61 protein-coding genes and 1 tRNA gene (1 of these 62 only partly in view) are annotated in these 55548 nt (G+C 74.9%); 25 read left to right on the top strand and 37 right to left on the bottom strand.

What is annotated here, in order from left to right:
- On the top strand, nt 1-747 hold the 3' portion of the coding sequence (locus tag E9565_RS03095) for an Rv2578c family radical SAM protein (protein ID WP_236834040.1). 345 nt of this gene lie to the left of the window's left edge; the window shows 747 of its 1092 coding nt (coding positions 346-1092); the start codon falls outside the window, past its left edge; its stop codon occupies nt 745-747.
- A 7-nt stretch (nt 748-754) separates the two neighbouring features.
- On the opposite strand, the gene E9565_RS03090 is transcribed toward E9565_RS03095, so the two are convergent.
- On the bottom strand, nt 755-1600 hold the full coding sequence (locus E9565_RS03090; protein WP_236827530.1) for a hypothetical protein: 846 nt from the start codon (nt 1598-1600) through the stop codon (nt 755-757).
- Between the two features lie 165 nt (nt 1601-1765).
- Between E9565_RS03090 and E9565_RS03085 the strand changes: the two genes are divergently transcribed.
- Together E9565_RS03085 and E9565_RS03080 are read left to right on the top strand one after the other, a co-directional pair.
- The gene (locus E9565_RS03085; RefSeq protein ID WP_236834039.1) at nt 1766-2944 is read left to right on the top strand and encodes a glutamate--cysteine ligase; all 1179 of its coding nucleotides are present in this window, start codon (nt 1766-1768) and stop codon (nt 2942-2944) included.
- 9 nt (nt 2945-2953) lie between these two features.
- On the top strand, nt 2954-3814 hold the full coding sequence (locus E9565_RS03080; protein WP_236827527.1) for a 1-acyl-sn-glycerol-3-phosphate acyltransferase: 861 nt from the start codon (nt 2954-2956) through the stop codon (nt 3812-3814).
- 9 nt (nt 3815-3823) lie between these two features.
- Here the strand turns inward: E9565_RS03080 and E9565_RS03075 are convergent, their stop codons facing one another.
- Complete coding sequence (locus tag E9565_RS03075; protein WP_236827525.1) at nt 3824-4351, bottom strand: GNAT family N-acetyltransferase; 528 nt, start codon at nt 4349-4351, stop codon at nt 3824-3826.
- Nucleotides 4352-4467: 116 nt separating this feature from the next.
- Between E9565_RS03075 and E9565_RS03070 the strand changes: the two genes are divergently transcribed.
- The 4 genes from E9565_RS03070 to E9565_RS03055 all read left to right on the top strand — a co-directional run bounded on the left by E9565_RS03070 (nt 4468) and on the right by E9565_RS03055 (nt 9475).
- The gene (locus tag E9565_RS03070; RefSeq protein ID WP_236834038.1) at nt 4468-5979 is read left to right on the top strand and encodes an amidohydrolase; all 1512 of its coding nucleotides are present in this window, start codon (nt 4468-4470) and stop codon (nt 5977-5979) included.
- 511 nt (nt 5980-6490) lie between these two features.
- Nucleotides 6491-8137: an apolipoprotein N-acyltransferase gene (gene lnt / locus E9565_RS03065; RefSeq protein ID WP_236834037.1), complete on the top strand. Its 1647-nt coding sequence runs from the start codon at nt 6491-6493 to the stop codon at nt 8135-8137.
- The gene (locus tag E9565_RS03060; protein WP_236834036.1) at nt 8134-8907 is read left to right on the top strand and encodes a polyprenol monophosphomannose synthase; all 774 of its coding nucleotides are present in this window, start codon (nt 8134-8136) and stop codon (nt 8905-8907) included. Before lnt ends, E9565_RS03060 begins: the two co-directional genes overlap by 4 nt.
- Before the next feature lie 61 nt (nt 8908-8968).
- A complete protein-coding gene (locus E9565_RS03055; protein ID WP_236825934.1) occupies nt 8969-9475 on the top strand; it encodes an FxsA family protein in 507 nt (168 codons plus the stop codon).
- 116 nt (nt 9476-9591) lie between these two features.
- Here E9565_RS03055 and E9565_RS03050 read toward each other — a convergent pair whose 3' ends face one another.
- From E9565_RS03050 to E9565_RS03035, 4 genes are all read right to left on the bottom strand, one after another.
- Nucleotides 9592-9936 carry an RNA polymerase-binding protein RbpA gene (locus tag E9565_RS03050; protein WP_091932539.1) on the bottom strand — a complete coding sequence of 115 codons (345 nt, stop codon included), beginning with the start codon at nt 9934-9936 and terminating at the stop codon, nt 9592-9594.
- A 192-nt stretch (nt 9937-10128) separates the two neighbouring features.
- Nucleotides 10129-10866, bottom strand: coding sequence for a thymidine kinase (locus E9565_RS03045; protein ID WP_236825933.1), 738 nt, complete (start codon nt 10864-10866; stop codon nt 10129-10131).
- On the bottom strand, nt 10863-12212 hold the full coding sequence (locus E9565_RS03040; protein WP_236834035.1) for an MFS transporter: 1350 nt from the start codon (nt 12210-12212) through the stop codon (nt 10863-10865). The genes E9565_RS03045 and E9565_RS03040 overlap by 4 nt, the downstream gene beginning before the upstream one ends.
- A 136-nt stretch (nt 12213-12348) precedes the next feature.
- Nucleotides 12349-12975 (bottom strand): glycerophosphodiester phosphodiesterase family protein, encoded by a 627-nt coding sequence (locus E9565_RS03035; RefSeq protein ID WP_236834034.1) that lies wholly within the window; start codon nt 12973-12975, stop codon nt 12349-12351.
- A 147-nt stretch (nt 12976-13122) separates the two neighbouring features.
- Between E9565_RS03035 and E9565_RS03030 the strand changes: the two genes are divergently transcribed.
- Nucleotides 13123-13530, top strand: a complete 408-nt coding sequence (locus E9565_RS03030; RefSeq protein WP_236825930.1) for a hypothetical protein — start codon at nt 13123-13125, stop codon at nt 13528-13530.
- Nucleotides 13531-13539: 9 nt separating this feature from the next.
- Here E9565_RS03030 and E9565_RS03025 read toward each other — a convergent pair whose 3' ends face one another.
- The gene (locus E9565_RS03025; protein ID WP_236825929.1) at nt 13540-13770 is read right to left on the bottom strand and encodes a hypothetical protein; all 231 of its coding nucleotides are present in this window, start codon (nt 13768-13770) and stop codon (nt 13540-13542) included.
- Nucleotides 13771-13958: 188 nt separating this feature from the next.
- A complete protein-coding gene (locus E9565_RS03020) occupies nt 13959-14306 on the bottom strand; it encodes a hypothetical protein (protein ID WP_236834033.1) in 348 nt (115 codons plus the stop codon).
- Between the two features lie 83 nt (nt 14307-14389).
- Here E9565_RS03020 and E9565_RS03015 point away from each other — a divergent pair, with 83 nt between their 5' ends.
- Nucleotides 14390-14980, top strand: a complete 591-nt coding sequence (locus E9565_RS03015) for a hypothetical protein (RefSeq protein WP_236825927.1) — start codon at nt 14390-14392, stop codon at nt 14978-14980.
- A 4-nt stretch (nt 14981-14984) separates the two neighbouring features.
- Here the strand turns inward: E9565_RS03015 and E9565_RS03010 are convergent, their stop codons facing one another.
- The gene (locus E9565_RS03010; protein ID WP_236834032.1) at nt 14985-15131 is read right to left on the bottom strand and encodes a hypothetical protein; all 147 of its coding nucleotides are present in this window, start codon (nt 15129-15131) and stop codon (nt 14985-14987) included.
- 89 nt (nt 15132-15220) lie between these two features.
- Between E9565_RS03010 and E9565_RS03005 the strand changes: the two genes are divergently transcribed.
- Nucleotides 15221-15415 (top strand): hypothetical protein, encoded by a 195-nt coding sequence (locus E9565_RS03005; RefSeq protein WP_236825925.1) that lies wholly within the window; start codon nt 15221-15223, stop codon nt 15413-15415.
- A 4-nt stretch (nt 15416-15419) separates the two neighbouring features.
- Here the strand turns inward: E9565_RS03005 and E9565_RS03000 are convergent, their stop codons facing one another.
- Together E9565_RS03000 and E9565_RS02995 are read right to left on the bottom strand one after the other, a co-directional pair.
- Nucleotides 15420-16064 (bottom strand): LysE family translocator, encoded by a 645-nt coding sequence (locus E9565_RS03000; RefSeq protein ID WP_236834031.1) that lies wholly within the window; start codon nt 16062-16064, stop codon nt 15420-15422.
- A 55-nt stretch (nt 16065-16119) separates the two neighbouring features.
- Nucleotides 16120-16716 carry an antibiotic biosynthesis monooxygenase gene (locus E9565_RS02995; RefSeq protein ID WP_236825923.1) on the bottom strand — a complete coding sequence of 199 codons (597 nt, stop codon included), beginning with the start codon at nt 16714-16716 and terminating at the stop codon, nt 16120-16122.
- Nucleotides 16717-16836: 120 nt separating this feature from the next.
- Between E9565_RS02995 and E9565_RS02990 the strand changes: the two genes are divergently transcribed.
- Entirely contained in the window at nt 16837-17553 is a 717-nt protein-coding gene (locus tag E9565_RS02990; protein ID WP_236834030.1) for a M50 family metallopeptidase, read from the top strand.
- A 90-nt stretch (nt 17554-17643) separates the two neighbouring features.
- Here the strand turns inward: E9565_RS02990 and E9565_RS02985 are convergent, their stop codons facing one another.
- Nucleotides 17644-20004 (bottom strand): glycoside hydrolase family 65 protein, encoded by a 2361-nt coding sequence (locus E9565_RS02985; RefSeq protein WP_236834029.1) that lies wholly within the window; start codon nt 20002-20004, stop codon nt 17644-17646.
- Complete coding sequence (locus E9565_RS02980) at nt 20001-20744, bottom strand: beta-phosphoglucomutase family hydrolase (protein ID WP_236825920.1); 744 nt, start codon at nt 20742-20744, stop codon at nt 20001-20003. Before E9565_RS02980 ends, E9565_RS02985 begins: the two co-directional genes overlap by 4 nt.
- Nucleotides 20745-20894: 150 nt before the next feature.
- On the opposite strand from E9565_RS02980, the gene E9565_RS02975 reads away from it, so the two are divergent.
- Both E9565_RS02975 and E9565_RS02970 read left to right on the top strand, forming a co-directional pair.
- A complete protein-coding gene (locus E9565_RS02975; protein WP_236825919.1) occupies nt 20895-21440 on the top strand; it encodes a YbhB/YbcL family Raf kinase inhibitor-like protein in 546 nt (181 codons plus the stop codon).
- Between the two features lie 114 nt (nt 21441-21554).
- Nucleotides 21555-22472, top strand: a complete 918-nt coding sequence (locus tag E9565_RS02970) for a serine hydrolase (protein ID WP_236825918.1) — start codon at nt 21555-21557, stop codon at nt 22470-22472.
- Between the two features lie 14 nt (nt 22473-22486).
- Here E9565_RS02970 and E9565_RS02965 read toward each other — a convergent pair whose 3' ends face one another.
- Nucleotides 22487-23296, bottom strand: coding sequence for a GNAT family N-acetyltransferase (locus E9565_RS02965; RefSeq protein WP_236825917.1), 810 nt, complete (start codon nt 23294-23296; stop codon nt 22487-22489).
- Nucleotides 23297-23409: 113 nt separating this feature from the next.
- On the opposite strand from E9565_RS02965, the gene coaA reads away from it, so the two are divergent.
- On the top strand, nt 23410-24372 hold the full coding sequence (coaA, locus tag E9565_RS02960) for a type I pantothenate kinase (RefSeq protein WP_236825940.1): 963 nt from the start codon (nt 23410-23412) through the stop codon (nt 24370-24372).
- A gap of 209 nt (nt 24373-24581) precedes the next feature.
- Nucleotides 24582-24773 carry a DUF5999 family protein gene (locus E9565_RS02955; protein ID WP_236825916.1) on the top strand — a complete coding sequence of 64 codons (192 nt, stop codon included), beginning with the start codon at nt 24582-24584 and terminating at the stop codon, nt 24771-24773.
- 109 nt (nt 24774-24882) lie between these two features.
- Here E9565_RS02955 and gcvP read toward each other — a convergent pair whose 3' ends face one another.
- The 11 genes from gcvP to E9565_RS02900 form a co-directional block, all read right to left on the bottom strand.
- Entirely contained in the window at nt 24883-27939 is a 3057-nt protein-coding gene (gene gcvP, locus E9565_RS02950) for an aminomethyl-transferring glycine dehydrogenase (RefSeq protein WP_236834028.1), read from the bottom strand.
- A 53-nt stretch (nt 27940-27992) separates the two neighbouring features.
- Nucleotides 27993-28535 carry a MerR family transcriptional regulator gene (locus E9565_RS02945; RefSeq protein ID WP_236834066.1) on the bottom strand — a complete coding sequence of 181 codons (543 nt, stop codon included), beginning with the start codon at nt 28533-28535 and terminating at the stop codon, nt 27993-27995.
- A gap of 235 nt (nt 28536-28770) precedes the next feature.
- Nucleotides 28771-29262, bottom strand: a complete 492-nt coding sequence (locus E9565_RS02940) for a bifunctional nuclease family protein (RefSeq protein ID WP_236825914.1) — start codon at nt 29260-29262, stop codon at nt 28771-28773.
- Nucleotides 29263-29374: 112 nt separating this feature from the next.
- Nucleotides 29375-30109, bottom strand: coding sequence for a MerR family transcriptional regulator (locus tag E9565_RS02935; RefSeq protein WP_236825913.1), 735 nt, complete (start codon nt 30107-30109; stop codon nt 29375-29377).
- Between the two features lie 76 nt (nt 30110-30185).
- A complete protein-coding gene (locus E9565_RS23045) occupies nt 30186-30701 on the bottom strand; it encodes an FHA domain-containing protein (RefSeq protein ID WP_091932657.1) in 516 nt (171 codons plus the stop codon).
- A gap of 259 nt (nt 30702-30960) precedes the next feature.
- Complete coding sequence (gene gcvH, locus E9565_RS02925; RefSeq protein WP_236825912.1) at nt 30961-31365, bottom strand: glycine cleavage system protein GcvH; 405 nt, start codon at nt 31363-31365, stop codon at nt 30961-30963.
- 83 nt (nt 31366-31448) lie between these two features.
- A complete protein-coding gene (locus tag E9565_RS02920; RefSeq protein WP_236834027.1) occupies nt 31449-32222 on the bottom strand; it encodes a DUF881 domain-containing protein in 774 nt (257 codons plus the stop codon).
- Nucleotides 32219-32551 (bottom strand): small basic family protein, encoded by a 333-nt coding sequence (locus E9565_RS02915; protein ID WP_236825910.1) that lies wholly within the window; start codon nt 32549-32551, stop codon nt 32219-32221. Before E9565_RS02915 ends, E9565_RS02920 begins: the two co-directional genes overlap by 4 nt.
- 4 nt (nt 32552-32555) lie before the next feature.
- A complete protein-coding gene (locus E9565_RS02910; protein ID WP_308196080.1) occupies nt 32556-33455 on the bottom strand; it encodes a DUF881 domain-containing protein in 900 nt (299 codons plus the stop codon).
- Nucleotides 33452-34120, bottom strand: coding sequence for a CDP-alcohol phosphatidyltransferase family protein (locus tag E9565_RS02905; protein WP_236825909.1), 669 nt, complete (start codon nt 34118-34120; stop codon nt 33452-33454). Before E9565_RS02905 ends, E9565_RS02910 begins: the two co-directional genes overlap by 4 nt.
- Before the next feature lie 120 nt (nt 34121-34240).
- On the bottom strand, nt 34241-36322 hold the full coding sequence (locus E9565_RS02900; RefSeq protein ID WP_236834026.1) for an elongation factor G-like protein EF-G2: 2082 nt from the start codon (nt 36320-36322) through the stop codon (nt 34241-34243).
- Between the two features lie 155 nt (nt 36323-36477).
- On the opposite strand from E9565_RS02900, the gene E9565_RS02895 reads away from it, so the two are divergent.
- Nucleotides 36478-36678, top strand: a complete 201-nt coding sequence (locus E9565_RS02895; RefSeq protein WP_236825907.1) for a hypothetical protein — start codon at nt 36478-36480, stop codon at nt 36676-36678.
- A 90-nt stretch (nt 36679-36768) separates the two neighbouring features.
- Here the strand turns inward: E9565_RS02895 and E9565_RS02890 are convergent, their stop codons facing one another.
- On the bottom strand, nt 36769-37389 hold the full coding sequence (locus E9565_RS02890; RefSeq protein WP_236834025.1) for a TetR/AcrR family transcriptional regulator: 621 nt from the start codon (nt 37387-37389) through the stop codon (nt 36769-36771).
- Entirely contained in the window at nt 37386-38717 is a 1332-nt protein-coding gene (paaK, locus tag E9565_RS02885) for a phenylacetate--CoA ligase PaaK (protein ID WP_236834024.1), read from the bottom strand. The genes E9565_RS02890 and paaK overlap by 4 nt, the downstream gene beginning before the upstream one ends.
- Nucleotides 38718-38830: 113 nt before the next feature.
- On the opposite strand from paaK, the gene paaA reads away from it, so the two are divergent.
- From paaA to E9565_RS02850, 7 genes are all read left to right on the top strand, one after another.
- The gene (gene paaA, locus E9565_RS02880) at nt 38831-39805 is read left to right on the top strand and encodes a 1,2-phenylacetyl-CoA epoxidase subunit PaaA (protein ID WP_236825904.1); all 975 of its coding nucleotides are present in this window, start codon (nt 38831-38833) and stop codon (nt 39803-39805) included.
- Nucleotides 39802-40167 (top strand): 1,2-phenylacetyl-CoA epoxidase subunit PaaB, encoded by a 366-nt coding sequence (gene paaB, locus E9565_RS02875; protein WP_374201419.1) that lies wholly within the window; start codon nt 39802-39804, stop codon nt 40165-40167. Before paaA ends, paaB begins: the two co-directional genes overlap by 4 nt.
- A gap of 47 nt (nt 40168-40214) precedes the next feature.
- Entirely contained in the window at nt 40215-41126 is a 912-nt protein-coding gene (gene paaC, locus E9565_RS02870; protein WP_236834023.1) for a 1,2-phenylacetyl-CoA epoxidase subunit PaaC, read from the top strand.
- Entirely contained in the window at nt 41123-41629 is a 507-nt protein-coding gene (gene paaD, locus E9565_RS02865) for a 1,2-phenylacetyl-CoA epoxidase subunit PaaD (protein WP_236825902.1), read from the top strand. The genes paaC and paaD overlap by 4 nt, the downstream gene beginning before the upstream one ends.
- Nucleotides 41629-42705: a 1,2-phenylacetyl-CoA epoxidase subunit PaaE gene (gene paaE / locus E9565_RS02860; protein WP_236825901.1), complete on the top strand. Its 1077-nt coding sequence runs from the start codon at nt 41629-41631 to the stop codon at nt 42703-42705. The genes paaD and paaE overlap by 1 nt, the downstream gene beginning before the upstream one ends.
- Nucleotides 42706-43065: 360 nt before the next feature.
- Entirely contained in the window at nt 43066-43737 is a 672-nt protein-coding gene (locus E9565_RS02855; RefSeq protein ID WP_255715045.1) for a GAF and ANTAR domain-containing protein, read from the top strand.
- Nucleotides 43738-43863: 126 nt separating this feature from the next.
- A complete protein-coding gene (locus E9565_RS02850; RefSeq protein ID WP_236834022.1) occupies nt 43864-44130 on the top strand; it encodes a hypothetical protein in 267 nt (88 codons plus the stop codon).
- On the opposite strand, the gene E9565_RS02845 is transcribed toward E9565_RS02850, so the two are convergent.
- Together E9565_RS02845 and E9565_RS02840 are read right to left on the bottom strand one after the other, a co-directional pair.
- Nucleotides 44127-44948 carry a GAF and ANTAR domain-containing protein gene (locus E9565_RS02845; protein WP_236825898.1) on the bottom strand — a complete coding sequence of 274 codons (822 nt, stop codon included), beginning with the start codon at nt 44946-44948 and terminating at the stop codon, nt 44127-44129. The two genes, E9565_RS02850 and E9565_RS02845, sit on opposite strands and share 4 nt — an antisense overlap.
- Before the next feature lie 74 nt (nt 44949-45022).
- Nucleotides 45023-45859, bottom strand: a complete 837-nt coding sequence (locus E9565_RS02840) for an MBL fold metallo-hydrolase (RefSeq protein ID WP_236825897.1) — start codon at nt 45857-45859, stop codon at nt 45023-45025.
- 131 nt (nt 45860-45990) lie between these two features.
- Here E9565_RS02840 and E9565_RS02835 point away from each other — a divergent pair, with 131 nt between their 5' ends.
- Complete coding sequence (locus E9565_RS02835) at nt 45991-46203, top strand: hypothetical protein (protein ID WP_236834021.1); 213 nt, start codon at nt 45991-45993, stop codon at nt 46201-46203.
- A gap of 1203 nt (nt 46204-47406) precedes the next feature.
- On the opposite strand, the gene E9565_RS02830 is transcribed toward E9565_RS02835, so the two are convergent.
- From E9565_RS02830 to E9565_RS02795, 8 genes are all read right to left on the bottom strand, one after another.
- Nucleotides 47407-47480 (bottom strand) — tRNA-Pro (locus tag E9565_RS02830).
- A gap of 87 nt (nt 47481-47567) precedes the next feature.
- Complete coding sequence (gene der, locus E9565_RS02825) at nt 47568-48914, bottom strand: ribosome biogenesis GTPase Der (protein ID WP_236834020.1); 1347 nt, start codon at nt 48912-48914, stop codon at nt 47568-47570.
- Complete coding sequence (cmk, locus tag E9565_RS02820) at nt 48911-49615, bottom strand: (d)CMP kinase (RefSeq protein WP_236828197.1); 705 nt, start codon at nt 49613-49615, stop codon at nt 48911-48913. Before cmk ends, der begins: the two co-directional genes overlap by 4 nt.
- Before the next feature lie 28 nt (nt 49616-49643).
- Nucleotides 49644-50006, bottom strand: a complete 363-nt coding sequence (gene aroH, locus E9565_RS02815; RefSeq protein WP_236828198.1) for a chorismate mutase — start codon at nt 50004-50006, stop codon at nt 49644-49646.
- A gap of 154 nt (nt 50007-50160) precedes the next feature.
- Nucleotides 50161-51237: an ABC transporter ATP-binding protein gene (locus E9565_RS02810; protein WP_236834019.1), complete on the bottom strand. Its 1077-nt coding sequence runs from the start codon at nt 51235-51237 to the stop codon at nt 50161-50163.
- A gap of 26 nt (nt 51238-51263) precedes the next feature.
- The gene (locus E9565_RS02805) at nt 51264-52226 is read right to left on the bottom strand and encodes a carbohydrate ABC transporter permease (protein WP_236834018.1); all 963 of its coding nucleotides are present in this window, start codon (nt 52224-52226) and stop codon (nt 51264-51266) included.
- Entirely contained in the window at nt 52223-53101 is an 879-nt protein-coding gene (locus E9565_RS02800; RefSeq protein ID WP_236828201.1) for a carbohydrate ABC transporter permease, read from the bottom strand. The genes E9565_RS02805 and E9565_RS02800 overlap by 4 nt, the downstream gene beginning before the upstream one ends.
- Nucleotides 53102-53159: 58 nt before the next feature.
- A complete protein-coding gene (locus E9565_RS02795; protein ID WP_236834017.1) occupies nt 53160-54473 on the bottom strand; it encodes an ABC transporter substrate-binding protein in 1314 nt (437 codons plus the stop codon).
- Between the two features lie 303 nt (nt 54474-54776).
- On the opposite strand from E9565_RS02795, the gene E9565_RS02790 reads away from it, so the two are divergent.
- The coding region (locus E9565_RS02790) for a LacI family DNA-binding transcriptional regulator (protein ID WP_236834016.1) at nt 54777-55548 on the top strand (772 nt) is incomplete at its 3' end.

The following is a 55548-nucleotide window of genomic DNA, read 5'->3' as shown; positions in this document are numbered from 1 at the left end:
TGGCAGCGCGAGCACGTCGCCCTGGGCACGAACACCGACCCCTACCAGCGCGCGGAGGGCCGCTACCGGCTGATGCCCGGTGTCATCGGCGCGCTCGCCGGCTCCGGGACGCCGTTCTCCGTGCTCACCAAGGGCACGCTGCTCCGCCGGGACATCCCGCTCCTGGCCGCTGCCGGCCGGGAGGTCCCGATCGGCCTCGCGATCTCCCTGACGACCTGGGACGACGACCTGCACGCCGCGCTCGAGCCGGGGGTGCCGACACCGAGGGCACGGCTGGACCTGGTCCGCGCCCTCGCCGATGCCGGGCTGCCCTGCGGCGTCTTCCTCGCGCCGGTGCTGCCCGGCCTCACCGACACCCGGGAGCACCTCGACGCCGCGCTCGGCGCGATCGCCGCGGCCGGCGCGACCGGGGTGACCGTCATCCCGCTGCACCTGCGCCCCGGCGCCCGGGAGTGGTTCATGGCCTGGCTGGGCCGCGCCCACCCGGAGCTGGTGCCGCGGTACGAGCGGCTCTACGCCCGCCGGGCCTACGTGCCGGCGGAATACCGCACCTGGCTGGCCCGCCAGGTGGCACCACTGCTGGCCCGGCACGGCCTGGACCGGCAACCCGGTGGAGCGGCACGCCAGGTGGAGGTCCAGGGTGTCCCGGGGGACGAGGAGGTGGGCTTCCCCGCCGGCAGCCTGCCCGAACGGGCGTCGGGCTCCGCAGCGGTGACCCGCCCGGCCGAGCAGCTGACGCTGCTGTGAGCCGCCCTCAGCCGCCGGCGCGGGCCGCCCGGGCGGTGGCCCGCGCGGCCCGAACCACGCCCCGGGCGCCGACCGGCGGTGCGCCGGCCGCCAGGGCCAGCCGGCGGTAGCTGTCGTAGGAGAGCAGGCGGTAGACGGCGGCGAGCTCCTCCACCGCCTCCCGCCGGGACGGCGTCACCGTCGCCCGCAGGTAGCCCACGGTGGCACGCACGTGCTTGGTGAAGGTCGCCTGCAGCGCCTGGTTGGACAGCCGACCCCCGACGCGGGAGTCCAGCCCCGGGCCCCGACGCAGCGCAGGGAGCACCCACGGGCTCGCGGCCAGCGCCGGGAACTGCCCGCGCGTCGCCTCCCAGGCGTGCCAGGCGGTGAGAGCGCCGGGCACGGCCCATTCGCCGTCGTCGGTCGCGATGAGCAGGCGGCGCGCGGTCGCCCGCACCTGGTCCCGCCGCAGCGAGCGGAACGTCCCGACGGGGGCCGGCCAGCCCAGCGCCAGCGCGCACCAGGCCACCGACCGCAGGTGCTCGGGATCCTCGGCCCGGATCCGGGTGAGCGGTCGCAGGTCCAGCCGCGGCGGGTCAGGCTCGGGGGTGACGGGCAGCGGCAGCGCCAGGCCGCCGTAGCGGGCGACCTTGCTGTACAGCGCGACGGTGGCCGGCTTCCACCCCCGGGCGGCGGCCAGCACGTCGAGGCCCTCGGCCGCCAGCTCGTCAGGCCCCCGGTCGAGCTCCACCGCGGCGTCGGCGAGCCGGCGCCACTGGTCCTCGTACCCCGGCGGCGGCCGCAACCGGGCCCAGGCGCGCGCCGGAGGTAGGGCGGGCATCTCGGGCAGCGGCTGCTGCCACGCGCGTGGCATGGTCGCACACTACCGTTATCCCCAACAAAATCACGACAATAGTTTGTCGTCACCTGCCGAACCTCCTCAGAGGCGCCCTCCGGGCGCCGGAGCAGTAACACCCCCGGGAGGGTGACGCCGGCCTTTGACGCTGCACCCGTCGACCACGCTCCGGATCATGGAGCAGTGCGGACGGTGGGCGTCGAGGAAGAACTGCTCGTGGTCGACGCGGACGGCAGCCCCGTCGCCCGGGCACCGGAGGCGCTGGCGGTCGCGGCACGGCGGGGCGAGGGGGAGGACGTGCACCAGCACGACCTCGAGGAGCGGGGCGACGACGCCGACGTCCCGGAGACGGCCCAGCTGGTGCCCGAGCTCAAGGCGCAGCAGCTCGAGCTGGGGACGCCGGTGTGCTCCACGCTGGCCGAGGTCGACACCCAGCTGCGGCACTGGCGCTCCCGAGCCGACGCGGCCGCGCGTGCCGTGGGCGCCCGCGTCGCCGCGCTCGCCACCTCACCGGTCGACGTGAGCCCGGTGCCGACCAAGGGGGAGCGGTACGCACGGTTGCACGAGGCGTTCGGGCGGACCGCCGAGGAGGTGCTCACCTGCGGCTGCCACGTGCACGTGCAGGTGGTCGACGACGAGGAGGGCGTCGCGGTGCTCAACCGCATCCGCGTCTGGCTGCCCGTGCTCACGGCGATCAGCGCGAACTCGCCGTTCTGGCAGGGCCGGGACACCTCCTACGCGAGCTTCCGGTCGCAGGTCTGGCACCGGTGGCCCTCCGCGGGGCCCACCGGTCCGTTCCGCGACGCGGGGGAGTACCACCGGCTCGTCGAGGCGGTGCTGGCGACGCGGACCGTCCTCGACGACGGGATGGTGTACTTCGACGCCCGCCTGTCGGCCGGCTGGCCCACCGTCGAGGTCCGCACCGCCGACGTGCTGCTGCGGGTGGAGGACGCCGTCACGCTCGCGGGGCTGGTGCGCGGCCTGGTCGAGACCGCCGCGCGCGACGCCCGCGCCGGGGGAGCGGTCCCCGAGATGCCGTCCGAGGTGCTCCGCCTGGCCGGCTGGCGCGCCTCCCGCTCAGGTCTGTCCGACGCGCTCGTGCACCCGCGCACCGGCCGGCCGGCCCCCGCGGGCGACGTCCTCGCCGATCTGCTGGAGCACGTCCGCCCCGCCCTGGCCGACGCGGGGGACGAGCAGCGGGTGCGCGACGGGGTGGGCGCGCTGCTCACCCGCGGGACGGGAGCGGAGCTGCAGCGGCAGGTGCACCGGGAGACCGGGGACCTCGCCGCCGTCGTCCGGGCGGCGGTCGACGCCACGGCGGGGCAGGAGACCCCCCGGGCAGCTACCGTGGCCAGCCGTTAGATTCCCGCCATGTACACCGCGAGCTGGCGCGACGTCGTCCGTCCCGGCCTCTTCGGGTCCTCGCCCGACCCGCGGGACCGGCCCTACCGCGCCATCATCCGGCTGGCGCTGGTGGTCTTCCGCCTGTTCCGGTTCCGCTTCGACGTCCGCGGTTCGCAGCACGTGCCAGCCACCGGCGGCGCGATCATCTGCAGCAACCACGTGAGCTTCTTCGACTTCACGTTCCTCGGTCTCGCGGCTCTCCCGCAGCACCGGCTGGTGCGGTTCATGGCGAAGTCGCCGGTCTTCGAGCACTGGTTCGCGGGCCGCTTCATGCGGGCGATGAAGCACATCCCGGTCGACCGGAAGGCGGGCTCGGCCGCGTTCGAGGCGGCCGTGCGGGCGCTCAAGGACGGCGAGGTCATCGGCGTCTTCCCCGAGGCGACCATCAGCACCAGCTTCACGGTCAAGGACCTCAAGGCCGGGGCGGCCCGCATGGCCGTCGACTCGGGGGCGCCGATCATCCCGGCCGCCGTCTGGGGCGGGCACCGCGTGGCCACGAAGAACCACAAGGTGGAGCTGCGCCGCGGCGTCCCCGTGACGGTGCTCCTGGGCGAGCCGATCGTGGCCGAGCCCGGCGAGCAGATCGGCGCCCTGCTGGACCGCACCCGCACCGCCATGGAGGCCCTCCTCGACGAGGCCCAGCGCGGCTACCCCGACCGGCCGGCCGGGGACGACGACCGCTGGTGGCTCCCCGCCCACCTCGGGGGCACCGCACCGACGCCGTCCGAGGCGGCCGCCGCCGACACTGTCCGCGCCGCCGGCCGCGAGGTGAAGAAGAAGCAGGAGAAGTCGCCGCTCGGACGGCTCACCGCGCTGCTCCGCCGCTGAGCCACCGGCTCACTCCACGACGACCGGCGCCATGAGGCGGTAGGTCTCCAGCTCGACGTCGTACCAACGGCGCAGCCGCCCCAGCGGAACCATGCCCAGGCGCCGGCACACCGCCGTCGACGGCTCGTTGCCGGGCCGGACGACGGCGTACACCTCCGGGAGCCCGAGCCCGAAGGCGCGGTCGATGACCGCCCGCGCGGCCTCCGTGGCGTAGCCGCGCCCCCAGGAGTCCGGGTGCAGGTGCCACCCCACCTCGACCTCGCCCACCCCGTCGGGCAGCGGCTTGAGCAGCACCGTGCCCGCCGGGACGCCGTCAGGTCGTTCGATCGCCCAGCAGAGGAAGCGTTCGTCCCGCCGGTGCACCTCCGCCCAGCGGGCGACGAGCTCGGCCGGCGCGACCGAGGGGGCGCCGCCCAGCCAGCGGGTGACCTCCGCGCGGCCGTAGAGGTCCCGCAGCCGCGCCAGGTCGGCCGGTCCCGTGGTCCACGGGCGCAGGCGCAACCGCTCCGTGCGCAGCTCCGTCCTCCCCTCACGCATCGGTCCTGCCTACCGCCGGCCCGCGCACCCGGCCACCCGGATCCCGCCCGAGGTGGTCGTGGTCTCCTGTCGTCGGCCCGCCGTCCCGGCAGGCGACGGCGAGAAAGGGGACCGACGTGAGCCTGCTGCTCACCGACGTGCGGGTGGGCGACCGGCCGGGGCGTGCGCTGCACGTCGTGGACGGGCGCATCGCCTGGAGCGGCGCCGCGGGGGACGCACCTGCGGCGGACCGGGTGATCGCGGCGCAGGGGGCGCTGCTCACCCCCGCCTTCGTGGACGCGCACGTGCACGCGACGGCGACCGGCCTCGCGCTCACCGGTCTCGACCTCCACTCGAGCTCGAGCCTTGCGGAGGCCATGGCCGCCCTGCGCGACCACGTCGCCGCGGCGCCCGGCGGCATCGTCCTGGGCACCGGGTGGGACGAGACCGGCTGGCCGGAGGGGCGAGGGCCCACCCGCGCGGACGTCGACGCGGTGGCCGGTGGCCGGCCGGTCTACCTGGCCCGGGTCGACGTCCACTCCGCCACGGTCTCCACCGCGCTGCTCGACCTCGTCCCGGGGATCGCCGCGCTCCCGGGGTTCTCGCCGGACGGGCGGCTCCGCCTGGACGCCCACCACGCGGCCAGGCAGGCCGCCTACGGGGCGGTCGGGCCGGCGCAGCGCGCCGCGGCCCAGCACGCCACCCGCCGGGCCGCGGCCGCGCTGGGGGTCGGCAGCCTGCACGAGATGGCCGGCCCGGAGGTGTCCTCGGCCGAGGACCTCCGCGAGCTGCTGGCCCTGGCGGCGCAGACCCCCGGTCCGCGCGTCGTGGGCTACTGGGGCGAGCTCTCCCAGCGCGGCGGGCTGGAGCTGGTGCGCGAGCTCGGCCTGGCCGGCGCCGGGGGAGACCTCTTCTGCGACGGCGCGCTGGGGTCCCACACGGCGGCGCTGAGCACTCCTTACAGCGACCGGCCCGACACCTCCGGCGCGCTGCGGTTCGACTCCGCCGCGCTCGTCGAGCACGTGCGCGCCTGCACCGCTGCGGGCGTCCAGGCCGGCTTCCACGTGATCGGCGACGCCGCCGTCGAGCAGGTCCTGGACGCCGTGGGCGTGGTCGTCGCCGAGCTGGGGATCGCCGCCGTCCGGGCCTGCCGGCACCGGCTCGAGCACCTGGAGATGCCGTCCGCGGCCGTCATCGGCCGGCTGCGCGTGTGGCGGATGGTCGCCAGCGTGCAGCCGGCCTTCGACGCGGCGTGGGGCGGGGACTCGGGGATGTACGCCGAGCGGCTCGGCGCCGGGCGGGCGCTGGCCACCAACCCGCTCGCCGACCTCGCCGACGCCGAGGTCACGCTCGCGCTGGGCAGCGATGCCCCGGTCACCCCGCTGGACCCCTGGGGTGGGGTGCACGCCGCCGTCGACCACCGGAACCCGGCGTCCGGGCTGCGCCCCTTCGACGCCTTCGACGCCGCCACGCACGGCGGCTGGGTCGCGGTGCGGGCCGAGCACCCCGCAGGGCCCCTGGCCGTCGGGGCGCCGGCCGACCTGGCCCTCTGGGCCACCGACGCGGGGCTCTCGGAGGTCCTCGCGGAGCGCGCCCGCCCGGCCTGCGCGGGTCTGGTGGTCGACGGGCGGCCGGTGGACGCCCCCTGACGCCCAACAACGATGAGTAACGATCCGATCACACTGCGGCTCGGGGGTGTCCGATCTCTCGATCCGGGGGCGCGCACTTCTTACAGTCCCTGCAGTTCCTGACCGGGAGCACCGCGCGCGCGTCCCCCGGCAGGTGCGTCCGCCCCGCCGGCCGGCGCCCCCTCCCGGGGGCGCACCCGGGCCGCAGGGGGCGGGCGGGCCGGCCGGGAACCGCGTGGGGGAACCCCGGCGGAGCCCGCGTGGACCCGCGCCATCAGACAACGGTCGCGCCGATCGCACCCAGCGACCGGCCGGCCGGCCCGAAGGCGCGCCGTCCGCGGGGAGCGACCGCCGGCGCGTCCGGGACAGGGGTCCGACTGCCTCGACGGGTGGTGCGGCGGCAGCCGCGTCCACCGGCGGCGCCGGGATGGGATGCTGGGTCGGGGCCGCGTGCACACCGCGGTCCGGACCCCGCCCGAACGGCGCGGGGACGTCCCGTCCGCACAGGGCGGCTGCACCGGGGAGGCGCTGGGTGCCCGCAGGCGTTGGCGGGTCGGGGACCGGGACGCTCCCGCGGACGACCGGCCCCGGCGGTGCCGATCCGGCGGCGCCGCCGTCGACCGCGCCCGGCACCCGCTGGTCCCGCGCACCGTGGCGGACCCTGCTGGCCGCCGCCGGCGGGCTGGCCATGTTCCTCGCCTTCCCCGGCCACGACCTCATCGCGCTGGCGGTCCTCGGCCCGGCCGCCCTGGCCGTCGCCGTCCACGGGGGCGGCGTGCGCGCAGGCCTCTGGCTCGGTCTGGTCACCGGCCTCACCTTCTTCGTGCCGCTGCTGTCGTGGACGGGCATCTACGTCGGCGCGGTCCCGTGGCTGGCGCTCGCCGTCAGCCAGTCGCTGTACCTCGCCGCCCTGGGCGGGCTGACCGCGCTCACGTCCCGGCTGCCCGCCTGGCCGCTGTGGGCGGCGGCGCTCTGGGTGGCCGTCGAGGCCGCCCGCGGGCGGTTCCCCTTCGGAGGCTTCCCGTGGGGTCGGCTGGGCTTCTCCCAGACCGACGGCCCGTTCCTCGCGTTCGCCGCCTACGGTGGCGTCCCCCTCGCCGGCTTCGCCGTCGCCCTCACCGGCACCCTGCTGGCCGCCGCGCTGCTGGCCGGCGTCGCGGCGCGCCGCGCCGGCACCGGCGCCCGGGGGCTGCGCGGGGCCGCCGCCGCGCTGGCCGGGGTGCTGGCGCTGCCGCTCGTCGGCACGCTCGCCTGGCTGCCGCTGCCCGGGACGTCGCTCACCGCCGGCGGGCCCACCACCACGGTCGCGGTGATCCAGGGCGACGTGCCGCGCGCCGGGCTGGACTTCAACGCGCAGCGCCGCGCGGTGCTGGACAACCACGTGCAGCAGACGCTGCGGCTCGCCGACGAGGTGGCGGCGGGTCGGCAGCCGCGCCCCGACGTCGTCCTGTGGCCGGAGAACAGCTCCGACATCGACCCCTACCGCAACGCCGACGCCGCGGCGCGGATCCAACGGGCGGCCGACGCCGTCGGTGCGCCGGTGCTCGTCGGCGCGGTCGTCGGCGGGCCGGGCGAGTTCATCAGCAACACCGCGATCGTCTGGTCACCGGAGGAGGGGCCCGGCGACACCTACGTCAAGCGGCACCCGGTGCCCTTCGCCGAGTACGTCCCCTACCGCGATTTCTTCCGGCTGTTCAGCGAGAAGGTCGACCTCGTGCGCCGCGACTTCGCCGCGGGTGACGAGGTCGGCGTGCTCGACGTGGCCGGCATCCGGCTGGGTGACCTGATCTGCTTCGAGGTGGTCTACGACGGTCTCGTGCGCGACGTCGTGGACGGCGGTGCGGGCATGCTCGTCGTCCAGACCAACAACGCGACCTTCGGCTACACCGACGAGAGCGAGCAGCAGCTGGCCATGAGCCGGGTGCGCGCGGTCGAGTTCGGGCGCAGCGTCGCCGTGGCGGCGACCAGCGGGATCTCGGCCGTGGTGGCCCCGGACGGCACCGTGGTCCGCTCCTCGGAGCTGTTCGAGCCGGCGGTCTTCGTCGAGGAGATCGCCCAGCGCGACGACCGCACCGTCGCCCAGCGCCTCGGCGTGCTGCCGGAGGCGCTGCTGACGGCCCTCGGCCTGGGCGCGGTGCTGCTGGCGGTCCTGCGGCGCCGCCGGGCGGCCCGGGCGTGACCGGACGCGTCCTGGTGGTCATCCCCACCTACAACGAGGCCGAGAACCTGGCGCGGGTCCTGGACCGCCTGCACGCCAGCGTGCCCGAGGCCCACGCCCTGGTGGTCGACGACGGCTCGCCCGACGGCACCGGCGCGATCGCCGACGCGCGGGCCGCCGCCGACCACCGCGTCCACGTGCTGCACCGGGCCGCGAAGGCCGGGCTCGGGCGCGCGTACGTGGCCGGCTTCCGCTGGGCCCGCCAGCAGGGCTACGACGTGCTGGTCGAGATGGACGCCGACGGCTCGCACGCACCCGAGCAGCTGCCCGACCTGCTCGCCGCCCTGGCCGATGCCGACCTGGTGCTCGGGTCCCGCTACGTCCCCGGCGGCCGGGTCGAGGACTGGCCGGCGCACCGGCTGCTGCTGTCACGGATCGGCAACCGCTACACCCGCTGGGCGCTGCGCCTGCCGCTGCGCGACGCCACCGGCGGCTTCCGGGCCGCCCGAGCCGAGCTGATAGACCGGCTGCCGTTCGACGAGGTGGCCAGCGAGGGCTACTGCTTCCAGGTCGACTGGGCCTGGCGCGCGCTGCGGTCGGGGGCCCGCGTCACCGAGGTGCCGATCACCTTCACCGAACGCGCGTTCGGCCGGAGCAAGATGAGCGGCTCGATCGTTGGGGAGGCATGGGCCCGCGTGACCGCGTGGGGCGTGCAGGACCGGCTGGCCGGGTGGCTGCCGGGACGCGTGCCCCCGCCGGTGACCGGTACGGCCGACCCGGCCGGTCGGTAGCGCCCCCGTCGGCGCCGGCCGGCGGGGGAGCGGCGAGGGACGTCGAGAGGGAGGAGGCGGCGTGGCTGACGTGGTGCGTCGGAGGCTGCGCACGGTGGTGGGCCTGACCGCGCTGGCGGAGCTGGTGGTCTTCGTCCTGGTCGCCGCCTGGATCGGCCTGGGGTGGACGATCGTCGCCACCCTGGTCACCAGTGCGCTCGGCTGGGTGCTGCTGGCCAGCCAGGGCCGGCGGACGCTGGCCGACCTGCGGCAGCGGGCGCGCTCGCGCGAGGCCGCGGGCCGCGAGCTCGGCGACGCCGGGCTGATCGCCGTCGGCGGGCTGCTCATGGTGCTGCCGGGCTTCCTCGGCGACCTGGTCGGGTTGCTGTGCCTGCTGCCGGGGACGAGGGGCCTGGTGCGCGGGCTGCTCAGGCGGGTCGTGCTCGCCCGGCTGCCCGAGCACCTGCGCGGGCCTGTCCGCGTGGGCAGCACCCGCGCCGCGCCGGTGGACACCACCGGCACCTCCCGGCCGCAGGAGCCGCTCGTCATCGAGGGCGAGGTGCTCCGGGACCCCGAGCAGCGGCCCTGAGCGACGGCCGCGGTGCCCGGGGCAGGTGCCCGGACGCGGAACGGCCCCGGTGGATCTCTCCACCGGGGCCGTTCCGGAAGACGGTGCGCTGCCCGCCCCGTGAGGCGGGTCCGTCGTCAGCTGGCGCGGGTCCGCCGACCGCGGAGCACCTCGAGGCGCTCGGCCAGGACCTCCTCGAGGTCCTCCACGCTGCGCCGCTCGAGGAGCATGTCCCAGTGCGTGCGCGGGGGCTTCACCTTCTTGGGCGCCGGCTCGCTCCCGCCGACCAGCTTCGCGGCCGAGCCGTCGAACTTGCACTCCCAGGTGTCGGGGAGCTCCGCGTCGTCGGCGAAGGGCACCGTGAACAGGTGGCCCGAGGGGCACCGGTACTCGGCGTACTGCCGCTCGATGGGCGCGGTGTTCCGCTCGGTCTCGTAGCTGACGCTGCCCAGTCGGCTGCCGCGCAGGGAACGCTCACCCATGGCACACCGTCCTCTCGTGCTTGTGTCGGTCGGGACTCGACGTCCGGAGGCCAGGGCAGTACCCAGGCGACCGGGGAGTCAGAGAGATGAACGACGGAAATGGCGGGAAGATTCCGCCGAATCGGCTGCTCATCATCGCATGGGGTGGGATCCCCGCCCCCGGCGCCCCCCGCACGGGTGAGGAACCGCCGCTCAGGGGAGGGCCAGCTGCCCCGGACCGGCCGCGGTGGGGCCCAGCTCGCCGCGTACGTAGTGCCGCCGGCAGAGCACCTGGTAGCGGACGGCGGGTGCCCCGGCGCCCGCGCCGGGGAGCTCGGCCGGGGCGGTGTCGGCGACGACGACGGTCTCGCCCGAGCGCACCATGACACCGTCGACGACGCGGGCGTTGAGCTGCCCCGGCAGGCCGCACCAGCAGAGCACCTCCACCTGGATGCGCTGCACGTCGTCGGCGAGCTCCAGCAGCCGCTGGGTTCCCGGGAACAGCCGGGTGCGGAAGTCGGTGGTCAGCCCGAAGGCGTAGACGTCCACGTGCGACTCGTCCACGAGCTCGGCGAGCTGGTCGACCTGGGCGGGGGAGAGGAACTGGGCCTCGTCGACGATGAGGTAGTCGACGCGGTGGCCGTCGGCCCAGCGGTCGCGCACCAGGAGCCGGAGATCGGTGGCCGCGTCGATCTCGATCGCCTCCCGGCAGAGGCCGACCCGGGAGGTGATCCGCGGCGCGGCGGAGCGGTCGCCCTGGGTGACCAGCAGGCCGTGCCGGCCCTGCCGGCTGTGGTTGTGGTCGACCTGCAGCGCGAGGGTCGACTTCCCGCAGTCCATGGGCCCGTGGAAGAACCGCAGGTGGGCCGGGGCCGGGTGCCGCCGCCGGTCACCGGAGGCGGGGACCGAGCTGGGGAGCAGGGGAGCGGTGCCGGAGGGGGTGGCGGTCACAGCTTCTCCGGCGGGGTGTTGCCGGCGGCGACGACCGCCCGGCGCATCGGCAGCGCGGCAAGGGCGACGAAGCCGCCCACGAAGAAGATCACCAGGCTGACGATCGCCAGGCGGTAGGACCCGGTGAGCTGGTAGGTGAGCCCGAAGGCGAGCGGGCCCAGCCAGCTCGTGCCGCGGTCGCTGATCTCGTAGAAGCCGTAGTACTCGGCCTCCTTGCCCGCGGGGATGAGCTGGCTGAACAGGGAGCGGGAGAGCGCCTGGGTGCCGCCCTGGACCAGGCCGATGACGGCAGCCAGCGCGTAGAACTGCGCGACCGCGCCGGTCTCCAGGAAGAAGGCGGCCACGAGCACGCCGATCCAGGCCACCAGCGCACCCAGGACGACCCGCTTGGCCCCGTAGCGGCCCGCCAGCCGGCCCAGCCCCAGCGCGCCGAAGATCGCGACGACCTGCACCATGAGGATCGCGCCGGTGAGCACGTCCTGCGCGAGGTCGAGCTCCTCGGTGGCGTAGGTGGCCGACAGCGAGATGACCGTCTGCACGCCGTCGTTGAAGAGCAGGTAGGCGCCGAGGAACCACAGCGTGAGCGGGAAGGCGCGCATCTCGCGGAACGTGGTGGCCAGCTGCCGGAAGCTGCTGCCCGACCGAACCGCGGAGGCGGCGACCGGGCGGTTGCGCAGCCGGGACACCGAGAACAGCGCGAACGCGCCCCACCACAGCCCGGAGGTGGCCAGGGCGATGCGCACCGCCTCGCCGGTGGTCAGGCCCAGGTCCTCGGCCGCCACGACCAGCGCCAGGTGGACGGCGAGCAGCAGGGCGCCGCCCACGTAGCCGAAGGCCCAGCCCCGGCTGGAGACCAGGTCGCGCTCGTCGGGCCCGGCGAGGTCGGGCAGCCACGAGTAGTAGACGACGGTGGCCGCGCCGAAGCTGATGTTGGCCAGGACGAACAGCAGCGCGGCCATGAGCCACCGGCCGTCGCCGGCGAAGTACAGGCCGGTCGTGGCCAGCGCCCCGAGCAGCGCGAAACCGGCGAGCATCTCCCGTTTGCGGCCGGTGCGGTCGGCCACGGCGCCGGTGAGCGGGAGCACCAGCACCTGCAGCACCACCGACGCGGACAGGACGTAGGAGAACCAGCTCCCGGCCGCGACGGAGAGCCCCAGGAAGGTCAACCGCTCGTCGGGACCGGCGGCGTCGCGCGCGATGGCGGTGAGGTAGGGGCCGAGGAAGACGGTCGTCACCGAGGTGTTGAAGACCGACATCGCCCAGTCGTAGGAGTACCAGCCGAAGCGCTCGCGGGAGAGCGCCCGGTCGGCCGGCGGCACCGGGGCGGCGGGGACGGCGGTGGTCACCGCGGCAGGCTGCCAGTCGCCCGGCGCGTGGTCCAGCACCGGCCCCGGGCGGTCGCGGGACGTCGCGCGGGGCGGCGCCTCCGGTCCCGGCCGGTGCACCACCCCGCGGAGCCGGGCGCGGGGTCCGAGCGCCGCCTCACGCCGGGGGATCCCACTGGCCGCGCTTCTCCAGCACGCCGCGCAGCATCGCCGGCCGGTCGGTCATGATGCCGTCCACACCGAGGTCGAGCATCGCCTCGGCCTCGGCCGGGTCGTCGACGGTCCACACGTGGACCTGGAGGCCGCGCGCGTGCGCCGCCGCCAGGAACCGCTCGTCGACCAGCGCGCGCCCGCCCAGCTGCAGGGGCACCTGGGCGCAGCCGGCCGAGATGCGCACCAGCCCGGCGGCGCGGGGCGAGTAGGACGACAGCCGCAGCGCCGCGACCCCGCGAGGGCCCAGCGAGGTGCAGACGGCCGGGCCGAACAACCGCCGGGCGGCGGCGATGCGGGCGTCGGAGAACGATCCGAGGCAGATCCGGTCCAGGACCTGCATCCGCCGCACGAGCCGCACCAGCGGGGCGAGCACCCCCGCGGCCTTGATGTCGAGGTTGACGAGGACGCCGTCGGCCGTCACCTGGACGTCGGTCTCGATGAAGCGGTAGCCGAGCTCCACGCAGGCCTCGAAGGCCGGCATGCTGTTCTCCAGGTGCTCGATCGCCCCGCCGCGGTGGGCCATGGCCAACGGGGTCGGCGCGTCCAGGAACGGGAAGCGCGCGGCGGGCACGCCTCCACGCTAGTGGCCGCGTCCGGGCACCGTGCGGGGCCCCACCGCTGCCGCTCCACGCCGGGCCGACGCCGTCGCCGCCTGCGTTCCCCCGGTGTCCTGGCGTGTCATCCAGGACTGTCGGCGGCGGCGTCTACCGTGCCCTGCGTGGCACAGCAGCACGCGTCCGGCAGCACGGCGTCCCTCCCCGTCGCGCCGCTCCCCAGCCGGGGGAGCGGTGAGGAGCGCCGGTGTGGCTGGTGCCGCAAGGTCCTCCCTCAGCAGGGCTCGGTCGGCCGCCCGAGGCTGTACTGCGGCCAGGCCTGCCGCCAGCGCGCCTACGAGCAGCGCTCCGCGACGGCGAAGGCCGGGCTGCCCGGTGACGTGGTGCTGGTGTCGCGGGCCGAGCTCGACGGCCTGCAGGACCGGCTCTACCAGCTGCGTTGCGCTCTCGAGGACGTGGAGACCATGCTGCGGGAACGGCCGACCAAGGCGGAGCTGGAGCGCTCGCTGGCTGATCTCGTCCGCTCGACGGGGCGGCTCGACCGGCTCTGGGTCACCGAACGCTCCAGCTGACCGGCCGGTCTAGTCCGGGTCCTGGGTGTCGTCGTCGGTGTTCTGCTCGATCTCCGGGTTGCTGACGTCCGGCAGGTTCTCCCGCTCGGCATCCTCCGGGCTCACCGTGTCGACGACCTCCTCGGGCGTTCCATCGTTGCGGTCCAACCCGGCCGGGTCACCGCAGGCGGTCATCGAGGCACCTCCACCGAGGAGCGCCAGCGAGGTCAGCAGAGCGGCGAACGGTCGTCGGGTTCTCATGGGTCGAGCCTACGAACGCAGCCCGCTGGACGCCCGTCGAACGGCAGACACCAGCGCCTTTACGTCACAGTGACGCAATACGGGAGGTGTCGGCGGATGGGAGGGAGTGTCGACCGGGAGGTTGTCCGGCACCCGGTGCGCGGCCGGCGAGCGCGTCGCCACTCCGGCGCAGCCGCGGCACGACAAGATCAACTCATGGGGGAGTCGGCGAGGGATGGCGCGGCCGGCTCGCCGTCCGCGGACCCGACCGAGCCGCCCGTGGGCGGACAACCGGTCGCCGGCGCCTGCCGGCCCGAACCGCGGCCACCCAGTCGGGCGACCCTGCGCGCGCCCACGTGCGAGCCGGGCGCGGATTGCCCGCCGAGCGCGAGTGCGCCGGCGATGTCGGGATGGCTGTCCGAGGAGTTCGCGACCCCTTCCGACCCTCTGTCCGTCGCGCCGATAATCGACGTTATGTCAACCCGGCGGGCGGCCACCAGGGCCTGGTGGATCTGGGTGCCGTGCGCTGCGGTCACCGCCGCGACCGTGCGCGTCACCGGCCAGCGCTACCGCCGATGTGGCACGCCCGACCGGCCGGCTGCCCCGGGCGTGTGCCACCGCCCGGGGTGATGATCGGGACATGCCCCGCTCCTGGACCCACGTCGGCCGCTGCTGGACCAACGGCGAACCCTTCCTCGCCCTGGACGGTGAGCTCCTGCCGGCCTGGCGGGGCATGAGCGAGCAGGCGTACGAGGCTCTGGTGCCGCAGCTTGGGTACCAGCTCACCGGCATCCCCCTGGACGGCGGGAGCGCCGCGCTGGTGCTGACCGACCCCGAGGTCGGCGACGAGGGCTGGCTCGAGGTCTTCCGCGCCGACGACGGCAGCGTCGCCGTCGTCCAGGCCGTCGCCGAGGACTACCGGACGGCGCTGGACACCGCGCTCGCGTTCCCCGCCACCGGCGACCAGGTCGGTGACGTCGTCGCCGTGCCCAGCGGCCGGCTCGCCTTCATCAGCGCCGCGCTGGACGGCACCGGCGAGGACGGCGCCTTCCTGCTGCCCGAGTCGCCCGGCCCCACGCCGCACTCGGCGGCGCTGGAGCGCGGCGCCGCCACCGACGCGAGCCCGCTGCTCGTCGTCGCCCCCGGGACGTTCCGGCTGTCGGTCCTGTGGCGCACGGAACTCCACGAGGAGGCAGCCTTCGCCCGCTGGCTGTTCACCCGCGAGGCCTGACCGCTCAGTTGCTGCGCGTCACCGACCGCGACGGGAACGCCGTCAACTGCACCGGCTGAGCGACCGCGAGCGCGAGGTCACGCTCCCGGTGCCCGACGCCGCCCTCGTGCGAGCCCAGGACACGGCTCGCCGCGCCGGCGCGGCGAGTCATCTTCCATTCCTGACCGCCCCCGCGGGTTCCGCGTGCCGGGCACGGGGTAGGCGTCCGCGGACCGTGCCGCCCAGCCGTTGGAGGATCCCGTGACCGAGGCCCGTCCCGACACCGACGAGCACCGCGAACCGGGCGGCACGCCCTCCCCCGGTCCCGCAGACCTCACCGACCGGCCGCTCACCCCCGGCACGGACGACGACGGCGGAGCGCGGGCGGTCCCCGGCGCCTACGAGGCCGACGACGCGGACCGGGAGCGGGGCAAGGCGGTCAAGCCGGGCGGCTGACGCCTCAACGGCCGGAGACGGCGACCCGGAGCCCCAGCGCGACCAGCACGGTGCCGCTGGCCGCCTCCAGCCGCCGCCGCACCCGCGGCCGTCGGAACCACCTGCCCGCGCGCGCCACCGCGGCCGCCAGGGCCAGGTAGAGCCCGGTCTCGACGACGACCTGCAGCAGCGCCAGCGCCGCGGTGGTGGCGAGCACCGGGCCGTCCGCGGGCACGAACTGCGGGTAGAAGGCCAGCATGAAGACGGCGGCCTTCGGGTTGGCCAGCTGCACCAGCAGGCCCTCCCCGAACGCCGCCCACCACCCGCGGCGGAGCAGCCGTTCCTGCTCCGGGCCCCGGTCGGGCAGGGTCCCCCCGTCGCGCCAGGCCGTCCGCCAGGCGCGCAGACCGAGGTAGAGCAGCACCCCCGCACCGGCGACCCGCAGCACCAGGTAGGCGACCTCGGACGCCGCGACCAGGGCGGCCAGGCCCGCGCCCGCCGCCAGCGCCCAGAGGTACAGCCCCAGTTCCAGCCCGAGGACCGTCGGCACCGCACCGCGCAGACCTCGTAGCGCCGCCCGCCGGAGGATCAGCGCCATCGCCGGGCCGGGCGTCGCCGCCATGAGCAGCACGGCCACCAGGAACGCCGGCAGCATCGCGAGCACGTCCACGCCGCGATGGTGGCAGCGCGCCGGTCGGGACGTCGATGCGATTACGCGCGGCTGCTCAGCGGTCGCGCCAGCGCCGTCCCTGCAGCCACCACTGCAGGCGCGCGGTCATCCACGGCAGCAGCAGGTAGGTCATCAGCGGCGTGAGCGCCAGCGTGATGGCCAGCACCCGCAGCACCACGTGGACGTCGGCGAGCGCCGCCCCCAACGTCACCGTGGCGAGCAGGTTGACCGGGAAGAACACCAGCCAGATCGTCACCGCCTGCTTCCAGCGGGGCGGTGCCGGGGCGGCCGGCGGCGGGTCCACGGCCTCGGCGACGGGCGAGTCGAACCAGCCCTCGATGCCGGTGCGCCGCTCGGTGCGCGTGACCTCGGCCAGGCCCTGCGCCGAGCGCAGCCACCACTGCCGTTCGGAGGAGGCCTCCCACGCGGCCAGGGCCGGCTGGTCGGCGAACCGGACCAGCATGTGCCACTCGTCGGCGTCGCGCCGGGCGCGGACCCAGCCGCCGCCCAGGAAGCCCGGGAAGCCCTCCGCCATGCTGAGGCCGGCGCGGATCCACGCCGTCATCTCCCGCGTGTGCGCCGGGTCGGCGCGCCGCGTGAAGGACACCGTCACCGGGAGGTCGTCCCGGGTGAGGGCGGTGCTCGTCGTCATGCGTCCAGGATCGCCCGGATCGGGGACCTGAGGGTCCCCCGCGGCGGTGTGAGCCCCGCCTCGCCCGACACCCCGGGCGCTCCCCCGCCGCTGCCGGGCTGGTGCGGTTGACTGCCGGGCGTGGAGGTCCTCGGCCGCTTCTGGGCCCGCGTGACGGCGCCGGCCCCGGAGCTCCCGGTCGAGTGGCTGATCGGCACGGCCGCCGTCGCCGCGTTGGTCGTCCTCTCCCCCACGCTCTGGCGCCCGGCCCGCAACGTGGTGACGATCGCGCACGAGGGCGCGCACGGCCTCGTGGCGCTGGCCGCCGGGCGCCGGCTCTCGGGCATCCGGCTGCACTCGGACACCTCGGGGCTGACCGTCTCCGCCGGTCGCCCGACGGGGCCGGGCATGGTGCTCACCTGCGCCGCGGGCTACACCGGGCCGGCGCTCTTCGGCCTCGGCGCCGCGGCCCTGCTGGCCGCCGGGCACGCCATCGGGCTGCTGTGGGCGCTGCTGCTGCTCCTGGCGCTCCTGCTCGTGCAGATCCGCAACTGGTACGGGCTGTGGTCGGTCCTGGTGACCGGTGCGGTCGTCTTCGCCGCGACGTGGTGGCTGCCGCCCGCCGGGCAGGTCGTCTTCGCCGCCGTCGCCACCTGGTTCCTGCTCCTGGCCGCGCCGCGCGCCGTGCTCGAGCTGCAGCGGGCCCGCCGCCGGCAGGGCGCCCGCGACTCCGACGCCGACCAGCTGGCCCGGCTCACCCCGTTACCCGCCCTGTTCTGGGTCGGTGTCTTCCTGGCCGTCGACGTTGCTGCTCTCGTCCTGGGCGCGCGATGGTTGCTCGACGGCACTACCGGCTGAGCCGACTCGGTGTTGGGGATAACGGTCGAAATGCGAACCGCGGGAGCGCACGCGTCACCGCGCCCGGCGGGGGGACGAGGAACGGAGCGGTCAGCCGCGCGAGCGCCGCCGCGGCTCGCACCCCGGCGGCTGGTGCACCGGCTCGACCTCCGGCGGTGGCGGCAGCTCCAGCACCACGTCGTCGTGGTCGATCCGCACCTGGCGGCCGTGGTGCCGGATGTCCAGCGGGTCGCCGTCCACCAGCCGGTAGGTGGCCCGGTCCCGCTCGACGGTGACCGTGAGCTTGCGGCCGCGGTAGACCACGCGGAAGCGCAGCCGGCTGATCCGCTGGGGCAGCCGCGGCGCGAAGGTCAGCTCCCCGCCGTGGTCCCGCATCCCCCCGAAACCGGCGACGGCGACGGTCCACCCACCGGCCAGCGAGGCGATGTGCAGCCCGTGGCCGGAGTTGTGGTGCAGGTTCTGGATGTCGGTCAGCGCCGCCTCGGCCCAGTACTGGTGGGCGAGCTCGAGGTGGCCGGTCTCGGCCGCGACGACACCCTGCTGGGTCGCCGAGAGCGAGGAGTCCCGGGTGGTGCGCTGCTCGTAGTAGGCGAAGTCTGCGATCTTCTCCTCGAGCGTGAAGGCGTCACCCCGCAGGTGCAGGGCCATCACCAGGTCGGCCTGCTTGACCACCTGCTTCCGGTACAGCTCGAAGTAGGGGTAGTGCAGCAGCAGCGGGTAGTGCTCGCGCGGCGTGGCCGCGAAGTCCCAGTCCTCGTGGTGGGTGAAGCCGTCGGACTGCATGTGCACGCCGTGGCGGGTGTCGTAGGGCACCGCCATCAGCGACGCGGCCCGCAGCCACTCCTCCACCTCCTCGTCGGTGATCCCGAGCCGCCCGGCCACCAACGGCTGGCGGGCCACCGCGGCGGCTGCCTCGCGCAGGTTCCGCTGCGCCATGAGGTTCGTGTAGACGTTGTTGTCGACCACGGCCGTGTACTCGTCCGGCCCGGTGACGCCGTCGATCCGGAAGCCGTGCTCGGCGTCGAAGTGCCCCAGCGACGCCCACAGGCGGGCGGTCTCCATCAGCAGCTCGGCCCCGTAGTCGCGGTCGAAGGCGTCGTCCAGGGTGGCGTCGTAGTAGCGGATGACGGCGTCGGCGATGTCGGCGTTGATGTGGAAGGCCGCCGTGCCGGCCGGCCAGTAGCCCGACGTCTCCTCGCCGCGGATGGTCCGCCACGGGAAGGCGGCCCCGTGCAGGCCGAGCACCCGGGCCCGCTCCCGGGCCAGGCCGAGGGTGGTGTGCCGCCAGATGAGCGCGTCCCGGGCTGCGTGCGGGGCGGTGTAGGTGAGCACCGGGAGCACGTAGGTCTCGGTGTCCCAGAAGGTGTGCCCGTCGTAGCCCGGGCCGGTCAGCCCCTTGGCCGGGATCGCCTGCCGCTCGCCGCGCAGCCCGGCCTGCAGGACGTGGAACATGCCGACCCGGACGGCCTGCTGGAGCTCGTCGTCGCCCTCGATCTCGACGTCGGCCTCGTCCCAGTGCTGGGCCAGGAGCTCGCGCTGCTCCCTCAGCAGCCGCTCGAACCCGGCGAGCTTGGCCGTCGCCAGCGCGGCCTCCACCTGGTCGCGCAGCGCCGGGCTGGACCGGCGGGAGGACCAGCCGTAGGCGAGGAACTTGACCAGCTTCAGGGACCCACCGGGCGGGATGCGCGCCGCCAGCGTGTACCGGGCCAGGTCGCCACCGGCCTCGATGTCCTCGGTGGCGGTGTCGGGGATGTCGATGAGGTGGTCCATGCCGGCCGCCAGGCGCAGCCGGCTGCGCTTGGTGCGGTGCACCAGCACCGCCCGCCGGCCGCGGCCGGCGGCGAGCTCGCAGTCCAGCGGCCGGGCCAGCGCGGCGGCGCCCCGCGGGTCGCGGTCGCCGTCCGGCGCGCCGTCCTCGTTGGCCAGCAGGTCGGACTGCAGGGCGACGTAGAGGTCGCCCAGGTCGTCGGTGACCTCCACCTGGTACTCGATCGCGGCGATGGACCGGCGGGCCAGCGACACCAGGCGGGTGCTGCTCACCCGCACCGTCCGGCCGCTGGGCGAGCGCCACTCGGTGGACCGGCGGAGGACGCCGGCCCGCAGGTCCAGGGTCCGCCGGTGGTCGATGATCTCGCCGTAGTTGAGGTCCAGCGGCGAGTCCTTCACCAGCAGCCGGATCAGCTTGCCGTCGGTCACGTTGACGACGGTCTGGCCCTGCTCGGGGAACCCGTAGCCGGCCTCGGCGTAGGGCAGCGGCCGCTCCTCGAAGAAGCCGTTGAGGTACGTGCCCGGGACGACGACCGGCTCGCCCTCCTCCAGCGAGCCGCGCATGCCCAGGTGGCCGTTGGCCAGCGCGAAGACCGACTCGTGCACCCCGAGGCTGTCGTGGTCCAGCCCGACCTCGGTGAGCGACCAGGGCTCGACCGGGAAGATCGCCCGCCCCTCCGTCACGTCCGGTCCAGCAGCTCGTCGAGGTCGGCCACGACCACGTCGGCGCCGGCCTCGCGCAGGGCCTCGGCGTGCCCGACCCGGTCGACGCCGACGACGTGCGCGAAGCCGCCCGCCCGGCCTGCGGCAACCCCGGCCAGGGCGTCCTCGAACACCACGGCCTCCTGCGGCGTCACCCCGAGGGCGTGCGCCCCGGCGAGGAAGGTGTCGGGCGCCGGCTTTCCGGCCAGCCCGCGCTCCCGGGCGACGACGCCGTCGACCCGGGCGTCGACCAGGTCGGCGAACCCGCCGGCGGCGATGACCTGCTCCCCGTTGGCCGACGCGGTCACCACCGCGGTGGCCAGCCCGGCCTCCTTGACGGCCCTCAGGTAGCGCACCGAGCCCTCGTACACCTCCACGCCGTGCTCCTCGAGCTCGCGCTGGACCAGGTCGTTCTTGCGGGCGGCCACCCCCTGCACCGTCTCGGCGGACGGCGGGTCGCCGTGCACGCCCTCGGGCAGCACGATGCCCCGGCTGGCCAGGAAGTCGCGCACCCCGTCGGCGCGCGGCTTGCCGTCGACGTACCGGTTGTAGTCGAGCTGCGTGAACTCCGGCGCCGCGGGGTCGCGCGCCCGCAGGAAGGCGTCGAAGGTCCGCTTCCAGGCCGCCATGTGCACCGTGGCGGTCCGGGTGAGGACGCCGTCGAGGTCGAACAGGCAGGCCCGGACGCCGTCGGGGAGGCCGACCGATCGGGAGGTGGACACGCTCCGACGCTACCGGCGCCGGGCCTCCCGCACGTCCCGGGAGCGCGCCGGCGCCGGGTTCCGACGGGCGCCGGGCGGCTGCGCTGCCTAGGGTCCGACGGGGACGCCCCGGCGCCCCGACCAGCCACGACATCGAGGGAGAGGACCACCATGGCCGACCGGCCCACCCCGCCCAACCCCTACGACTTCCTGCCGCAGGTGCCGGGCTTCACCGTGACCAGCAGCGACGTCTCCGACGGGCAGCCGATGCCGATGCCGCAGGTCAGCGGCGTCATGGGGGCGGGCGGCCAGGACCGCTCGCCGCAGCTGGCCTGGTCGGGCTTCCCGGAGGGGACACGCAGCTTCGCGGTGACCGTCTTCGACCCCGATGCGCCCACCGCCAGCGGGTTCTGGCACTGGGCCGTGGCCAACATCCCGGCCTCGGTGACCGAGCTCCCGGCCGGTGCCGGCGACAAGGACGCGCCGCAGCTGCCCGAGGGCGCGGTCCAGCTCCGCAACGACGGCGGCTTCCCCGGCTACGTCGGTGCCGCTCCCCCGCCGGGCCACGGCCCGCACCGCTACTTCGTGGTGGTGCACGCCGTCGACACCGACCGGCTGGACGTCGACGGCACCACCAGCCCCGCGGTGCTGGGCTTCAACCTGTTCTCGCACACCCTCGCCCGCGCCACGCTGGTCGCCACCCACGAGCAGCGGTAGCGGTGACCGCCGCTGCGCAGCCGTCCGGTCGCGCAGCGGCACGGCCACTCCGGCGGGGGGCGGTGGCGCGCCGGCTGCGGTGAATCCCGCCCCCGACGGGGAAAGCATCGCGGCGTGTCCCATCCGGTTGCCCGGCACCGATCCGCTGCCGCGGTCCTGCCGCTGGTGACGGCCGTGCTCACCGTCGTCCACCTGCTCGCGCTGGAGGGCTTCCGGCCCGGGCGCGCCGTGGCCGGCGGAGAACCGCCCGCCGCGCTCGTGGCCGACGCCGTGGAGGCGTACGGGGCGGTCGGGACGCTCGCGGTCGTGGTGGACCGCCAGCAGCGCCGCATCACGGAAGGCAGCGTCCGTGCCGCCGAGGCGCGGTCGCTGCGCTGGCTCGCCGACGGCGCCGGGAACAGTCCGGTGGCCGACCGCGCATTCCCCACCGCGTCGATGGTCAAGCTCTTCATGGCCGAGGACATCCTCACCCGCGCCCGCGCCGGCTCCATCGCGCTCCCCGCGACCGACCGCGACCTGCTGCGCGAGATGATCCGCCGCTCCGACGACCCGGCGGCCTCGGCGCTGTGGGTCCGGTACGGCGGCGGGCAGATGGTGCGCGACGTGGCCGAGCGCTACGGGCTGGGCGGCACCGGCCCGCCACCGGCGCGGATCCCCGGGCAGTGGGGCCAGGCGGTCACGACGGCCCAGGACCTGGCCCGGTTCCTCGCCCGCCTGCCCGTGATCGCGCACCCGGAGGACGCGGCGGCGCTGCTGGGCTGGATGCGGGAGGCGACGCCCGTGGCCGCCGACGGCTTCGACCAGCAGTTCGGCCTCTTCGGCACGCTGCCCGGGGAGCCGGGGGTCAAGCAGGGGTGGATGTGCTGCGTCGGCGGGCAGCGGCACCTGCACTCGGTCGCGGTCCTCGGCTCCACGGTCGCCGTGCTGCTCAGCGAGGTCCCGCGGTCGGTGGGCTACGACGCCGCGCGGGCGGCCCTCACCGCCGCGGGCGCGGCCGTGGCGGCCGGGAAGACGGTCCCGAGCCACCGGTGAGCCGGCGGCCGGGCTCAGGCCTGCGGCGGCTCCGCGACGGCGGTGGTCGCGATCCACGCGAAGCCGATGCGCTCGTAGACCCGGGCCACGTCGTCGTCGCCCGCGGCCAGGAAGACCAGGTCCGCGCTCTCCCGGGCGTGCGCGGTCAGCGCGGAGGCGAGGCCCGCGCCCAGGCCGCGGCCGCGCAGCCGCGGCAGCGTCGCCACCCCGACCACCTCGCTGACCTCGGTGCCCTCGACGTCGACGGGCTGGTGCGAGCCGACCGCCACCGGCCTGCCGCGCTCCATGGCGACCATCATGACCGTGCGGCCCTCGGCGATCCGCTCCCGCAGGACCGCCGTGCGGCGCTGCGCCTCCTCGGACTGCTCCGGCGGCACCTCCGGTACGTCGGTGACCCCACCCGGGTGCGCGAAGGCGAGCGCGGCCACGTGCTGGTAGAGGGGCAGCTCCGGGTCGTCGGCGCCGACGAGGAAGAGCCGGACCCCGGCCGGCAGGACGACGTCGACGGGGTCGTCGGCCACCAGCAGCGGCAGCTCCTCGACGGTCAGCCCGGCGGCGCGGGCCGCGACCGCCACCCCGGGCGAGCACTCCGGGATCCACTCCAGCGCCGGCGGCAGCCCCGCCGCCCGCTGCAGCGCGATCGCGGCGCGGACGTCCTGGACGGTGACCCGGTCGCCACCGCGCCGGGGCCGGGCCGGGTAGGGCCAGGCCGGGTCGGCGATCGGGACGTCCAGCGCTCCGGCGGCCTGGATCCGCGCATCCGGCTGCGGCGCGACGGCGAAGTAGCGCTCGATGCACTCGAGCAGCCCCGGGCGGGAAGGCACGGGAGAACACTAGACCCGCGGTGCCCCGCGGGACCGCCGCCGGCGCCGGGCGGCCCCGCCGCACACCCGCCCGGGTGACCCGCGCGCAGGCCGCTCCGGGTGCGGACGGCACGATGGGGCGCGTGACGGCTGGGACTCGTGGCTCCATCTCGCCCTACGCGGTGTTCGACCGCGACTCGTGGCGGGCGCTCGCGGCCGGCTCGATCCTGCCGCTGGACGCGGCCGAGCTCGAGGACCTCGCCTCCCTCGGCGACCGCATCGACCTGGACGAGGTGGCCACCGTCTACCTGCCGCTCGCCCGCCTGCTGAGCCTGCACGTGACGGCCAGCCGCCGGCTCTGGGCCGCGCAGAGCGAGTTCCTGGGCGACGCGACCGCCAAGGTGCCCTTCGTCATCGCCGTCGCCGGCAGCGTCGCCGTCGGGAAGAGCACCACCGCGCGCCTGCTGCAGACGCTGCTCGCGGCCACCCCGGGGGTGCCCCGGGTCGACCTGGTGACCACCGACGGCTTCCTGCTGCCCAACGCGGTGCTCGAGGAGCGCGGTCTGCTCGGCCGCAAGGGCTTCCCCGAGAGCTACGACCGCCGGGCGCTGCTGCGCTTCCTGGCCGACGTGAAGTCCGGCCGCGAGGAGGTGTTCGCCCCGGTCTACGACCACCAGTCCTACGACATCGTGCCCGGCCGGGTGCAGGCGGTGGACCGGCCGGACATCCTCGTGCTCGAGGGGCTCAACGTCCTGCAGGCAGGCCGGCGCACCGACGGGTCGGCCCCGGAGATCTTCCTGTCGGACTTCTTCGACTTCTCGGTGTACGTCGACGCCGCGGAGGCCGACATCCAGCGGTGGTACGTCGAGCGGTTCCTGGCGCTGCGCCGGACGGCGTTCCAGGACACCACGGCCTACTTCCACCGGTTCGCCGCGCTCACCGACGACCAGGCCCGGGAGACCGCGCTCGGGATCTGGTCGGCGGTCAACGGCCCGAACCTGCGGGACAACATCGCCCCGACCCGGTCACGGGCCCGCCTGGTGCTGCAGAAGGCCGCGGACCACTCGGTGCGCCGCGTCCTGCTCCGCAAGCTGTAGCCGGCCCCGCACCCTGGACCTCTGCGGCTGCGGGAGCCGCAGGACCGGCACGGCATGGCAGGAACTGCCGACCCCTCGGGGTGAATTCGTGACCCAGCTCACCCCCCGGCGCTTGAGTCGGTGCGCGGATCTGCCGAATCCAGTCCTCGGACGAGCACGGTGCGCGGCGCGCACCGGCCGCCGAGGACACCGGACGAAGAGGAACCGCCATGTGCCACCACGTCACGCCCTGCCCCGACGCCGCCAGCGAGGCGCGCGACCTCGCCGCCGTCGTCCGCAGCCGACCCGAGCAGGGCTGGCGCCTGCTGTGCAACGGGGTCGTCCTCTTCGACGACGACGGGGCGCTGCTCCCCGACGGCCGGGCCGTACCCGACCACCACGTCTGGCTGACCCCCGCCTGAGCGGGGACGACGGTCCACTGCCCTGTCCCGACGAGTGGGGCCCCGGAGGGTCCCGCGAGAAGGGACGCAGCGGCTCAGCGCCACGAGGGAACGGCTCCTGGCCGCGGCGTCAGCCGGAGGCTGGCAGTGGCGTAGCCCCCACCACGTCGGCCGCGGTGCCGAGGTCGTCGGGGTGGCCTGGGCCGCGGCCGGGCACCGCCCCGTCCGCCGCCGGCGGGTGCGCGGCGAAGTCGTGCTCCTCGAACGCCTCCGGGGAGGGGCAGGAGCAGACCAGGTTGCGGTCGCCGTAGGCCTGGTCGATGCGCCGGACCGGGCTGAGGTAGCTGCGCCCCTGCAGGCTGCGCACCGGGTAGACCGCCGCGGTCCGCGGGTAGGGCCGGTCCCACTCCCCCGCCAGCATGGCCAGGGTGTGCGGCGCGTTGCGCAGCGGGTTGTCGGTGCGGTCGTACTCCCCGGTCGCGACCTTCTCGATCTCGGCGCGGATGGTCACCATCGCCTCGACGAAGCGGTCGAGCTCGGCCTTGTCCTCGCTCTCGGTCGGCTCCACCATGAGCGTCCCGGCCACCGGGAAGCTCATCGTCGGCGCGTGGAAGCCGAAGTCGATCAGCCGCTTGGCGATGTCGTCGTTGGTGATGCCGGTGGCCTTGGTCAGCGGCCGGATGTCGAGGATGCACTCGTGGGCCACCAGGCCCTCGGCGCCGGTGTAGAGGACCGGGTAGTGCTCGCGCAGCCGGGCTGCCACGTAGTTCGCCGCGAGGATCGCGTGCTGCGTCGCCCGGGTCAGCCCGTCGGGCCCCATGAGCCGCATGTAGGCCCAGGAGATCGGCAGGATCCCCGCCGACCCCCACGGCGCCGCGGAGACGACCGGGCCCGAGGCGCCGGTGTCCACCAGGGGGTGCCCCGGGAGGAACGGCAGCAGGTGCTCCCGGACGGCGACCGGCCCGACGCCGGGGCCGCCACCGCCGTGCGGGATGCAGAAGGTCTTGTGCAGGTTCAGGTGGCTGACGTCGGAGCCGAACCGGCCGGGGCGGGCCAGCCCGACCAGGGCGTTGAGGTTGGCGCCGTCGACGTACACCTGGCCGCCGGCGTCGTGCACCGCGGCGCAGATCTCCTGGATGTCGGTCTCGAAGACGCCGTGCGTCGACGGGTAGGTGATCATGATCGCCGCGAGCCGCTCGGCGTGCTGCTCGACCTTCGCGCGCAGGTCGGCGACGTCGACGTTGCCGGCCTCGTCGCAGGCGACGACGACCACCCGCATCCCGGCCATGACCGCGCTCGCCGCGTTGGTGCCGTGCGCCGAGCTGGGGATCAGGCAGACGTCGCGGTGCTCCTCGCCCCGCGAGCGGTGGTAGCCGCGGATGGCCAGCAGCCCGGCGAACTCCCCCTGCGAGCCGGCGTTGGGCTGCACGCTGACCCCGGCGTAGCCGGTCACCTCGGCGAGCCCGGCGCACAGCTCGTCGATCAGCTGCCGGTAGCCGCGGGCCTGCTCCGCCGGGGCGAAGGGGTGCAGGTGCGCGAACTCCGGCCAGGTGATCGCCGCCATCTCGGTGGCCGCGTTGAGCTTCATGGTGCACGAGCCCAGCGGGATCATGGTGCGGTCCAGCGCCAGGTCCTTGTCGCTGAGCGAGCGCAGGTAGCGCAGCATCGCCGTCTCGGAGCGGTGCGCGGAGAACACCGGGTGGGTGAGGAACGGCGTCCGGCGGCGCAGGCCGGCCGGCAGCGCGTCCGCGCCGTCGTCGTCGAGCGCGGCGTGGTCGGCGGTCACCCCGAAGGACTCCGCCACCGCCCGCAGGATCTCCGGGGTCGTCGTCTCGTCGCAGGCGACGGCGACGGTGTCGGCGTCGACCAGGCGCAGGTTGATCCGCTGCCGGGCCGCGGCGGCGACGACGTCGCCGGCCCGCCCGGGCACCGACACCTCGAGGGTGTCGAAGAAGTGCTCGTGCACGATCTCCAGCCCGCCGGCGCGCAGCCAGCCGGCCAGCACCGTCGCGGCGCGGTGCACCCGGGCCGCGATGGCGGTCAGCCCCTCCGGGCCGTGGTAGACGGCGTAGGCGCCGGCGATGACGGCGAGCAGCACCTGGGCGGTGCAGATGTTGCTGGTCGCCTTCTCGCGGCGGATGTGCTGCTCGCGGGTCTGCAGGGCCAGCCGGTAGGCGACGTCTCCGTCGGCGTCCACCGACACCCCGACCAGCCGGCCGGGGAGCTGGCGGGCCAGCCCCTCGCGCACGGAGAGGTAGCCGGCGTGCGGGCCGCCGTACCCCATGGGGACGCCGAAGCGCTGGGTGGTGCCGCAGGCGACGTCGGCGCCCCACTCCCCCGGTGCCTCCAGCAGGGTGAGCGCCAGCAGGTCGGCGGCGACGACCACGGCCGCGCCGGCCTCGTGCGCGGCCGCGGCGAGCGCGCGGTGGTCGCGCACCGCACCGCTGGCGCCCGGGTAGGACAGCAGCACGCCGAAGGCGCCGGCCTCGGGGATGTCGGCCGGCCAGCCCGCCGCCAGATCGGCGACGTGCAGCCGGATGCCCAGGGGCTCGGCGCGGGTCTGCAGCACCCCGAGGGTCTGCGGCAGGGTGTCGGCGTCGACGACGAACACCGCGTCCGCCTTCGCCCGCCCGGCGCGCCGGACCAGCGTCATCGCCTCGGCGGCCGCGGTGGCCTCGTCCAGCATCGAGGCGCCCGCCACGGGCAGCCCGGTGAGGTCGGCGACCGTCGTCTGGAAGTTGATCAGCGCCTCGAGCCGGCCCTGGCTGATCTCGGGCTGGTAGGGGGTGTAGGCGGTGTACCAGGCGGGGTTCTCCAGGACGGTGCGCTGGATGACCGGCGGGGTGACCGTGCCGGAGTACCCCAGGCCGATCATCGAGGTGAAGACCTCGTTGGCCGCAGCGCGCTCCCGCAGCAGCGCCAGGACGGCGGCCTCGCTCTCCGCGGGCGGCAGGTCCAGCGGCGCGCGGTCCCGCACCCCCTCGGGGACGCAGGCGTCGACCAGCGACTCCAGCGACGGGTGGCCGACGGCGGCGAGCATCGCTGCGGTGTCGTCCGGCCGGGGCCCGATGTGCCGGCCGGCGAAGGCGCCGGCGGGGTCCAGGGACGTCAGGGAAGGAAGCGATCCGGACAGCGGCGGGAGGGTCTCCCCCACCGGTCCGGCCGCGGTCTCAGCACGGTCGGCCACTGCTCGAACGCTACCAGCGAGAGCCCCCGGTGAGCGGGGGCCCGGAGGTCGACCTAGGCGGTGGCGGCGCGGCGCCGGCGGCGCATCGACAGCTCGTCGTCGGACGGGACGACCTGGCCGCCGTCGATCCGCTCCGCGGGCAGCTCCGCCAGCTCACCGGAGAGCTCCCGCAGCGCACCGGAGACGGCGATGCCGAAGACGCCCTGGCCACCGGCGAGCAGGTCGACGACCTCCTCGGCCGAGGTGCACTCGTAGACGGTGGCGCCGTCGGAGAAGAGCGTGACGTTGGCCAGCTCCTTGGCGCCGCGCTGGCGGAGGTGGTCCACGGCCTTGCGGATGTTCTGCAGCGAGACCCCGGTGTCGAGCAGCCGCTTGACGACCTTGAGCACGAGGATGTCGCGGAAGGAGTAGAGCCGCTGGGTGCCCGACCCGGTGGCGCTGCGCACGGACGGCGAGACCAGGCCGGTGCGGGCCCAGTAGTCGAGCTGGCGGTAGGTGATGCCGGCAGCGGCGCAGGCGGTCGGGCCCCGGTAGCCGACCAGGTCGGTGTCGACCTCGTCGTACTGCGGCGCCCCGACGGCGGCGTCGCTGAACAGCTGACCCTGCGAGCCGTTGCCCTGGTCGCTCACGTCCAGCGTCCTCCTCAGTCCCGCCTCGGTCGGGGCAGGTCGACGGCTCGGCACCTCGTGGTTCCAGGTGTCACACCGTTGTCGTTCGCCGACGGTAAGCCGGGCCCGGAGGCCGGTCAACTGCGAGGAACGGCGTGTCGCCACACCAGCCCCATTTCGGGTGACGGATGCGGCGCGCCTGCCGATAGGTACCCGATGGGGCCTAGGCGGGACCGCCCCCGGAGCCGGACCCGGCCCCGAAGTCCTCCGGCGAGATCTGGTCGAGGAACTCGCGGAACTTCTCGACCTCGTCCTCCTGCTCGTCGGGGATCTCGATGCCCACCTCGTCGAGCAGGTCGTCGGCGCCGAAGATCGGGGCACCGGTGCGCACGGCCAGCGCCACGGCGTCCGAGGGCCGGGCGCTGACCACCCGGTCGTCACCGAACACGAGCTCGGCGATGTAGATGCCGTCGCGCATCTCGGTGATGTTGACCGCCTCGAGCTCGGCACCCAGCGTGCGCACCACCTCCCGGAGGAGGTCGTGGGTCATCGGGCGGGCGGGGCGCACGCCCTGCTGCTCGAACGCGATGGCGGCCGCCTCGACGGCGCCGATCCAGATCGGCAGGTACCGCTCCCCCTGCGTCTCCTTGAGCAGCAGGATCGGCTGGTTGCCGGGCAGTTCGACGCGGACGCCGACGACTCTGAGCTCCTGCACGGTGCGGCTCCCTCGGCTGCGGCCCGGGGTTCGGGCGGGACGGTGTGGTCAGGCGGCCGGTCACTCGTCGGCCCCGCCGGGCGGGGCTCGGACGCGTCAACGGTACGCCCGCTCAGGGACGGAGGAGGTCCCGCAGGCGCGTCTCGAGCAGCGCGGTGTGCAGCTGCGCGGAGAGCGCCGCCAGTTCCTGCAGCTTCTCCGTGGCGCGGGTGCGCGCCTCCTCGGAGCGGGCCCGCAGCACCGGGGCGACGAGCTGCTCGACCAGCCCCGCCTCCCGCTCCACGGCGCTGCGGTACACCCGCAGGTGCCGCGGCTCGATGCCGTGCCGGGCCAGCCCGGCGGCCGCCCGCGCGATGGGCAGGTCCGCCGCCGGGTGCCGGCCCTCGGCGTCGGTGCTCAGCAGCCCGAACTGCACGCAGTCGGCGAGCTGCCCGGGCTCGAGCCCTGCGGCCCGCGCGAACTGCTCGGCGGTCAGCGGCGCCGTCGCCCCCTCCTCGGTGGAGGCGGGCGGCAGCGGCGCCGGGCCGCTGCCCGTGCCGGGCAGCGGCTCCCCGCGGTCGAGGGCGTCCAGGTGGTCCTTGATCACCCGCAGCGGCAGGTAGTGGTCCCGCTGGGCGGTGAGCACGTACCGCAGCCGGCTGACGTCGGCCCGGGAGAACTTCCGGTAGCCCGACGGCGTGCGCTGCGGGTGCACCAGGTCCTCGGACTCGAGGTAGCGGATCTTGCTGATCGTCACGTCGGGGAAGTCGTCGCGCAGCACCGCGAGCACCTCACCGATGGTCAGGCGCGGCGCGTGCTGGTCGCCGGCGTCCCCGAGCGCTGGTTCGCGCCCGGGCACGGCGGTCACGCCCCTCTCTCCCCGGGACCCCGTCCCGGGGCCCCGCTCCGCGGATCCCACGTGCGGGCGGTCACCGGCCGGTGCACTAGCGAGCGGCGGGCTCGCCCGTGCGCGGGCCGGTCAGGTACACCAGGCGGAACTTCCCGATCTGCACCTCGTCGCCCCCGGCGAGGGTGGCGACGTCGACCGGCTCCCGGTTGACGTAGGTGCCGTTGAGACTGCCGACGTCGTGCACCGAGAAGCCGCCGCCCTCGCGGTGGAACTCGACGTGCCGGCGGCTCACCGTGACGTCGTCGAGGAAGATGTCGCTGTCGGGGTGCCGGCCGGCCGTGGTGACGTCCTGGTCGAGCAGGAACCGGCTCCCGGCGTTGGGGCCGCGCTTGACCACCAGCAGCGCCGATCCGGCCGGCAGCGACTCCACGGCGCCCGCGTGCGCGTCGGCCGCCTCCACCGCCTCGGGCTGGTCGCCGGTGTCCTCGCCGCCGACCTTGGGGATCACGCTGGTGGCCTCGCCCACGCGCTCCGGGGAGAGCGCCGCACCGCACTGCGCGCAGAAGCGACTGCCCTCGGGGTTCTCGTGGCCACATCGAGTGCAGTGCACGTTGCGTCTCCTCCGGTACGAGGGGCCCGCCGCGGACCGATTGGCCGCGGGCGGCCGGCGGACGGTGGGCCGGGCGGCCCGCCGTGGGTCGGCCGCCGCGGGTGGGCGGCGGACCGTGGGTCATGGAACCAGCCGGTCGGCCCGAGGGTCAACCGGACGTGCGGGGCCGGGGGGCGGCTTCGCCGCAGGTCCCCCGCTGTTGTTCGCCCCGCGACGATCATAGTGAGCGATGGCCGGGGCCAGCCTCCCGGCGGGCCGGTCACGACCCCTCGACCACCGCCTGGTAGGCGTCGGCGTCGAGCAGCTGGCCGATGGGGTCGCCGCCCTCCCCCGGCACCGCGATGTCGACCAGCCAGCCCTCGCCGTAGGGATCGGCGTTGATGGTCTCGGGCGCATCCCCCAGGCGGTCGTTCACCGCCGCCACGACGCCGGCGACGGGCGCGTAGACGTCGGAGACGCTCTTGGTGGACTCCACCTCGCCCATCGGCGTGCCCGGGGCCACCTCGGCCCCCACCTCGGGGAGCTGCACGAAGACGATGTCCCCGAGCGCGTCCTGGGCGTGGTCGGTGATGCCGACCCGGACGACGGTCGAGGTGCCGTCGGTCCCCTGCACCAGCGCCCACTCGTGCTGCTCGGTGTAGCGCCGGTCGTCGGGCGTGCTCATGTGCTGGCGTCTCCTGGTGAGGTGTGGGACGGCCCCGGTGCAGGGACCCACCCCGAGCGGAACGTGGGTGGGGCACCGAGGCCTCAGTCGGTCTCGGGCGCAGCGTATTGAGGCCGGTCCAGCGGCCGCAACGCGTCCACCACGAGCTCCGGGAACCCGGTGATCTCCACCGACCCACCGCGCCGCTCGATGCGCTGCACCACCCCGCCCGGGATGTTCATGGCCGTCTCCATGCCCTGGGGGTCGCCGAGGACGACGAACTCGTAGGGCGAGCGCAGCGGCGTGCCGTCGACGAGGAGCGCGCCCGCGGAGCCGGTGACGGCGGTGGAGTGCCCGATCCGGACGTCGTCGACCTGCATGGTCTCCGCGCCGGCCCCGCGCAGCTCCTGCACCACGTCGAGCAGGTCGGACACCTGCACGGCGCCCGCCGGGTCGCTGATGATGAGGGTCAGCCCCGGCCCCTGCGCGGCGAGGGTCCCGTTGAGGATGCCGAGCGTCGCGGCGCGCTCCCGGGCCTCCTCGAGCGCGGCGCCGGTCCGGCTGCCGGAGCCGTTGAGCTCACGCAGCGCCGCCCGCTGCTCGGCCAGCTGGGAGCGCAGCCGCTCCTCGCGGCCGTCGAGCTCGTCGAGGATGCGCACGAGGTCCTCCTCGCGCGCGCCGGCCAGCACCTGGGCCTCGTCGGCGTTGCGGACCTGCACCGCCAGCGCGAACCCCAGGAGCAGCGTGAGGACGCCGATGAGCGTCGCCGCGAGCGGGTCGCGCCGCCGGCGCCGCGCCCGGGGGACCTCCTCGGGCGCACCCCCGCCGGCCGGACCCGCGTCGCCGACCGGCGGGCCGGGCCGCTCCGGACCGCTCATGCGCGGAAGACGTGCCGGCGGATGGCGGCGGCGTTGCCGAAGATGCGGATGCCCAGGACGACGACGACCGCCGTCGACAGCTGAGCGCCGACGCCGAGCTGGTCGCCCAGGAAGACGATGAGCGCCGCCACCACCACGTTCGACACGAAGGAGATCACGAACACCTTGGCGTCGAAGATGCCGTCGAGGCGGGCGCGGAACCCGCCGAAGACGGCGTCGAGGGCGGCGACGACGGCGATCGGCAGGTAGGGCTGCAGCCACAGCGGGACGGTGGGGTCGAAGACCAGGCCGAGCAGCACGCCGGCCACCAGGCCGAGGATCGGGATCACGACGTCAGCCTCCGGGGCTGGGCTCGGCGCCGGGAGCCCGGCGGGAACTGACGACCTCGGCGGAGCGGAGCTCCGGCGGGTTGGCGGCCGGCAGGGACAGCTCGTCCTCCTCGCTGAACAGGAACTGCAGCCCCGTGGCGGCGGCGAACTCCGCGAGGTCGCGCACCTGGGGGTCGAGCAGGAAGTTCTGGGACAGCGCGTCGGGGTCACCGATGGCGCGGATCCGGTAGGGGCTGGTGACCGGCCGGAAGTTCACCAGCACCGCCTCGCCGGCGAACCGGATGGCGCTGGTCGGGCCCAGCCGCTGGCCGTTGACGCTGATCGCCTCGGCGCCGGCGCCCCAGAGCGCGTTGACCACCAGCTGCAGGTCGCCGTCGGCCACCTGGACGGCCTCCGTGCCGGCCGCACCCGCGCCGATCGGGTCGTCGTCGGCGTCGGGTTCGGCGTTGGCCAGCGTGACCAGCAGCCCCGGCCCGGTGACGGGGACGGCGGCGGCGCCCTGCTCGGCGCGGGCGAGGGCGTCGAGCGCCCGCTGCCCGACCGCGGTGGCCGCGAGCAGCTCGTCGCTGGTGCGGCTGACCTCCGCGCGCGCCTCCTCCAGGCGGGCGGCCAGGTCGTCGGTGACCGCCGACTCGTCCTGGATGTCGTTGACCAGGGCCTCGCGGATCTCCTGGCGCCCCTCCGCCCGGGCGGCCGCCTGGTCGTAGGTCACCGCGGCCAGCAGGCCCGCGGCGGCCATGGTGAGCGCGACCAGCACCCGGCCGCGGCCCCGGCGGGGCTGGTCCTCCCCGGCACGCCGGGCCGCGGCCTGTGCGTACGCGGGGTCGAGGGTCTCGGCGAGCACGTCGTCGAGCAGCGAGGCGCCCAGCGAGCGGACGCCGCCGGGCGGGCGCGCACCGGTCACCGCGGGCCCTGGCGCGCCGCGGCGCGGTCCGCGGCGACCAGGCCCACCACCTGGACGGCGTAGAACGCGGCGGCCAGCAGGTAGAGGGCCGTGCCCCAGATGGTGAGGGCCCAGGCGAACGGCTCGGCCACGGTGGCCAGCGCACCGTCCCCGTCGGCGATCAGCAGCACGGGGAAGGCGTAGAGGAGCAGGAGCGTCGCCGCCTTGCCGAGGTAGTGCACCTGCAGCGGCGGGTAGCCGTGCGCCCGCAGGACCAGCAGCAGCACGCCGAGCAGGAGCTCCCGGCCCACCAGCAGGGCCACCAGCCAGAGCGGCACGACCTCGCGCAGCGCCAGGGCGATCAGGGCGGAGACGATGTAGAGCCGGTCCGCCGCGGGGTCGAGCAGCGCACCGAGGCGGCTGCCCTGGTCCAGCCAGCGGGCCAGCTTGCCGTCCAGCCAGTCGGTGAAGCCCGACACCATGAGGACGACGAGGGCCCACCCGTCCTCCTCCGGCCCGAGGAGCAGCCAGAGGAACAGCGGGACGCCGAGCAGCCGCAGCACCGAGAGGGCGTTGGGCAGCGTCCAGACCCGGTCCGGGAGAGCCGCGCGGTCGGGCAGCGGCGCCCCCGTCGTCCGGGGTGAGGGGACGGAGGCCGCAGCCGACGGCCCGTTCGACGACGACACGTTCCCTCCAGTCCCAGCACGATCGTGCCCGAGGCTAGTAGAAGGACCTTCTGCCCCCCACCACTCGCAGGCTCGCGGCGAGCCTCCGGACGGGGCCGCCGTAGCGCCGGACCGCGTCGCTCAGGCCGGGACGGCCACCGCGGCGGGCGCCGGCTCGTAGCCGAGCGGCCGGCGGTCGAAGCTGCCCGTCCCGTGGGTCACCGAGCGCAGCACGCCGGGGTAGCCGAGCAGCTCGGCCTCGGGCACCTCGGCGCGCACCGTGGCGCGGTCACGACCCGGGTCTGCCTCGCTGCCGGTCACCCGAGCCCGCCGGGAGGACAGGTCGCTCATCACCGCGCCGACGTGCTCGGCGGGCACCTGCACCTCGATCTCGCACCACGGTTCGAGCACCTGGGTGCCGGCCGCGGCGGCGAGCTCGCGCAGGGCCAGGGCGCCGGCGGCCTGGAACGCGGCGTCGGAGGAATCCACCGAGTGCGCCTTGCCGTCGACGAGGGTGACCCGGAGGTCGACCAGCGGGCGGTCCCCGTTCACCCCGCGGGCCGCCTGGGCGCGGATGCCCTTCTCCACGCTGGCGTGGAACTGCCCGGGCACCGTGCCGCCGACGATGCGCTGCTCGAACACGATGCCCGAGCCCGGCTCCCCCGGCTCCCCCTCGACGACGACGACGGCGTACTGCCCGTGCCCGCCGGACTGCTTGACGTGCCGGCCCGTGACCCGGGCCGGGCCGCGCAGGGTCTCGACCAGCGGCACCCGCACCGGCACCGTGGTCACGGCGACGCCGTGCCGGCTGCGGAGCCGCTCCAGCAGCACCTCGGCGTGCGCGTCGCCGACGCACCACAGCAGCAGCTGCCCGGTGTCGGCCCGCCGCTCCAGCCGGACGGTGGGGTCCTCGGCGACGAGGCGGGCCAGCGCGGTGGCCATCCGGTCCTCGTCGCCGCGGGAGGCCGCCTCCACCGCCACCGGCAGCTGGGGTACCGGCAGCTCCCAGGGCGGGACCAGGCGCGGCTCCTCCGGGGAGCTCAGCGTGTCGCCGGTCTCCGCCGTCGCCAGGCGGGCGACCGCGCAGATGTCGCCGGCCGGGCACGCCGCCACCGGCCGCAGGGCCGCACCCAGCGGCGCGGTCAGGACGCCGATCCGCTCGTCGGCGTCGTGGTCGGGGTGGCCGCGCTCGGCCATGCCGTGGCCGGAGACGTGCACCGCCACGTCCGGCCGCAGGGTGCCGGAGAAGACCCGCACCAGGGAGATGCGGCCGACGTAGGGGTCGGTGGTGGTGCGGACGACCTCGGCGACCAGCGGGCCGTCGGGGTCGCAGTCCAGCGCCGGCGCCGGTGCCCCGTCGGGCCGGGTGACCGGTGGGCAGCCGTGCTCCGTCGGCGAGGGCAGCGCGGAGACGATGAGCTGCAGCAGCTCGGCGGTGCCGACCCCGGTGAGCGGGGCGGCGCAGACGACGGGGTGGAAGTGCCCGCGGGCGACCGCGGTCTCCAGGTCGGCGACCAGGTCGGGGACGGACAGCTCGTCCCCGGCGAGGTAGCGGTCCATCAGCGTCTCGTCCTCGCTCTCGCCGATGATGCCCTCGATCAGCTCGGCGCGGAGGCGGTCGGCGTCGTGGTCGCCCACCCGGGCGGCATCGAGGTGCGGCTCGAGCAGGGAGACCAGCCCGCGGGCCGCGCCGTCGGGACCGCGCTCGACCAGGTGCATGGGGTACACGCCCTCCCCCAGCATCAGCTGGCAGAGGCGCACCGCCTCGTCGACGTCGGCGCGCGGCCGGTCGATCTGGGTGAGCACGACGGCGCGCGGCATCCCCACCGCGGCGCACTCCTCCCACAGCTGCACGGTGCCCGCGTCCACGCCGCTGACGGCCGAGACGACGAAGAGCGCCGAGTCGGCGGCCCGCAACCCGGCCCGCAGCTCGCCGACGAAGTCCGGGGAGCCGGGGGTGTCCAGGAGGGTGATGCGGTGGCCGTCGTGCTCGACGGTGGCCACGCCGAGCGCGACCGAACGCTGCTGGCGGATCTCCACCTCCTCGGTGTCGAGGCAGGTGGTGCCCTCCTCGACGTTCCCGGCGCGGGGGATGGCCCCGGTGGCCACCAGCAGGGCCTCGGCGAGGGTCGTCTTGCCGGCACCGGCGCGCCCGACCAGGGCGACGTTGCGCACCTGCGCGGCCGGGCGCGGCGCGGGGGCCGGCGGGAAGTCCTTGCCCATGGGTGCCTCAGCCGCCGAGGCCGGTCGGATGAGCGGTGCGAGCTGCCACGTCGCCTCCAGGTCCCGATGTGTCCTGGGTCACAGCCTGCCCGGCGGGCGGGCGGTGGACAAGACCCCCGGCGGCCCGCGGCCCCCGCAGGACGCATGCTGGGGGCATGACCAGCGACCACGCGGCCGGCCGCGACCAGGCCACCGGCCGGGCGCACGCCGTCCTCCGCAGCACCGCCGACCTCCCGGCGCCCTGGGCCGGCATCTGCGGCGCGTCGGTCGGCGTGGTGCAGGGGTCGTGGGACGGCCCCCGCGGCCGCGGGTCGGCTGATCCGTGCCCCGAGTGCGTCCGGCTCACCTCCGGGTGAGTCGGGCGCACCACGCTGGAGACGCCGGCCGGCCCCGCCGGCGGCGCGGGTCGGCCCGCGTGCCAGGAGGCGCTGCCGTCGGCCGGGGCGTCAGGGCCCGGCCGGCGGCCGGGTGCGCAGCCCGGCGAACGCCGTGGTGACGACGGCGTCGGCGAGGTCGTCGGCGGAGAGGCCGCCGTCGGGCCGGTACCACTCGGTGAGCGAGTTGACGGTGCCGAACAGCAGCCGGCTGGTGACGGCGGGGTCGACGTCCGGGCGGACGTCTCCCTCCCCCTCGGCGGCCCGCACCAGGTCGGTGACGATGCGGTCGAACCGGCGGCGCCGCTCCAGGGCGGCCTGCTCGACCGCGGAGTTGCCGCGCACGCGCAGCAGCAGGGTGACGAACGGCAGCTCGGCGGCGAGCACGCGCACCGAGCCGCGGACGACGTGCTCGAGGCGGTCGATGGCCGGACCCGTGGTCGCGCCCGGCTCCTCGGTGACGGCGAAGAGCGCGTCGAGCGCCCGGTCCAGCGCCAGCCGCAGCAGCTCCACCTTGCTCGGCACGTGGTGGTAGATGGCCGACTTGGTCACCCCCAGCCGTGCGGCGAGCTCGTCCATGCTCGTGGCGTCGTAGCCCCGCTCGTTGAACAGCGCGACGGCGGTGCGCAGGAGCGAGTCCAGCGAGTGACCGGGGCGCCCCCGCCGCCCCGTCGCCGTCCCGGTCGCGGTCACGGGCGGTCGCGCAGGTCGTGCAGCCGCTTGAGCTTGCCGACGGAGCGGGGCAGCGTCTCGGGGTCGACCACCACCACGTCGATGCTGGTACCGACGGTGTCCTTGACCGCTTGCGCCACCTCGGCCGCCGCGGGCTCGCGGCGGCCGGCCGGGGTGCCGGGACGCGCCTCGACCCGGCAGGTCAGGTGGTCCAGCCGGCCACGCGTGGTGAGCTCGAGGGTGAAGTGCGGGGAGAGCCCGGGGGTGCGCAGCACGACCTCCTCGACCTGCGTCGGGAAGAGGTTGACCCCGCGCAGGACGATCATGTCGTCGCTGCGCCCGGTGATCCTCTCGATCCGGCGCATGCCGGGCCGGGCGGTACCGGGCAGCAGCCGGGTGAGGTCGCGCGTGCGGTACCGGACGACGGGCATCGCCTCCTTGGTCAGCGAGGTGAGCACCAGCTCGCCCCTCTCCCCCTCGGGCAGCACCTCACCGGTGAGCGGGTCGATGATCTCCGGGTAGAAGTGGTCCTCCCACAGGTGGAGGCCGTCCTTGGTCTCCACGCACTCCTGGGCGACGCCGGGCCCCATCACCTCCGAGAGGCCGTAGATGTCGACGGCCTGGATGCCGAGCCGCTCCTCGATCTCCAGGCGCATCTGCTCGGTCCACGGCTCGGCGCCGAAGATGCCGATCTCCAGACCGGTCGAGCGCGGGTCGACGCCCTGGGCCTCGAACTCGTCGATGATCGTGAGCATGTAGGTGGGCGTCACCATCACCACCCGCGGCCGGAAGTCGGTGATCAGCTGCACCTGGCGCGGCGTCATCCCGCCGGACACGGGGACGACGGTGCAGCCCAGCGCCTCGGCGCCGTAGTGGGCACCCAGCCCGCCGGTGAACAGCCCGTAGCCGTAGGCGTTGTGCAGCACGTCGCCGGGGCGGCCGCCGGCGGCGCGGATCGAGCGGGCCATCAGGGCGGCCCAGGTGGCCAGGTCGCCCTCGGTGTACCCGACGACGGTCGGCTTGCCGGTGGTGCCCGACGACGCGTGCACCCGGCGCACCTGCTCCCGGGGGACGGCGAACATGCCGAAGGGGTAGTTGTCGCGCAGGTCGGCCTTGCCGGTCATCGGGAAGCGCGCCAGATCGGCGAGCTCCCGGCAGTCGTCGGGGTGCGCGCCGGCCGCGTCGAAGGCCCGCCGGTGGTGCGGCACGTGCTCGTAGGCGTGCCGCAGCGACCACCGCAGCCGGTCCAGCTGCAGGGCGCGCAGCTCCTCGGTGGACATCCGCTCCGCCGGGTCGAGCTGCTCGAGCTGCGGGGCCGCGCCGGGGCGCCGCCGTCCGGTCGTCGTCATAGCCTGCCGTCCTCGCCCCTCGCCCGCGCCGTCCCGCCGGGCGCTTGTGCCCGGGTGCGACCTGGGTCACACTATTCCTGACCGTTCGGTCGGTAAAGAGCCGAGGAGCACCCATGCCCGCCCCCACCCTGGACCGGCAACCGGCCGGGTCGCCCGACGAGGCCGCCCTCCAGCAGCAGTTCGCCGCCACGATCGCCGCCGACCGCCGCATCGAGCCGCGGGACTGGATGCCCGAGGGCTACCGGAAGACCCTGGTGCGGCAGGTCGCGCAGCACGCCCACTCGGAGATCATCGGCATGCAACCCGAGGGCGACTGGCTGCTCGCCGCGCCCAGCCTGCGGCGCAAGGCGGTGCTCCTGGCCAAGGTGCAGGACGAGGCCGGGCACGGTCTCTACCTGTACTCGGCGGCCGAGACCCTGGGGGCCGACCGCGCCGACCTCACCGACAAGCTGATCGAGGGCCGCCAGAAGTACAGCTCGATCTTCAACTACCCGACGCCGTCCTACGCCGACGTCGGCGTGATCGGCTGGCTGGTCGACGGCGCGGCGATCTGCAACCAGGTACCGCTGTGCCGCTCCTCCTACGGGCCCTACGCCCGGGCGATGATCCGGGTCTGCAAGGAGGAGTCCTTCCACCAGCGGCAGGGCTACGAGCTGCTGATGACGATGATGCGGGGCACCGACGAGCAGCGGGCGATGGTCCAGGAATCCGTCGACCGCTGGTGGTGGCCCTCGCTGATGATGTTCGGCCCGCCCGACGACGAGAGCCCCAACACCGCGCAGTCGATGGCGTGGGGCATCAAGCGGCACACCAACGACGAGCTGCGGCAGCGCTTCGTCGACATGACCGTGCCCCAGGCGCAGTTCCTCGGCGTCACGCTCCCCGACCCGGACCTCGCCTGGGACGAGGAGAGCGGCCACTGGCGGTTCGGCGCGATCGACTGGGAGGAGTTCAAGCGGGTCCTCGGCGGCCAGGGGCCGATGAACGACGTCCGCATCGCCCGGCGGCGGGCCGCGCGCGACGACAACGCGTGGGTGGTCGAGGCCGCCACCGCCCACGCCCGCAAGCACGAGGCGGTGCCGGCGTGAGCGAGGTGACCGCGGCAGGGGGCCACGGCGCGGTCCCGACGGGGCCGGAGGTGCCGGTGGAGCCGCGCCCCCGGGCGGTGCGCCGCGACTGGCCGCTGTACGAGGTGTTCGTCCGCGGCAAGCGGGGGCTCAACCACGTGCACGTCGGCTCGCTGCACGCGCCCGACGCCGAGATGGCCGTCGACGCCGCCCGCGACCTCTACACCCGGCGCAACGAGGGCGTGAGCATCTGGGTGGTCCGGGCCGCCGACATCACCGCGTCGAGCCCCGACGAGAAGGACCCGCTGTTCGCCCCGAGCGGCGACAAGGTCTACCGCCACCCGACGTTCTACGAGATCCCGGACGGCGTCCCGCACATCTGAAGGAGGACCCCGTTCCAGCACGTCACCGCAGCAAGGAGCATTTCGTCGTGGTCCACGAGGAGACGGTGTACGACGCGTTGGCGAACGCGCACGGGGAGGCGGGGCGCTGGGCGTTCGGCACCGGGTTCGACGACCCGCTGGCCGGCGTCGACACCACCGTGCCCGGCGGCATCGACCCCGCCGACCTCGGCACGTACTGCCTCATGCTCGGCGACGACGCCCTCGTGCTCGCCCAGCGGCTGACGGAGTGGGTCACCCGCGCCCCCGAGCTCGAGGAGGAGGTGGCGATCGGCAACATCGCCCTGGACCTGCTCGGCCAGGCCCGGCTGCTGCTGGCCCGCGCCGGATCGGTCGGTGTGCTCGGCCGCTCCCGCGAGCGGGCCGGCGCCACCATCCCGGACGAGGACGCGCTCGCCTACTTCCGCGACCCCGACGAGTTCCGCAGCACCGCGCTCGTCGCCGCGCCCGACACCGATTTCGCGCAGGCGGTCGTCCGGCTGCTGGCCGCCGCCACCGTGCGGCTCGCGGTGTTCAGCCGGCTGCGGTCCTCCCGCGACCCGGTGCTCGCCGCCATCGCCGCCAAGGGCGTGCACGAGCTGGCCTACCACCGCGACCACGCCGCCCGCTGGGTGGTGCGCCTGGGCGACGGCACAGAGGAGTCGCACCGGCGCACCCGGTCCGCGGTCGACGCGGTGTGGCCGTTGCTCGCCGAGCTGTTCACGCCCACCGACGTCGAGACGCGGCTCGCCGCGGCCGGCGTGGCCGTCGACCCCGCCGGCGTGCGCGACGAGGTGCGCGACGTGCTCGGCCAGGTGCTCGGGCGGGCCGCGCTGCCGGTGCCGGCCTGGCCCGTGGGCACGCCCCCGCGGGGGCGCCGGGGGCAGCACGGCCCGGAGCTCGCCGAGCTGCTCGGCACCCTGCAGGGGCTCGCCCGGCAGCACCCGGCGGCGACCTGGTGAGCGCCGTGCCCCCCGACCCGCGCAGCGTCGCCGGACAGGTCACCGACCCCGAGCTGCCCACGCTCACCCTCGCCGACCTCGGCGTCCTGCGGGACGTCCGCACCGAGGCGGACGGCGCCGTCGTCGTCGAGATCACGCCCACCTACTCCGGCTGCCCCGCGATGGGGGTCATGCGCGCCGACCTGCTGCGGGCGCTGCACGAGGCCGGCTTCGGCGACGTCGACGTCCGCACCGTCCTCTCCCCCGCCTGGACCAGCGACTGGATCAGCGCCGAGGGCCGCCGCAAGCTCGCCGCCGCCGGCATCGCACCCCCGGGCAGCGCCCCGGTGCGCACCGACGGCCCCGTGCCCCTCCAGCTCGGTCCGCCCCGGCGCACCGCGGACTGCCCGCTCTGCGGCTCGCCCGACACCGAGGAGCTGTCGGAGTTCGGGTCGACCGCCTGCAAGGCGCTGCGCCGCTGCCGCAGCTGCCGGGAGCCCTTCGAGCACGTCAAGGAGATCTAGTGGACGCACCGACCCGCCGCCGGCCGCGGTTCCACCCGCTCACCGTGGCGGGTGTCGAGCGGCTCACCGACGATGCCGTGGCGGTCACCTTCGACGTCCCCCCGGAGCTGGCGGCCGACTACGCCTTCCGGCCCGGGCAGGCGCTCACGCTGCGCCGCGTGGACGGCGAGCGGGACGAGCGCCGCTCGTACTCCATCTGCGCGCCGGTGGGCGCCGCCCCGCGGGTCGGTGTCCGCGAGGTCCCGGGCGGCTTCTTCTCCTCCTGGCTGGTGCGCGACGTGCGCCCCGGCGACCGGATCGAGGTGCTGCCGCCCTCGGGCACCTTCACCGCCGACCTGTCGGTGCCCGGCGACCACGTCTTCGTCGTGGCGGGCTCCGGGATCACCCCGGCGCTCTCGCTGGCCGCCACCGTGCTGCGGGACGGCGAGTCGACGGTGACCGTCTTCTACGGCAACCGGCGCACGAACACCGTCATGTTCGCCGACGAGCTCGCCGATCTGAAGGATCGCCACGGCCCCCGGCTGCAGCTGGTGCACGTGCTCTCCCGCGAACCGCGCGACGCCGAGCTGACCAGCGGCCGGCTCGACGGCGATCGGCTGCGTGCGCTGGTCGGCAACCTGGTCGACGCCCCGCACGTCGACCACTGGTGGCTGTGCGGCCCGCACGGGATGGTGACCGACGCCCGGGCGCTGCTGGCCGAGCTGGGGGTGCCGCCGGAGCGGGTGCACCAGGAGCTGTTCTACGTCGACGACGTCCCGCCCGAGCCCGTCCGCGGCGACGAGGAGACCGTCGAGGGGCCCGGCGCGCAGGTGACCGTCGTCCTCGACGGCCGGTCCACCACGCTGACCCTCCCCCGCGGCGAGCCGGTGCTGGACTCCGCGCAGAAGGTGCGCGCGGACCTGCCCTTCGCCTGCAAGGGCGGTGTCTGCGGTACCTGCCGGGCGCGGGTCACGGCCGGTGCGGTGGAGATGCGGCGCAACTACGCCCTGGAGCCCGCCGAGGTCGAGGCCGGCTACGTGCTCACCTGCCAGTCGCTGCCGGTCACCGACGAGGTCACGGTCGACTTCGACGCCTGAGGATGCGGGGTCCTCTTCCGCGTCGCTGCCGTTCTCGGGCGTGAGTCCTGTTCGGCCCGGTGTTGGGGATAACGGTCGGCGTGGCGACGGTTGGCCGACCATGATCGGCGGCCGCTGCCCGGGAGGTCCCGGGTCGAGCGCGTACCGTCGCCCCCAGCGGCGATGCGCACTGCGTCGAGGCTGCGTCCAGCGACGGCGTACCCGCGATGCGGGGCCTGCGACAAGGTCCTGCTGCCGAGGTCACCCGCCCCCGGTGCAACGACCGGAGGCCCTGCCGTGGACGGCGCGCACACCCCCCAGCCCACCAGCACCACCGAGGCGCTCGAGCACCTCGGCCGGCTGTCGCTGCGCGAGCTGTCGATGGACATGTTGCTGCAGACGGTGGCCGACCTCACCCGGGCCGTCATGCCGGCCGAGCCGCACGTCTCGGTGCTGCTGCTGGTGAGGGACCGCCCCACCACCGTCGTCTCCACCGGTCAGCTCGCCGTCGACCTCGACGAGACCCAGTACCAGCGGGGCCACGGCCCGTGCCTGCACGCTGCCCGGACCGGCCAGCTCACCGAGATCCCCGACACGCGCACCGACACCCGCTGGCCGGACTACACGCGCCGTGCCGCCGGCCACGGCAACCTCAGCTCCCTCTCCGTCCCGCTGCTCGTCGACGGCGAGGCACAGGTCTCCGGGGCGTTGAACATCTACGCCGGCAGGGCCCGCGCGTTCGACGCGGACAGCCGGTCGGCCGCCACGCGGATCGGGCCGTACGCCGCGGTCGCGGCCGGCAACCTGCACGCCTACCAGAGCGCCCGGGACATGGCCGACAACCTGCAGCTCGCGCTGGAGACCCGCGCGGTCATCGACCAGGCCAAGGGCGTGCTGATGGAACGGCACAAGCTGACCGCCGACCAGGCCTTCCAGCTCCTGGCGCAGGCCTCGATGAGCGGCAACCGGAAGGTCCGCGACATCGCCGACCAGCTCGTGCTCACCGGCGAGCACCACGGCACGCCCCCGGCCAGTGGCCGCGGCCGTCGCTGACCCGTCGTCGGCCGTCGCCGCGACGACGCCCACCCCCACCGCCCTGAGCCACGGGGCTCCTCCTCGACCGGCGCGCCACCGGACACCCGGGTGCAGCAACCCGCCGCCGGACGCGCGAGGAACACGATGACCACGACCACGACCGACTGCGCCTGCCCCCTGACCGTCGTCGCCCGGTGCCTCGGCGGCCTGGCGCCGGACTCCCTCTGGTGGGCCTACCTGGAGTGCGGCGGCAACCGCTCGCGCGCGGACCTGACCGCCTACCTCGACGGGATCGCACGCTGGCCGAACCACGAGCACAACGCCCTGTCCCAGGCGCTCAACGAGGCCCTGTGGGACATCGGCAGCCCGAGCCTCGCCCCGATCCGCACGGGTGGCGACGTCCCCCGCTAGGAGGTCGGCCCGCGGTGCGAGCTCCCGAGGGTGCCGGTCTCCGCGAGCTGCTCGGCCACCTCGGCCAGCTTTCGGTTGGTCTCCTGGCTGACCCTCGCCAGCAGCGCAAAGGCCATGTCAGGCGTGACCTTGTAGCGCTCCATCAGGATGCCCTTCGCCTGCCCGATGACGTCGCGGTTGGCCAGTGCGGTGGTGACGTGGTTGAGGTCCCGGGCGTCGGCGAGGGCGATCGCGGCGTGGCTGGCGAACAGCAGCCCGACCCGCTCGGACTCGTCGGTGAACGCCCCGGGCCGGCGGGCCATGAGGTTGAGCGCCCCGAGGTCGCTCTCGCGGACGAAGAGCTGGAAGCAGAGCATGCTGGCCATCCCCAGCTCCGCCGGTGCCCGGCGGGCGAGCTCCGGCCAGCGGGGGTCGGTGGCCAGGTCGTCGACCCGCACGGTGACCTGCTCGTACATCGCGTCCAGGCACGGCCCCTGGCCGACCTCCTGCTGCAGCTCGTCGAAGCGCCGCGCGCGCTCACCGGTGGCCGCGGCCGACACCACCCGCCGGCGTCCCTGCACGAGGCTGACGGTGGCCTCCTCGGCGCCCGGGACCGTGCCGGCGCCGGCCGAGACGATGTGCTCCATGACCGCCGTCGCGTCGTTCTTCTGCTGCATCTCGCGCGCCAGGTCCGACAACCGCTGCGTCAGGTCGTCCCGGACGGCCTCCCCGGACGCGTGGGCCGAGGGCTGCCCCCGGCGTTCGGCGGGTGCCGCCTCCTCCCGCCGCGGACGTTCGTCACCGGCCGAGTGGCGCGGGTCAGGACGGCGGTGGCCCATGCCCGCAGCGTCGCACCACGGGGGGCCGCGGGGAACGCCCTCCGCCGCCCCAGGTGCCGGCGTTCCGGGCGGTGTCAGGCCGGGGTCCCCTCCCGCCCGCGCCACCGTGCGACGTCGGCCGCCTGCCCGGCGTGGATGTCCGCCACCCACTCCCAGCCCGGCGGCACCTTGGGGCCGATCCGCGGGTCGTCCGGCTCGCGGCCGTCCCGCAGGGCGGTGACGTACGCACGGTCCAGCTCGATCCGTGCGCGCGCCTGACCGCCGCCGCCGGCGGAGCCGTGCCCGGGGACGACGACGTCGGTTCCGTCCGCCACGCCCTCGAGCACCCGGAGGCCGGCCAGGTACTCCTCGACCGGGTCGTCGGCCCCGATCCACTCGTCGAGCATCGGGACGAAGACGTCGGAGAGCATGTCGCCCGCGACGAGCACGCGGGCGTCCTCGACCAGCAGCGCCGCGTGCCCCGGGGAGTGGGCCGGGTGCTGGAGGACCCGGACCCGGGGGCCGTCCCAGGGCAGCTGGGCGGTGCCGGCGGGCAGGCCGCTGATGCGGCCGTAGAGGTCCAGCGGCACCTCGTCGGCGATCTCCGGCGGCAGGCCCTCGGCGACCCGGGCCCGCCAGTCCGGCTGCGCCAGCAGGTCGCGCAGCACCGCCGCGCAGCGCGCCGTCCCGTACCGGGGCGCGTCGCCGAGGGCGGGGTGCCACAGCACGTGGTCCCAGTCGGGGTGGGTGGCGAAGCCGGTCACGACGCGCTGGCCCAGCTCGGCCAGGTCGCCGGCCAGGCACGCCATCTCGTCGTTCGTCAGGCCGGGGTCGACGAGCAGCACGCCGGCCGGTCCCCGCACGACGACGGCGTTGTTCTGCAGCAGCTCGCTCCGGTGGACGAGCACGTCCTCCGCGACCTCGGTCAGCACGGGAGCTCCTTCCGTCGGTCGCCCACCCCGCTGGGTCCGGCTGCGATCCTGCACGTGCCGCGGTCCGGGCGGGGGGTCCGCTCAGCCGCTGGGACGCCCCGCGGCTGGACCAGGAGGCGCTGGCGCTGCTCGTGGAGTCGGGCCGGTTCGACCACCACCTGCGCCGGGTGCCGAAGACTTACCGGGCCCCGCGGGACATTCTGGTGGCCGAGGTGGAGCACGCCTTCGCGCGCGGGCTGACGGGGCTGGCGGTCGGCTGCCACGCCGTCCTGCGGCTGCCCGAGAGGTCTCCGAGCGCGCCGCCGTGGCGGCCAGGGGCGTCCGTCACGCGGCTGTGCGCCTGAACCGCCAACCACTCGGCCGCCTTCGCGACGTCCGGTCGCTCCACGCGCTGTCCGCCACGGCCATGACGAACGCTTGGGCTTCGATGTCGGATATGTCAGGCAACTCGACGCCGTTCAGCTCGAGGAACACGGCGGTGGCCGGCCATGCGGCGCGCCTGTTGCCGTCCTGGAAGCACTGAGTGCTCGCAATACCGTGCAGCAGAGCCGCCCTGTCCCACAGAAGGCGGGAAGGCGTCCTCGTCGCCGACGCCGGCCTGGCACCGGGCTACGGCGCCTTCGAAGTCGACCTGTCGAGAAGCAGGACCGGCTCACCGGCGAGGGCGTAGAGCTCGATGACCCGATCGACGCCGAGGTAAAGGGTCACTCCGCGAGGCGCTTGAGCAGGCTCCCCCAGCGCGCTACGGCACGCTTCCCTGCTGCACGAAACCGGTCTGCTGTGGCCATACGGTCAGCGGGCGTCGACTCGGCCGAGTCAGCGGCCTCGACAGTGGCGTCCCCGCGGTGTTGCAGCTTGGCCGCCCGGTTCGCTTGGCGGGCGTGTACGACGTCCTTTCGCGTGCGGGACCTGGTGGCCATCCATCGCGGTTGCCCCTGGTCAACCACGCAGCGCGCCCGCGGTCCCCCGTCCGGGTCGCTCGAAGTGGGCCGCTCGAGGACACGGCTTGTGTCTCCATCAAGGGCCCCTGGCCACGCTTCATCCGCACGGGGCCGGCGGGGTGTTTGACCGTCTGACGGCCGTCACCGGCCACGTCTGTCAGCATCCGATCCGCCCAGGCCTGGAGGGTGTTCGCTACGAAGGCATCGCCAGTGAGGACGGCGGCCCCGAGACTCGGACTCGGGCCCGGCCGCTTCACGGAGGCGCAGCGGCGCCTGCTGGGCGCGATCGCCGCTGACCGCAAGATAAGCGGGTGCGGCGTTCACGTCACGGCGGCACCGTACGACGGCACAGTGACATGCTGTTCTCTTCGTCGCTAGCGCTCCGTGGATATCAGGTGCAACTCACCTCCGGATTACGTGCACTGAAGACTGAGTGGCGGCCCAAGACTTCTTCAGCCCTGGTCTGACGTCAACAGCACCTGTTGACGGCCATCGGAGTCGATGCCCACGGCCCGGGATTCAGAAATACGCGCAGCCGGACCGGCAATCGCCCGGACTCACTATTCGTGAGTCCGGGCGTCCGGGATGTCTCGCGACATCACACTGTCGGGCTGACAGGATTTGAACCTGCGACCCCCTGACCCCCAGTCAGGTGCGCTACCAAGCTGCGCTACAGCCCGCGGGCCGGACGACACCCCGGGGCTCCCCGGGCCGCGATCGACCGCCCGAGAAGGTTACCGCACGGCCCTCCCCGGCCTCGATGGTGGTCAGCCGCGCTTGCCGTCCTTGTCCCGCCCCTCGCGGACCTTCACCGAGATCTCGATCGGAGTGCCCTGGAAGCCCCACTGCTCCCGCAGCTTGCGCTGCAGGAAGCGGCGGTAGCCGGCCTCCAGGAAGCCGGTGGAGAAGACGACGAACCGCGGCGGGCGGACGTCGGCCTGCGTGACGTACTTGATCTTCGGCGCGCGCCCGCCACGGGCCGGCGGCGGCGTCTCCTGCACCAGCGCCCGCACGAACGTGTTCAGCTCGGCGGTCGGCACGCGGGTCTCCCACGCGGCGATCGCGGCCCGGAGGTGGTCGGCGAGCTTGCCCACGCCGCGGCCGGTGGACGCGGAGATGTTGACCCGCGTCGCCCACTTCACGTGCGCGAGGTCCCGGTCGATCTCCCGCTCCAGCTGGTGGTGGCGGTCCTCGTCGAGGGTGTCCCACTTGTTGAAGGCCAGGACCAGCGCGCGACCGGCCTCGACCACCTGGGTGATGACCCGCTGGTCCTGCTCGCTGATCACCTCGTCGGCGGCGAGCAGCACGACGCAGACCTCGGCGGCCTGGATCGCGGCCTCGGTGCGCAGGCTGGCGTAGTACTCCATGCCGCTGGCGGTGTTGACCTTGCGGCGGAGACCCGCGGTGTCGACGAACCGCCACTCCTCGCCGCCCAGGGTGACCAGCGAGTCCACCGGGTCGACGGTGGTGCCGGCCACCGAGTCGACGACCGAGCGCTCCTCCTTGGCCAGCCGGTTGATCAGGCTGGACTTGCCCACGTTGGGCCGGCCGACCAGGGCCACCCGGCGGGGGCCGCCCTCGCTCTCCTGCTCGCGCGGCGCGTCGGGCATCGCGTCCAGGACGAGGTCGAGCAGGTCACCGCTGGCCCGGCCGTGCAGCGCGCTGACCGGGTGCGGCTCGCCCACCCCCAGCGACCACAGCTCGGCGGCGTTGGCCTCGCTGCGCTCGTCGTCGACCTTGTTGGCCACCAGGATCACCGGCCGGTCGCTGCGCCGGAGCACCCGCGCGGCGGCCAGGTCGGTCTCGGTGGCCCCCACCTGGCTGTCGACGACGAAGACGATGACGTCGGCGGTCTTCATGGCGTACTCGGCCTGCCGGGTGATGGAGGCACCCAGACCGGCGGCCTTGGGGTCCCATCCGCCGGTGTCGACCACGGTGAAGCGCTTGCCGTTCCACAGCGCCTCGTACGCGATGCGGTCGCGGGTCACGCCCGGCGTGTCCTGGACGACGGCCGCCCGGCGGCCGAGGAAGCGGTTCACCAGCGTCGACTTGCCCACGTTGGGCCGGCCGACGATGGCCACGACGGGCAGCGGCCCGCCCTCGGGCTCGGTCACCGGCGCTCCCCCGCGGGCACGACGGTCTCCGCCAGCAGCACGATGCGGTCGACCACCTGGGCCTGGGAGAGGTCGCTGCTGTCGACGACGACGGCGTCCTCCGCCGGGCGCAGCGGGCTGTCGGCCCGGCTGCTGTCGTACTCGTCGCGGCGGCGCAGGTCGGCGGCGAGCGCGGCGATCTCCGCGGTGTCGGTGACACCGAGCTGGCCGGCGCGGCGCTGGGCCCGCACCTCGGGGGCCGCGGTCAGGTACACCTTCAGCGTCGCGTCGGGCAGCACCACGGTGCCGATGTCACGGCCCTCGACCACGACCGCCTCGGCACCGGCGACCAGCGCGCGCTGCTGGGCGACCAGCTGCCGGCGGACCGCCGGGACCGCGGAGACCGCGGAGACCGCCCGGGTCACCTCGGCGCCGCGGATGCGGGCGGCGACGTCGGCGCCGCCGACCTCGACCCGCTCGGTGCCGGCCTCGGTGCCCACGACGATCCCCGCCTCCGCGACGGTGCGGGCCACGGCCTCGGCGTCCGCGGGGTCCACGCCGGCGTCGAGCACGGCGACGGTCGCCGCGCGGTACATCGCCCCGGTGTCGAGGTAGGCCGCGCCGAGACGGGCGGCGACGTCGCGGGCGACGCTGGACTTGCCGGTCCCCGACGGGCCGTCGAGGGTCACCGACCCGCGGAAGGGGCTCTGGGGGCTGCTCATGTGCTCCTGCTCGTTCGTCGTTCTCGGGTCACTGCGCGATGTCGCGCCGCAGCGCCACGGCGCCGCGCAGGTAGACGTGCTGGATCTCCGCGCGCGGCCGCGGCGTCTCGACGTGGGCCATGAGGCGCAGCACCCGCGGCAGCGCGTGCGGCACGCCGATCTCGGTGGCGCACATCAGCGGCACCCCGCCCATGCCGAGCTCGCGCGCGGCCAGGGCCGGGAACTCGGAGACGAGGTCCGGGGTGGCGGTGAACAGGATGCTGATGACGTCGTCGTGCTCGAGCCCGTTGCGTTCGAGCACCGCGCTCACCAGCTCGCGGGTGGCCTCGAGCACCTGCTGCCGGTCGTCGGCGTCGACCTGGGTCGCACCCCGGATGGCTCGGACGGCCATGCACACTCCTCGATCGCGCGGCCCCGTCGGCCCGGGGACCACACGAGTCTAGGGAGCGCACCGCCGATCCCTCTCCCCGCGCGCGCCGCACCGCGTTCCACGCGCGCGGGGTGCCCGGCCCGGCGGCCCGCGTCCGGGCCGCCGGACGGGGGTCTCAGCCGCCGAGCCGGGCGCCGCTGCGGCCGTCGAACAGGTGCACGTGCCCGGCCCGCGGGCGCACGTGCACCAGCTCGCCCTTCAGCGGCGGCGTGCGCCCGTCGACCCGGGCGGTGACCAGGTGCTCCTCGCCGCCGGCTGTCGTGCGGCCGTAGACGAAGGCGTCGGCCCCCAGCTCCTCGACGACGTCGACCTCGACGGCCAGCCCGTGCCCGGCGAGCTCCAGGTCCTCCGGGCGGACGCCGACGGTGACCAGCGCCCCGGAGGCGCCGCCGAGCACGTCCCGGGGCACGGGGTGCACCTCGTCGCCCAGGCGGACGCCGCCCTCGACCACCGGCAGGGTGAGCAGGTTCATCGCGGGCGAGCCGATGAAGCCGGCCACGAAGACGTCGGCCGGCCGGTCGTACAGCTCGCGCGGCCGGCCCACCTGCATGAGCACGCCGTCCTTGAGCACGGCCACCCGGTCACCCATCGTCATCGCCTCGGTCTGGTCGTGGGTGACGTAGACCGTGGTGATGCCGAGCCGGCGCTGGAGCGCGGCGATCTGGGTGCGGGTCTGCACCCGCAGCTTGGCGTCCAGGTTGGACAGCGGCTCGTCCATCAGGAAGACCTGCGGCTGGCGCACGATGGCCCGGCCCATCGCGACGCGCTGGCGCTGACCGCCCGACAGCGCCTTGGGCCGCCGGTCCAGGTAGGGCTCCAGGTCCAGCAGCTTCGCCGCCTCCTGCACCCGCTGGGCGATCTCCGCCTTGCCGAGACCCGCCATCCTCAGGGCGAAGCCCATGTTGTCCGCGACCGTCATGTGCGGGTACAGCGCGTAGTTCTGGAAGACCATGGCGATGTCGCGGTCCTTGGGCGGCACCTCCGTGACGTCCCGGTCCCCGATCAGGATGCGGCCGTCGGTGACGTCCTCGAGGCCGGCGAGCATCCGCAGCGACGTCGACTTGCCGCACCCGGACGGGCCGACGAGGACGAGGAACTCACCGTCCTCGATGGCCAGGTCGAGCCGGTCCACCGCCGGTCGTGCCGCGCCGCCGTAGACGCAGCTGGTGCCCTCGTAGGTGACGGAGGCCATGAGGTTTCCTCTCGGTGCGGGCCGGGCTACTTGCCGGCGCCGGCGGTCAGGCCGCTGAGCAGGTAGCGGCGGCCGACGAGGTACAGGACGAAGATCGGGACGACCGACAGCGTGACCGCCGCCAGCAGCGCCGGGACGTTGGTGCCGAACTGCCCCTGGTAGTCCCACAGGCCCAGCGTGAGCACCCGCGTGCTCACGGACTGGGTGAGCACCAGGGGGAAGAGGAAGCCGTTCCACGCGGTGAGCGACGTGAAGACCGCCACCGTGGTGATCGCCGGCTTGGCCAGCGGGAGCACCAGGTGCCGCAGCGCCTGGAACGGGCCGGCGCCGTCGAGGGTCTGCGCCTCGTAGAGCTCGCGCGGGATGTCGCGCAGGCTGTTGGTCATCACCAGCAGCGCGACGGGCATCGCGAACGCCGCCGTCGGCAGGATGACCGCGAGCAGGGTGTCGTACAGGTGGAGCTGGGTGATCATCAGGTAGACGGGGATGATCGCCGCCTGCGCCGGGATGGCCAGGCCGACGAGCATGAGGGAGAACCCGCGCTGGACCGCCCGGCCGGCGTTGCGGGCGACGGCGTAGCCCGCCGGGAGCGTCAGCCCGACGACGATCGCGACGGTCGCCACTGTGACGACCACCGTGTTGAGCAGGTAGGTCGGGAAGTCGCCGGTGAGGACGGTCTCGTAGTTCTCCAGCGTCGGGTTCGGCGGCGGGGCCAGCGGGTTGTCCGACAGGTACTCCGACCGCGTGCGGAAGCTCGCCGCGACCAGGAAGTACAGCGGGACGGCGACCAGCGCCAGCCAGACGGTGGCCAGCACGCCGGCCAGGACGTTGGGCCGGCCGTGGGCGCGGCGCCGGTTCCACACCCGGCGCCGCTGCCGCTCGGGCACCTCCGGCACCGGGGCGATCGGCGAGGGCGGCGCCTCCGCCGTCCGCACGCCCACCGCGCCCCTCGTGGTGTCGTCCCCGCCCAGCGGCGCGCGGTCGCTCACATGCCCTCCTGCTGGCTCTGCATCTTGCGGAAGCCGGTCGCACTCGTCACGGCCAGCGAGAGCCCCGCGCCCAGCAGCAGCAGCAGGACCGCGATGGCGCTGGCGTAGCCGAACTCGAAGCCGCTGAAGCCGGTGATGTACATGTGCAGCGGCAGGATGCGGGTCGCCGTGCCCGGCCCGCCCCCGGTGAGGATGAGGATCGTGTCGAAGGTGGTCACCGAGCCGACGAGCATCAGCACCGTCGAGGTGATCACGGTGTACTTCAGCAGCGGCAGCGTGATGGTGAAGAACTGCCGGTAGCGGCCGGCGCCGTCGAGGGTGGCCGCCTCGTAGAGGCTCTGCGGCACCTGCCGGGCGGCGGCTTGGTACAGCAGCGTGTGGAACGGGATGTACTGCCAGCTGATCACCCAGACCACGGTGTAGACGACCAGCTCGGTGTTGCCCAGGAAGTTGACGCCGTCCAGGAACGGCAGCGCCTGGGTGGCGCCGAAGTTGGGGTCGAGCACCGCGGCCCACAGCAGCGCGATCGCCGCGGTGGAGAGCAGCAGCGGCAGGAAGAAGAAGGAGCTGAGCACCGCGCGGTTGCGCTGGTGCCCGGCCGCCCAGACCCCGATCAGCATCGCGATCGGGGTCTGGACGACCCAGGTCAGCACCATGAACAGCAGGGTCAGCCGCAGCGAGTCCCAGGCCCGACCGTCCTCGATCAGCCGGCTCCAGTTCTCCGCACCGGTCAGCGCGGGGAACCCGAAGCCGTTCCAGGAGGTGAAGCTGAGGTAGACGACCAGGACCATGGGCAGCACCGCGAACGCCCCGAAGAACGTGACCGCTGGTGCCAGGTACCAGCCCGAGGGCCGGTCCTGCCGGGTGACCGCCATGCGTGGTGCCCCTGTCCTGGTCCGCTGCGCCGTGTCCTGCATGCCGTGGAGGTACCGGTCAGACGCCGGACATCGCGTCGACGAAGCCCTGCGGCGTCTGGTTGCCGAGGAAGAACTGCTCCAGCTGGGTCAGCATCTCGGTGGCCTCGTCGGCCGGCAGGTCCTGGTCCCAGGAGAGCTGGAAGCTGTCCGCGTCGGCCGTGGCGTCGTAGATGAACGTCGCGTAGTCGCCGTTCTCGGTCTCCGCGAGCTGGTCGCGGATGCCCTGCACCGGCGGCACGTCACCGGCCTCGATGAGGTCGGAGATGTACTCGTCGCTGGTGAGCGCGGTCGACAGGTACTCCTGCGCCGCCTCCTTGTTCTCCGAGGAGCTGGTCAGCGAGTAGAAGTTGGACACGTTGCCGACCAGGTTCGACGGGTCGCCCGCGCCGCCCTCGATCGCCGGGAAGGTGGTCCAGCCCAGGTCGCCGGCCTCGACGAACTCGGGGCTGTCGTTGAGCTGGTTGGTGTACTCCCACGAGCCCATGAGGTGGAAGGCCGCGTCCCCCTGCGCCAGGATCGTCGATGCGCCGCCGACGTCGTAGCCCACGGAGGCGAAGTCGTCGCCGAAGGCGCCGCGGTCGATGAGCTCGCGGAGCATCTCCAGCGACTCCAGGACCGCCGGGTCCTCCCAGGCGCCCTCCTCGCCGTCACGGATGGCCTGGAAGACCTCGGGCCCGCCGACCCGGTCGAGGATGTACTCGATCCACATCAGCTCGGTCCACGCCTGGGTGCCCGCCAGCGCGATCGGCGTGACACCGGCGCCGTTGAGCGTGTCGACGGCGGCGAGCAGGTCGTCCCAGGTCTGCGGGACCTCGACGCCGGCGGAGTCGAGCACCGCCTGGTTGTAGAAGAGCACCACCGGCTGCATGCCGCGCATGGGCAGGCCGTAGTTCTTGCCGTCCAGCTCCGCGCCGGCCAGCACGCTGGGCAGGAACGCATCGCGGAGCTCCGGGTTCTCCTCGAGCAGGCCCGTGAGGTCCTCGACCCGGCCGGCGTCGACGTACTCCTTGAGGTTGCCGCCGCCCCAGTTGAAGAACAGGTCGGGCGCGTTCGGTGAGCCCAGCGCGACGCGCAGCCGCTGCTTGTAGGGGTCGTTGCCGAAGGTGGCCAGCTCCAGCTCCCCGGAGTCCGAGCCCTCGTTGAAGCGCTCGATCGAGGCCTCCTCGATCGGGTTGAGCGCGGCGTCCTCGAGGGCCCACACCTGACCGGTGCCGCCCTCTCCCCCACCCCCGCCCGCGGGGCCGGAGGAGCCGCAGGCCGCGACCAGCGCGCCTGCCAGGACCAGTGCGCCCGCCTGAGTGGTCACGCGGGTCAGACGCCGGAGGGACATCCCACCGCCACCTTCCTGTTTCGTCGTTGAACACCGAAAGTTTCGAGCAGTTGCGAGAATGTAAGCCGGGTCACCATCGGTGTCAACGCCGACGTGACGGGGGCGTGACCTGACCCTCCCGGGTGAACTCTGGCGCGGACCGGACCCCCCGGCTAGCGTCCGACTCGACCGGACGGGCTACCGCGGCTCCGAAACTTTCGATAACATCGCCGCTCCCGTCCGGTGACGTGCACCACTGGACGGGCCGCGCCGGCGGTGGTCCGGTGGGATCGGACCGCAGGCGCACACCCGAGGAGGACGGCAGTGGCCACACCCCAGCTGGGCCGGCCGACGCTGGCGAGCATCGCGGCCGCGGCCGGCGTCTCCCTCCCCACCGTCTCCAAGGTCGTGAACGGCCGCCAGGACGTCGCACCCGCCACCCGCGCGCACGTCCTGGCCCTGCTCGAGGAGCACAACTACGTGCCCGTCACCCGCCGGGCCGCCGCTCCCGCGCGCCCGCTGGTGGACGTCGTCTTCACCGCGCTCGACAGCCCCTGGGCGGTGGAGATCCTGCGCGGGATCACCGAGAGCGGGCTGGACGTCGTGGTCGGCACCCTCGCCCGCGACCCCGGCGCCGACTGGGTGCAGCAGCTGATCAACGGCGGCCGGCAGGGTGCGCTCGTCGTCACCTCGCGGATCACCGCCGCCGACCAGCGGCGCCTGGGCGGCTCGCACCTGCCCGTCGTCGTCATCGACCCGGTCGACATGCCCGGGCAGGACGTGCCCAGCGTCGGCGCCACCAACTGGGCCGGCGGGCTCGCCGCCACCGAGCACCTGGTCGAGCTCGGCCACCGGCGCATCGCGGTGATCGGCGGGCCGCAGGACTTCCTGTGCAGCCGCGCCCGGATCGACGGCTACCGCGCCGCCCTCGAGCGGGCCGGCATCGGCGTCGACCCCGAGCTCGTGCGGCACGGCAACTTCCACCACGAGGGCGGCTACGACCAGGCCCGCCTGCTGCTGGATCTGCCCGACCCGCCGACGGCGGTCTTCGCCGGCAGCGACGAGCAGGCCTTCGGCGTCCTGGAGGCGGCCCGCC

This window comes from Blastococcus sp. KM273129, from assembly GCF_021698995.1.
Classification (GTDB): Bacteria; Actinomycetota; Actinomycetes; order Mycobacteriales; family Geodermatophilaceae; genus Blastococcus.
The sequence above is the reverse complement of the archived record's forward strand: the minus strand, read 5'-3'. Positions and strand labels throughout refer to the sequence as shown.

Bases quoted from the DNA above. Each gene is read 5' to 3' on its own strand.
- E9565_RS03090 (WP_236827530.1), bottom strand. From the start codon at position 1,600: ATGCCACGCGCGTGGCAGCAGCCGCTGCCCGAGATGCCCGCCCTACCT.
- E9565_RS03080 (WP_236827527.1), top strand. From the start codon at position 2,954: ATGTACACCGCGAGCTGGCGCGACGTCGTCCGTCCCGGCCTCTTCGGG.
- E9565_RS03075 (WP_236827525.1), bottom strand. From the start codon at position 4,351: ATGCGTGAGGGGAGGACGGAGCTGCGCACGGAGCGGTTGCGCCTGCGC.
- E9565_RS03050 (WP_091932539.1), bottom strand. From the start codon at position 9,936: ATGGGTGAGCGTTCCCTGCGCGGCAGCCGACTGGGCAGCGTCAGCTAC.
- E9565_RS03025 (WP_236825929.1), bottom strand. From the start codon at position 13,770: ATGAGAACCCGACGACCGTTCGCCGCTCTGCTGACCTCGCTGGCGCTC.
- E9565_RS03015 (WP_236825927.1), top strand. From the start codon at position 14,390: ATGCCCCGCTCCTGGACCCACGTCGGCCGCTGCTGGACCAACGGCGAA.
- E9565_RS03010 (WP_236834032.1), bottom strand. From the start codon at position 15,131: ATGACTCGCCGCGCCGGCGCGGCGAGCCGTGTCCTGGGCTCGCACGAG.
- E9565_RS02995 (WP_236825923.1), bottom strand. From the start codon at position 16,716: ATGACGACGAGCACCGCCCTCACCCGGGACGACCTCCCGGTGACGGTG.
- E9565_RS02975 (WP_236825919.1), top strand. From the start codon at position 20,895: ATGGCCGACCGGCCCACCCCGCCCAACCCCTACGACTTCCTGCCGCAG.
- coaA (WP_236825940.1), top strand. From the start codon at position 23,410: ATGGGGCGCGTGACGGCTGGGACTCGTGGCTCCATCTCGCCCTACGCG.
- E9565_RS02955 (WP_236825916.1), top strand. From the start codon at position 24,582: ATGTGCCACCACGTCACGCCCTGCCCCGACGCCGCCAGCGAGGCGCGC.
- gcvH (WP_236825912.1), bottom strand. From the start codon at position 31,365: ATGAGCACGCCCGACGACCGGCGCTACACCGAGCAGCACGAGTGGGCG.
- E9565_RS02920 (WP_236834027.1), bottom strand. From the start codon at position 32,222: ATGAGCGGTCCGGAGCGGCCCGGCCCGCCGGTCGGCGACGCGGGTCCG.
- E9565_RS02900 (WP_236834026.1), bottom strand. From the start codon at position 36,322: ATGGGCAAGGACTTCCCGCCGGCCCCCGCGCCGCGCCCGGCCGCGCAG.
- E9565_RS02895 (WP_236825907.1), top strand. From the start codon at position 36,478: ATGACCAGCGACCACGCGGCCGGCCGCGACCAGGCCACCGGCCGGGCG.
- paaK (WP_236834024.1), bottom strand. From the start codon at position 38,717: ATGACGACGACCGGACGGCGGCGCCCCGGCGCGGCCCCGCAGCTCGAG.
- paaA (WP_236825904.1), top strand. From the start codon at position 38,831: ATGCCCGCCCCCACCCTGGACCGGCAACCGGCCGGGTCGCCCGACGAG.
- E9565_RS02855 (WP_255715045.1), top strand. From the start codon at position 43,066: ATGGACATGTTGCTGCAGACGGTGGCCGACCTCACCCGGGCCGTCATG.
- E9565_RS02850 (WP_236834022.1), top strand. From the start codon at position 43,864: ATGACCACGACCACGACCGACTGCGCCTGCCCCCTGACCGTCGTCGCC.
- E9565_RS02845 (WP_236825898.1), bottom strand. From the start codon at position 44,948: ATGGGCCACCGCCGTCCTGACCCGCGCCACTCGGCCGGTGACGAACGT.
- cmk (WP_236828197.1), bottom strand. From the start codon at position 49,615: ATGAGCAGCCCCCAGAGCCCCTTCCGCGGGTCGGTGACCCTCGACGGC.
- aroH (WP_236828198.1), bottom strand. From the start codon at position 50,006: ATGGCCGTCCGAGCCATCCGGGGTGCGACCCAGGTCGACGCCGACGAC.
- E9565_RS02810 (WP_236834019.1), bottom strand. From the start codon at position 51,237: ATGGCCTCCGTCACCTACGAGGGCACCAGCTGCGTCTACGGCGGCGCG.
- E9565_RS02800 (WP_236828201.1), bottom strand. From the start codon at position 53,101: ATGGCGGTCACCCGGCAGGACCGGCCCTCGGGCTGGTACCTGGCACCA.
- E9565_RS02795 (WP_236834017.1), bottom strand. From the start codon at position 54,473: ATGTCCCTCCGGCGTCTGACCCGCGTGACCACTCAGGCGGGCGCACTG.